Source organism: Nocardioides sp. Soil777 (genome assembly GCF_001428425.1).
Taxonomy (GTDB): domain Bacteria; phylum Actinomycetota; class Actinomycetes; order Propionibacteriales; family Nocardioidaceae; genus Nocardioides; species Nocardioides terrigena.
The window spans coordinates 622,615-678,275 of record NZ_LMSN01000001.1; the positions used below are offsets into that span (position 1 = coordinate 622,615).

General features: G+C 72.4%; 57 protein-coding genes (2 of these 57 only partly in view). 20 read left to right on the top strand and 37 right to left on the bottom strand.

Features of this window, described 5'->3' with window-relative positions:
* From ASG88_RS03060 to ASG88_RS03080, 5 genes are all read right to left on the bottom strand, one after another.
* Positions 1–38 carry the start of a hypothetical protein gene (locus ASG88_RS03060; RefSeq protein WP_056885886.1) on the bottom strand. 157 nt of this gene lie to the left of the window's left edge, so only the first 38 of its 195 coding nucleotides appear in the window; it begins with the start codon at positions 36–38; its stop codon lies beyond the left edge, outside the window.
* A gap of 48 nt (positions 39–86) precedes the next feature.
* Positions 87–1,028: a type II secretion system F family protein gene (locus ASG88_RS03065; protein ID WP_056885887.1), complete on the bottom strand. Its 942-nt coding sequence runs from the start codon at positions 1,026–1,028 to the stop codon at positions 87–89.
* Positions 1,025–1,879, bottom strand: coding sequence for a type II secretion system F family protein (locus tag ASG88_RS03070; protein ID WP_056885888.1), 855 nt, complete (start codon positions 1,877–1,879; stop codon positions 1,025–1,027). The genes ASG88_RS03065 and ASG88_RS03070 overlap by 4 nt, the downstream gene beginning before the upstream one ends.
* Positions 1,879–3,132, bottom strand: coding sequence for a CpaF family protein (locus ASG88_RS03075; protein WP_056885889.1), 1,254 nt, complete (start codon positions 3,130–3,132; stop codon positions 1,879–1,881). Before ASG88_RS03075 ends, ASG88_RS03070 begins: the two co-directional genes overlap by 1 nt.
* Before the next feature lie 103 nt (positions 3,133–3,235).
* Positions 3,236–3,622 carry a VOC family protein gene (locus tag ASG88_RS03080; protein ID WP_056885890.1) on the bottom strand — a complete coding sequence of 129 codons (387 nt, stop codon included), beginning with the start codon at positions 3,620–3,622 and terminating at the stop codon, positions 3,236–3,238.
* Between the two features lie 76 nt (positions 3,623–3,698).
* Between ASG88_RS03080 and ASG88_RS03085 the strand changes: the two genes are divergently transcribed.
* The 4 genes from ASG88_RS03085 (at position 3,699) to ASG88_RS03100 (ending at position 9,026) form a co-directional block, all read left to right on the top strand.
* Positions 3,699–4,424 carry a TetR/AcrR family transcriptional regulator gene (locus tag ASG88_RS03085; protein WP_157559521.1) on the top strand — a complete coding sequence of 242 codons (726 nt, stop codon included), beginning with the start codon at positions 3,699–3,701 and terminating at the stop codon, positions 4,422–4,424.
* A gap of 102 nt (positions 4,425–4,526) precedes the next feature.
* Positions 4,527–5,615 (top strand): SDR family oxidoreductase, encoded by a 1,089-nt coding sequence (locus tag ASG88_RS03090; protein WP_056886054.1) that lies wholly within the window; start codon positions 4,527–4,529, stop codon positions 5,613–5,615.
* 25 nt (positions 5,616–5,640) lie between these two features.
* Positions 5,641–7,701, top strand: a complete 2,061-nt coding sequence (locus ASG88_RS03095) for a dehydrogenase (protein WP_056885892.1) — start codon at positions 5,641–5,643, stop codon at positions 7,699–7,701.
* Positions 7,698–9,026: a wax ester/triacylglycerol synthase family O-acyltransferase gene (locus ASG88_RS03100; protein WP_200956318.1), complete on the top strand. Its 1,329-nt coding sequence runs from the start codon at positions 7,698–7,700 to the stop codon at positions 9,024–9,026. The genes ASG88_RS03095 and ASG88_RS03100 overlap by 4 nt, the downstream gene beginning before the upstream one ends.
* A 219-nt stretch (positions 9,027–9,245) precedes the next feature.
* Here ASG88_RS03100 and ASG88_RS03105 read toward each other — a convergent pair whose 3' ends face one another.
* The 5 genes from ASG88_RS03105 to ASG88_RS03125 form a co-directional block, all read right to left on the bottom strand.
* Positions 9,246–10,463, bottom strand: coding sequence for a sensor histidine kinase (locus tag ASG88_RS03105; protein ID WP_056885894.1), 1,218 nt, complete (start codon positions 10,461–10,463; stop codon positions 9,246–9,248).
* A 3-nt stretch (positions 10,464–10,466) separates the two neighbouring features.
* Positions 10,467–11,156: a response regulator transcription factor gene (locus ASG88_RS03110; RefSeq protein ID WP_056886055.1), complete on the bottom strand. Its 690-nt coding sequence runs from the start codon at positions 11,154–11,156 to the stop codon at positions 10,467–10,469.
* 383 nt (positions 11,157–11,539) lie between these two features.
* Positions 11,540–12,433: a non-homologous end-joining DNA ligase gene (gene ligD, locus ASG88_RS03115; RefSeq protein WP_082599806.1), complete on the bottom strand. Its 894-nt coding sequence runs from the start codon at positions 12,431–12,433 to the stop codon at positions 11,540–11,542.
* Positions 12,433–13,125, bottom strand: a complete 693-nt coding sequence (locus tag ASG88_RS03120; protein ID WP_056885895.1) for a L,D-transpeptidase family protein — start codon at positions 13,123–13,125, stop codon at positions 12,433–12,435. The genes ligD and ASG88_RS03120 overlap by 1 nt, the downstream gene beginning before the upstream one ends.
* On the bottom strand, positions 13,122–14,066 hold the full coding sequence (locus tag ASG88_RS03125) for an ATP-dependent DNA ligase (RefSeq protein WP_056885896.1): 945 nt from the start codon (positions 14,064–14,066) through the stop codon (positions 13,122–13,124). Before ASG88_RS03125 ends, ASG88_RS03120 begins: the two co-directional genes overlap by 4 nt.
* A gap of 16 nt (positions 14,067–14,082) precedes the next feature.
* Here ASG88_RS03125 and ASG88_RS03130 point away from each other — a divergent pair, with 16 nt between their 5' ends.
* Complete coding sequence (locus tag ASG88_RS03130; RefSeq protein ID WP_056885897.1) at positions 14,083–15,057, top strand: Ku protein; 975 nt, start codon at positions 14,083–14,085, stop codon at positions 15,055–15,057.
* Positions 15,058–15,246: 189 nt separating this feature from the next.
* On the opposite strand, the gene ASG88_RS03135 is transcribed toward ASG88_RS03130, so the two are convergent.
* The 6 genes from ASG88_RS03135 to ASG88_RS03160 all read right to left on the bottom strand — a co-directional run bounded on the left by ASG88_RS03135 (position 15,247) and on the right by ASG88_RS03160 (position 24,752).
* Positions 15,247–16,164 carry an SDR family NAD(P)-dependent oxidoreductase gene (locus ASG88_RS03135; protein ID WP_157559522.1) on the bottom strand — a complete coding sequence of 306 codons (918 nt, stop codon included), beginning with the start codon at positions 16,162–16,164 and terminating at the stop codon, positions 15,247–15,249.
* 38 nt (positions 16,165–16,202) lie between these two features.
* Positions 16,203–17,285 (bottom strand): hypothetical protein, encoded by a 1,083-nt coding sequence (locus ASG88_RS03140; protein ID WP_056885899.1) that lies wholly within the window; start codon positions 17,283–17,285, stop codon positions 16,203–16,205.
* Positions 17,282–17,842 carry a SigE family RNA polymerase sigma factor gene (locus tag ASG88_RS03145; RefSeq protein WP_082599807.1) on the bottom strand — a complete coding sequence of 187 codons (561 nt, stop codon included), beginning with the start codon at positions 17,840–17,842 and terminating at the stop codon, positions 17,282–17,284. Before ASG88_RS03145 ends, ASG88_RS03140 begins: the two co-directional genes overlap by 4 nt.
* Positions 17,843–17,910: 68 nt before the next feature.
* Positions 17,911–18,972, bottom strand: a complete 1,062-nt coding sequence (locus ASG88_RS03150) for an ABC transporter permease (RefSeq protein ID WP_056885900.1) — start codon at positions 18,970–18,972, stop codon at positions 17,911–17,913.
* A complete protein-coding gene (locus ASG88_RS03155; RefSeq protein ID WP_056885901.1) occupies positions 18,969–19,859 on the bottom strand; it encodes an ATP-binding cassette domain-containing protein in 891 nt (296 codons plus the stop codon). The genes ASG88_RS03150 and ASG88_RS03155 overlap by 4 nt, the downstream gene beginning before the upstream one ends.
* An 18-nt stretch (positions 19,860–19,877) precedes the next feature.
* A complete protein-coding gene (locus ASG88_RS03160) occupies positions 19,878–24,752 on the bottom strand; it encodes an NAD-glutamate dehydrogenase (protein ID WP_056885902.1) in 4,875 nt (1,624 codons plus the stop codon).
* A 146-nt stretch (positions 24,753–24,898) separates the two neighbouring features.
* Here ASG88_RS03160 and ASG88_RS03165 point away from each other — a divergent pair, with 146 nt between their 5' ends.
* A complete protein-coding gene (locus ASG88_RS03165; RefSeq protein WP_056885903.1) occupies positions 24,899–25,369 on the top strand; it encodes a DUF2505 domain-containing protein in 471 nt (156 codons plus the stop codon).
* 7 nt (positions 25,370–25,376) lie between these two features.
* Here the strand turns inward: ASG88_RS03165 and ASG88_RS22870 are convergent, their stop codons facing one another.
* The 4 genes from ASG88_RS22870 to ASG88_RS03180 are packed head-to-tail and all read right to left on the bottom strand — an operon-like array spanning position 25,377 to position 28,954.
* Positions 25,377–25,538, bottom strand: a complete 162-nt coding sequence (locus ASG88_RS22870; RefSeq protein ID WP_157559523.1) for a hypothetical protein — start codon at positions 25,536–25,538, stop codon at positions 25,377–25,379.
* Positions 25,535–27,169, bottom strand: coding sequence for an L-glutamate gamma-semialdehyde dehydrogenase (gene pruA, locus ASG88_RS03170; protein ID WP_056885904.1), 1,635 nt, complete (start codon positions 27,167–27,169; stop codon positions 25,535–25,537). The genes ASG88_RS22870 and pruA overlap by 4 nt, the downstream gene beginning before the upstream one ends.
* A 10-nt stretch (positions 27,170–27,179) precedes the next feature.
* The gene (locus ASG88_RS03175; RefSeq protein WP_056885905.1) at positions 27,180–27,518 is read right to left on the bottom strand and encodes a DUF6912 family protein; all 339 of its coding nucleotides are present in this window, start codon (positions 27,516–27,518) and stop codon (positions 27,180–27,182) included.
* Positions 27,515–28,954 (bottom strand): WS/DGAT/MGAT family O-acyltransferase, encoded by a 1,440-nt coding sequence (locus ASG88_RS03180; protein WP_056885906.1) that lies wholly within the window; start codon positions 28,952–28,954, stop codon positions 27,515–27,517. The genes ASG88_RS03175 and ASG88_RS03180 overlap by 4 nt, the downstream gene beginning before the upstream one ends.
* A 169-nt stretch (positions 28,955–29,123) precedes the next feature.
* On the opposite strand from ASG88_RS03180, the gene ASG88_RS03185 reads away from it, so the two are divergent.
* Together ASG88_RS03185 and ASG88_RS03190 are read left to right on the top strand one after the other, a co-directional pair.
* Positions 29,124–29,582 carry a hypothetical protein gene (locus tag ASG88_RS03185; protein ID WP_157559524.1) on the top strand — a complete coding sequence of 153 codons (459 nt, stop codon included), beginning with the start codon at positions 29,124–29,126 and terminating at the stop codon, positions 29,580–29,582.
* Position 29,583: 1 nt separating this feature from the next.
* A complete protein-coding gene (locus ASG88_RS03190) occupies positions 29,584–30,921 on the top strand; it encodes a hypothetical protein (protein ID WP_235534704.1) in 1,338 nt (445 codons plus the stop codon).
* Between the two features lie 97 nt (positions 30,922–31,018).
* Here the strand turns inward: ASG88_RS03190 and ASG88_RS03195 are convergent, their stop codons facing one another.
* From ASG88_RS03195 to ASG88_RS03205, 3 genes are all read right to left on the bottom strand, one after another.
* Positions 31,019–32,338, bottom strand: a complete 1,320-nt coding sequence (locus ASG88_RS03195; RefSeq protein ID WP_082599808.1) for a calcium-binding protein — start codon at positions 32,336–32,338, stop codon at positions 31,019–31,021.
* 107 nt (positions 32,339–32,445) lie between these two features.
* A complete protein-coding gene (locus ASG88_RS03200) occupies positions 32,446–33,708 on the bottom strand; it encodes an AAA family ATPase (protein ID WP_056885908.1) in 1,263 nt (420 codons plus the stop codon).
* 3 nt (positions 33,709–33,711) lie between these two features.
* Positions 33,712–34,371, bottom strand: a complete 660-nt coding sequence (locus ASG88_RS03205) for a hypothetical protein (protein WP_157559525.1) — start codon at positions 34,369–34,371, stop codon at positions 33,712–33,714.
* A gap of 100 nt (positions 34,372–34,471) precedes the next feature.
* Between ASG88_RS03205 and ASG88_RS03210 the strand changes: the two genes are divergently transcribed.
* Positions 34,472–34,720 carry a helix-turn-helix domain-containing protein gene (locus ASG88_RS03210; RefSeq protein WP_056886059.1) on the top strand — a complete coding sequence of 83 codons (249 nt, stop codon included), beginning with the start codon at positions 34,472–34,474 and terminating at the stop codon, positions 34,718–34,720.
* On the opposite strand, the gene ASG88_RS03215 is transcribed toward ASG88_RS03210, so the two are convergent.
* The 3 genes from ASG88_RS03215 to sigE are packed head-to-tail and all read right to left on the bottom strand — an operon-like array spanning position 34,721 to position 37,430.
* Entirely contained in the window at positions 34,721–36,271 is a 1,551-nt protein-coding gene (locus tag ASG88_RS03215) for a S1C family serine protease (RefSeq protein WP_056885910.1), read from the bottom strand.
* Positions 36,268–36,828 carry a zf-HC2 domain-containing protein gene (locus tag ASG88_RS03220; RefSeq protein ID WP_056885911.1) on the bottom strand — a complete coding sequence of 187 codons (561 nt, stop codon included), beginning with the start codon at positions 36,826–36,828 and terminating at the stop codon, positions 36,268–36,270. Before ASG88_RS03220 ends, ASG88_RS03215 begins: the two co-directional genes overlap by 4 nt.
* The gene (gene sigE / locus ASG88_RS03225; RefSeq protein ID WP_056885912.1) at positions 36,825–37,430 is read right to left on the bottom strand and encodes an RNA polymerase sigma factor SigE; all 606 of its coding nucleotides are present in this window, start codon (positions 37,428–37,430) and stop codon (positions 36,825–36,827) included. The genes ASG88_RS03220 and sigE overlap by 4 nt, the downstream gene beginning before the upstream one ends.
* A 294-nt stretch (positions 37,431–37,724) precedes the next feature.
* On the opposite strand from sigE, the gene ASG88_RS03230 reads away from it, so the two are divergent.
* Entirely contained in the window at positions 37,725–38,363 is a 639-nt protein-coding gene (locus tag ASG88_RS03230; RefSeq protein ID WP_414858625.1) for an O-methyltransferase, read from the top strand.
* 42 nt (positions 38,364–38,405) lie between these two features.
* On the opposite strand, the gene ASG88_RS03235 is transcribed toward ASG88_RS03230, so the two are convergent.
* The 3 genes from ASG88_RS03235 to ASG88_RS22400 are packed head-to-tail and all read right to left on the bottom strand — an operon-like array spanning position 38,406 to position 40,446.
* Positions 38,406–38,744 (bottom strand): hypothetical protein, encoded by a 339-nt coding sequence (locus ASG88_RS03235; RefSeq protein WP_056885914.1) that lies wholly within the window; start codon positions 38,742–38,744, stop codon positions 38,406–38,408.
* Positions 38,741–40,276, bottom strand: coding sequence for a leucyl aminopeptidase family protein (locus ASG88_RS03240; protein WP_056885915.1), 1,536 nt, complete (start codon positions 40,274–40,276; stop codon positions 38,741–38,743). Before ASG88_RS03240 ends, ASG88_RS03235 begins: the two co-directional genes overlap by 4 nt.
* Positions 40,277–40,278: 2 nt before the next feature.
* Complete coding sequence (locus tag ASG88_RS22400; RefSeq protein WP_082599809.1) at positions 40,279–40,446, bottom strand: DUF3117 domain-containing protein; 168 nt, start codon at positions 40,444–40,446, stop codon at positions 40,279–40,281.
* Positions 40,447–40,596: 150 nt separating this feature from the next.
* Between ASG88_RS22400 and ASG88_RS03245 the strand changes: the two genes are divergently transcribed.
* Both ASG88_RS03245 and ASG88_RS03250 read left to right on the top strand, forming a co-directional pair.
* Positions 40,597–41,382, top strand: a complete 786-nt coding sequence (locus tag ASG88_RS03245; protein WP_056885916.1) for a PaaX family transcriptional regulator C-terminal domain-containing protein — start codon at positions 40,597–40,599, stop codon at positions 41,380–41,382.
* Positions 41,383–41,399: 17 nt separating this feature from the next.
* Positions 41,400–42,197 (top strand): enoyl-CoA hydratase/isomerase family protein, encoded by a 798-nt coding sequence (locus tag ASG88_RS03250; RefSeq protein ID WP_056885917.1) that lies wholly within the window; start codon positions 41,400–41,402, stop codon positions 42,195–42,197.
* Between the two features lie 86 nt (positions 42,198–42,283).
* On the opposite strand, the gene ASG88_RS03255 is transcribed toward ASG88_RS03250, so the two are convergent.
* The 6 genes from ASG88_RS03255 to ileS all read right to left on the bottom strand — a co-directional run bounded on the left by ASG88_RS03255 (position 42,284) and on the right by ileS (position 48,963).
* Positions 42,284–43,093: a M14 family zinc carboxypeptidase gene (locus ASG88_RS03255; RefSeq protein ID WP_056885918.1), complete on the bottom strand. Its 810-nt coding sequence runs from the start codon at positions 43,091–43,093 to the stop codon at positions 42,284–42,286.
* Complete coding sequence (locus ASG88_RS03260; RefSeq protein WP_056885919.1) at positions 43,090–43,515, bottom strand: hypothetical protein; 426 nt, start codon at positions 43,513–43,515, stop codon at positions 43,090–43,092. Before ASG88_RS03260 ends, ASG88_RS03255 begins: the two co-directional genes overlap by 4 nt.
* A 14-nt stretch (positions 43,516–43,529) precedes the next feature.
* Complete coding sequence (locus ASG88_RS03265; RefSeq protein ID WP_056885920.1) at positions 43,530–43,847, bottom strand: DivIVA domain-containing protein; 318 nt, start codon at positions 43,845–43,847, stop codon at positions 43,530–43,532.
* A gap of 4 nt (positions 43,848–43,851) precedes the next feature.
* Positions 43,852–44,607, bottom strand: a complete 756-nt coding sequence (locus tag ASG88_RS03270) for a TIGR00730 family Rossman fold protein (protein ID WP_056885921.1) — start codon at positions 44,605–44,607, stop codon at positions 43,852–43,854.
* Positions 44,604–45,677 carry a succinyl-diaminopimelate desuccinylase gene (gene dapE, locus ASG88_RS03275; RefSeq protein ID WP_056885922.1) on the bottom strand — a complete coding sequence of 358 codons (1,074 nt, stop codon included), beginning with the start codon at positions 45,675–45,677 and terminating at the stop codon, positions 44,604–44,606. The genes ASG88_RS03270 and dapE overlap by 4 nt, the downstream gene beginning before the upstream one ends.
* A 79-nt stretch (positions 45,678–45,756) precedes the next feature.
* Entirely contained in the window at positions 45,757–48,963 is a 3,207-nt protein-coding gene (gene ileS / locus ASG88_RS03280; RefSeq protein WP_056885923.1) for an isoleucine--tRNA ligase, read from the bottom strand.
* 346 nt (positions 48,964–49,309) lie between these two features.
* Here ileS and ASG88_RS03285 point away from each other — a divergent pair, with 346 nt between their 5' ends.
* The 7 genes from ASG88_RS03285 (at position 49,310) to ASG88_RS03315 (ending at position 53,569) form a co-directional block, all read left to right on the top strand.
* Complete coding sequence (locus tag ASG88_RS03285) at positions 49,310–49,720, top strand: hypothetical protein (protein WP_056885924.1); 411 nt, start codon at positions 49,310–49,312, stop codon at positions 49,718–49,720.
* A complete protein-coding gene (locus tag ASG88_RS03290; protein ID WP_056885925.1) occupies positions 49,720–49,917 on the top strand; it encodes a helix-turn-helix transcriptional regulator in 198 nt (65 codons plus the stop codon). Before ASG88_RS03285 ends, ASG88_RS03290 begins: the two co-directional genes overlap by 1 nt.
* 49 nt (positions 49,918–49,966) lie before the next feature.
* A complete protein-coding gene (locus ASG88_RS03295) occupies positions 49,967–50,506 on the top strand; it encodes a DinB family protein (RefSeq protein ID WP_200956319.1) in 540 nt (179 codons plus the stop codon).
* Between the two features lie 118 nt (positions 50,507–50,624).
* Positions 50,625–51,572, top strand: coding sequence for a 2,3,4,5-tetrahydropyridine-2,6-dicarboxylate N-succinyltransferase (dapD, locus tag ASG88_RS03300; RefSeq protein WP_082599811.1), 948 nt, complete (start codon positions 50,625–50,627; stop codon positions 51,570–51,572).
* Between the two features lie 16 nt (positions 51,573–51,588).
* Positions 51,589–52,557 (top strand): hypothetical protein, encoded by a 969-nt coding sequence (locus ASG88_RS03305; RefSeq protein WP_056885926.1) that lies wholly within the window; start codon positions 51,589–51,591, stop codon positions 52,555–52,557.
* 101 nt (positions 52,558–52,658) lie between these two features.
* Positions 52,659–52,961, top strand: coding sequence for a hypothetical protein (locus tag ASG88_RS03310; RefSeq protein ID WP_056885927.1), 303 nt, complete (start codon positions 52,659–52,661; stop codon positions 52,959–52,961).
* 74 nt (positions 52,962–53,035) lie between these two features.
* Entirely contained in the window at positions 53,036–53,569 is a 534-nt protein-coding gene (locus tag ASG88_RS03315; RefSeq protein WP_056885928.1) for a hypothetical protein, read from the top strand.
* Positions 53,570–53,576: 7 nt separating this feature from the next.
* Here ASG88_RS03315 and dapC read toward each other — a convergent pair whose 3' ends face one another.
* Together dapC and fdxA are read right to left on the bottom strand one after the other, a co-directional pair.
* A complete protein-coding gene (gene dapC, locus ASG88_RS03320) occupies positions 53,577–54,695 on the bottom strand; it encodes a succinyldiaminopimelate transaminase (RefSeq protein ID WP_056885929.1) in 1,119 nt (372 codons plus the stop codon).
* Positions 54,692–55,018 carry a ferredoxin gene (gene fdxA / locus ASG88_RS03325; protein ID WP_056885930.1) on the bottom strand — a complete coding sequence of 109 codons (327 nt, stop codon included), beginning with the start codon at positions 55,016–55,018 and terminating at the stop codon, positions 54,692–54,694. The genes dapC and fdxA overlap by 4 nt, the downstream gene beginning before the upstream one ends.
* A gap of 57 nt (positions 55,019–55,075) precedes the next feature.
* Here fdxA and ASG88_RS03330 point away from each other — a divergent pair, with 57 nt between their 5' ends.
* Positions 55,076–55,661 carry the 5' portion of a GNAT family N-acetyltransferase gene (locus ASG88_RS03330; protein ID WP_157559526.1) on the top strand. 383 nt of this gene lie beyond the right edge of the window, so only the first 586 of its 969 coding nucleotides appear in the window; the start codon lies at positions 55,076–55,078; its stop codon lies beyond the right edge, outside the window.

Here is a 55,661-nt window from a genome sequence, read left to right on the forward strand (position 1 = left end):
CAGGACCGGAGCAGGAGCTCCGTGAGTGGTGTGTGCATGGGTACCCCCGAGGGTTGAGTGGATGGATGGGTCTGTGAGACAGGTGGTCAGGGCACGACGAGGCGCAACCCGAGGGCGCCGGGGAAGAACGCGAACAGCACGGTCACGGGCAGGACGAGGAAAACGACTGGCGCCATCATGAAGACCTCCTTGCGGGCGGCGGTCTCGATGAGTGCGCGGCGGCCGGCCTCGCGCACGTCGCCCGCCTGGGCGTGCAGCACGTCGGCCAGGGGCGTGCCACGCTCGATGGAGACGGCGATGCCGGTGGCGAATCGCGCCACCATCGGCACCCCCGTGGCGGCGGCCAGCTGCTCGAAGGCGGCCGCGACGGGGGTGCCGGTCCGGATCCGGGCGAGGACACGGCCGAGCTCGGCGGACAGCTCACCGCCGCTGCGTCGTACGACGCGGTCGAGGGCGGCGACCGGGCTCTCCCCCGCCGCCACGGCCAGCGCCAGCATCTCGGCCAGGGCCGGGAACTCCAGGATCATCTGTCGCTCGCGCTCGGTGGCCCGGGAGGAGAGCCGGTTGTCGCGCAGCAGCACTCCCGCCGCGAAACCGAACAGGCACAGGCCCAGGGCCGCCACCGGGTTGACCCCGCCGGTGAGCGACCGCAGCAGCTGCAGCGCCGCGGCCACCGCGAAGCCACCGAGCCCCCACATCACCTGCTCGACGCGGAACTCGTGCACGGACTTGTCGAGGCCGGCGCGGACGAGGCGGCGGCGTACGGACGCCTCGCCGCCCAGCACCCGCTCGACACCGTCGGCCGCCGCGCGCAGGAACGGCCCGAAGATCCCGGCCGCCGCGACGGTCGGCGAGGCCGAGGCGACCTTGAGGGCCGGGGTGCGACCGACCTGCGGCAGGTCACGGACGTACGGCGTGACGCGCAGCGCGAGCTGCGGTCGCCGGATGGCGAGCACGCGTACGACGACCAGCAGCAGCCCGCCGGCCGCCAGCGCGCCGAGGACCGCACCCCACATCGCGAGCGTCATGCCAGGATCCGCCGCTCGACGGGCAGCCGGCCGATGCGCATCATCAGGCGGTAGGCGAGCACGCACAGCGCGGCTCCGACGGTGAGGACCACGACCCCGGCCGGTGAGGAGAACGCCTGCACCGAGCCGGTCTGGAAGGACATCAGCAGCAGCACGACCCAGGGAGCGGACACGGCCAGGCGGGCACCGTTGACCGTCCAGGCCTGGCGTGACTCGAGCTCGGAGCGGGTGCGGGCCTCGTCCCGGAGGTATCCCGACAGGTTGCGCAGCAGGCGGCCGAGCTCGCCGCCGCCCACCTCGCGGGCGATCCGGAGACCCTCGACGACCCGGTCGCCGACGGGATCGGCCAGGCGCGCCTTGAGCAGGTCGAGCGACTCGTGGAAGCGGCCGGTCACCTGGTAGTCCAGCGCGAACCCCTCGAACGCGTCGCGCAGCGCCTCGGGACCGTTGGTTCCGAGCGCCCCGAGGGCGTCCGGCAGGGACATGCCGGCGCGCACGGCGCTGGCCAGGTTGTCGACGGCGTCGGGCCAGACCTCGGCGAACTCCCGCTGCCGGCGGGCGGCCCGCTGGCGCAGCACCAGGACCGGTGCCCAGCCCGCCATCAGCGCGAAGACGACCGCCACCGGGACCGTCCTCGACACCGCCTGGATGACGACGAACGCGACCACGGCGAGCACGACGCAGAGCAGCACCAGGCTGGTCACCGACACATCACCGAGCCCCGCGCGGGCGAGCAGCTGCTCCGCACGCGTGCCGCCCGGCCGCCGGGGTCGCGGTGCGCGCGGCAGGAAGAAGGCGGACCAGACCAGCAGCAGCCCGACCCCGACACCGAGCCCGATGAGCGCACCCATCAGCGGCCCCCGGCCAGGATCTGGTGGACGTCGATCCCGATACGCTGGAAGCGCTCCAGCCGGGTCGGCGTGCCCGGGGCCCGACGCAGCTCGCCGTCGCTGCGCTCGAAGAGCGGCTCGGTCTCGATGATGTCGTTCTCCACCCGGCCGGGGACGGAGACGATCTCGTTGACGCGGCGTACGCCGTGCTCATCGATCCCCAGGTGCACGACCAGGTCCACGGAGCTGGCCACGGTCGGCACGACGAAGCGGGCCGAGATGTTCTCTCCGGCCAGCAGCGGGAGGGTGCACATCTTGACCAGCGCCTCACGGGCACTGTTGGCGTGCAGGGTGCACATGCCGGGGAGACCTGCGTTGAGCGCGAGCAGCAGGTCGAGGCACTCCTCGGCCCGCACCTCCCCCACGACCACCCGGCTCGGCCGCATCCGCAGCGCCTCCTTGACCAGGTCGCGCAGGGCGATCTCGCCGGTGCCCTCGAGCCCCGCCTGCCGGGTCTGCATGGGCACCCAGTCGGGATGGTTGAAGCGGAGCTCGAAGACCTCCTCCGCGGAGATCACCCGGTCGCCACCGGGGATCGCGGCGGCCAGGCAGTTGAGGAACGTCGTCTTGCCGGCTTGCGTGCCGCCAGCGACGAGGACGTTGAGCCCTGCCCGGATCGAGGCGTCGAGGAAGGTCGCCGCCTGCTGCGACAGGCTGCCGAGCTCGACCAGGTCGCTCATCCGGCTCGCGCGCACCACGAACTTGCGGATGTTGACCGCCGAGAAGCCACGGCTGATGCCCTCGAGCACCACGTGCAGACGGTGCCCCTCGGGGAGCATCGCGTCGACGAAGGGCTGGCTGAGGTCGATCCGCCGGCCGCTGGACTTGAGCATCCTCTCGACCAGCTCGTGCACCTGCGCCGCGCTGAGCATCAGGTTGGTGAGCTCGTGCCGACCCCGCCGGGCGATGAAGACCCGGCTGGGGTCGTTGATCCAGATCTCCTCGACCTCGGGATCGTCGAGGAAGGGCTGCAACGGACCGAAGCCCGACACCCGGGCGATCAGCTCGCCCACGACCCCGTCGGGATCTGCGACCGGCACGACCGCACCCGTCAGGCTGCGCTCGTCGTGGCGGCGTACGACGTCCTCCGCGATGCGGCGCACCAGACCGGCGTCACGCTGGGGGTCGACGCCGTCCGAGCGCACGCGCTCGCGCACCTGTCCGTCGAGCATCTCGACGAGCTCGCTGTGCGAGTCCTGGCGTGTGACGGTCATCCGAGTCCCCCGTCCCGAGTGGGTTTCTGCGCGACAACCTACCCACGCACGGGCGACTCACACACCGGCGAAGGTTAAGCCTGTGGACAACCCCCGTGCCCGGTCACTCGGGGGCGGTCACCCACTGGACGAGCTGCCAGACGAGCCCGTTGGGGTCGGCGAACTGGCAGTAGCGCTCGCCCCACGGCTCGGTCTCCGGCGGCGTGACGACCCGGGCGCCGGTGGCGGCGATCCGGGTGAACTCGGCGTCGACGTCGTCGACCACGAAGGCCAGCAGCGTGCCCCGGCCCGCGGGGCCAGCGACCTCCGCCGGCTTGAACGACGACAACCCGGTGCGCAGGAAGGCCAGGTGGACCCCGGCGGTCGGGTGCTCGACGGACACGAAGCCGTCGGCGGACATCGCCTCGGTGAAGCCGAGCTCCGCGGCGAAGGCGGCCGAGGCCTCGATGTCGGCGACGTTGAGCGAGATGGCGGTGGCGGTGATGTTCATACTGGACTCCTGTCGATACGTGGTACGCCGTACAACGTACGCTGTTATAGGAATGTTCCCGGACCAGGAGACGACCGTGCCGCTCCCCCTGATCGACCTCCTGTGGCGTGACCACCCGGACGCACCGACGGGCGGGCAGCGCGGACCCCGGGCCCGCGTGACGACCGGGGCAGTGGTGGAGGCGGCCATCCGGCTGGCCGACGCCGACGGGCTGGCCGGGGTGACCATCCGCCGGCTGGCCGGCGAGCTCGGCGTCTCGACGATGTCGGTCTACACGCACGTCAACAACCGCGACGACCTGCTGGTCCTGATGGCCGACGCGGCCCACCAGCGCACGGACCGCGCGCCGTACGGTCGGGCCGGCTGGCGGTCCCGGGTGCGCCGGGTGGCGGAGGACAACCTGGCGCTGCTCCAGCAGCACCCGTGGCTGGTCGACGTCGCCGACGACCGCACCGCCCTCGGACCCGGGACGATCGCGAAGTACGACCACGAGCTCGCCGCCCTGGCGCCGCTCGGGCTCGACGACGCCACCTGGGACGCGGCCCTCACGTTCGTCCTCGACTTCGTGCGGGCGAGCGCCCGGGCACTGCGGCCCCAGCCCCGGGCCGGCGAGATGGCGGAGCACTGGCCCGAGTGGAGCCCCCGCCTCGCCGCCTACCTGGGTGACGACCACCCCCTCGCCCAGCGCGTGGGTGCCGCGGCCGGCGAGGCCATGGGCGGCCCCGGCAGTCCGTCGCTCGCCTGGGACTTCGGCCTCGCCCGGGTCCTGGACGGCCTCGAGGGCCTGTCGCCCCAGGGATAGCCGTTTGGTCCGTGCCCGGAGGGGACGTTCGGCACTGGGGGTGCCCGGTCTGCGCTGACAGGCTGGACGGGACGAGATGCCGACGACGAGGTGGAGGGCGCGATGACCGCGCTGTTGATGACCGGGTTCCCCGGCTTCCTGGGCTCGGCCCTGCTGCCCCGGCTGCTGGCGCGGCGACCGGGCGTGCACGCGGTCTGCCTGGTCCAGGCCCGGCACCTGGCCGACGCCCGCGAGCGGCTCGCCGGGATCGAGGCGGACGAGCCGCACGTGGCCGGCCGGGTCCGCGTGGTGCTGGGCGACGTCGCCGCCCCGGGTCTCGGCCTCAGCAGCGCCGACGAGCACGTGCTCGAGGACGTCACCGAGGTCTGGCACCTGGCGGCCGTCTACGACCTCACGGTGGGCGAGGAGCTGGCGCACCGGGTCAACGTGGTCGGCACCGACCGGGTGCTCGACCTGTGCCGCAGCCTGCCGGGGCTCGAGCGGCTGCACCACGTGAGCACCTGCTACGTCAGCGGGCGCCACGAGGGCGAGCTCCGCGAGGACGAGCTGGACGTCGGCCAGGAGTTCCGCAACCACTACGAGTCGACGAAGTACGACGCCGAGCTGCTGGTGCGCCGGGCCATGGCCGCCGGGATGCCCGCGACGATCTACCGCCCCGGCATCGTGGTGGGAGACTCCCGCACCGGGGCGACCCAGAAGCTCGACGGCCCCTACTTCCTAGCCACCTTCCTGCGCCGCCAGCCGCCGATCGCCGTCGTCCCCGCCGTCGCCGACCCCGACGTGGTCCGCTTCTGCCTGGTCCCCCGCGACTTCGTCATCGACGCCATGGACCGGCTGTCGGTGCTGGACGTGTCGCTGGGCCGGACCTACGCCCTCACCGACCCGGACCCGCCGACCGTGCGCGAGCTGGTGGACGCGTTCGCCGCACGACTGGGCAAACGGGTCATCTGGGTGCCGCTGCCACTGGCGCTCACCCGCGCCGTGGTCTCGCTGCCCCTCGCCGAGCGGCTGATGGGCCTGCCCGTCGAGGCCCTCGACTACTTCGCCTCCCCCACGACGTACGACACCACCCACACGACCACCGACCTCGCCGGCACGGGCGTGACCTGCCCCCGTTTCGAGGACTACGCGGACCGGCTCCTCGACTACATGGTCGAGCACCCCGAGCTCGACTCCGCGGCCATGGTCTGACGCCGACGGACATGGAGGACGCGACATGACACCCAGGACCCCCGTGGTCGTCAACATCAGCCTGATGGGCCCCGAGTGGGACCACGACACCCGGGTGACCTTCCTCGGCCAGCGGTTCCGGATCGTCCGCCGCGGCACGTCCGGGGACGTCGACGCCGCCCGCGGGCTCGTCCGGGAGTGGGCGCCCCAGGCCGCCGCCGTCGCCGTCACGGGCGTCCGCGACGCGCGGGTCACCGGCCTGTACGGCGGCGAGCTGCGGGCGCGCGAGCGGCTGATGGCCGAGGCCGGGTCGACCCCCGTGACGGACGGCTCCCAGCTCCTCGAGGTCCTCCAGGAGTGGGCGGTGCGGCGCGTCGAGACCGAGATGCCGGGCTACTTCACCAACGCCAGGACCGTCGTGCTCGGCGGGCGGCACCACGACCGCACGGTCCGCATCCTGCGCGAGCACACCGACAACGTCCAGCACGCCGACCCGATGCTGCGCCTGGGCCTGCCGGACCGCCTGCACACCAACCCGGTGCTGGGGCTCGCCGCCGACGCCGTGGGCGGCGCGACCGGGCTGGCCCTGCGCCTCGTCCCCGACGGGGTGCGGACGCAGGCCGCCGCGCCGGGCCACCTCGCCGCGCACGCGCTGGCCCGCAAGGCCGCACGCGACTGCGACGTCCTCGTCGCGACGTACGACGAGCTGACCGGCTTCGGGCTCGAGGACCTGGCCGGCAAGACCCTCATCACCTCGGAGACCTCGCCGGACCGGCTGGCCGACCTGGGTGACCGGGGCGTGGACCTGGTCGTCGACGTGACGCCGCAGCCGTTCGACGGCGTGACGGTAAACGCGGCCACGCTCGAGGCGCTGATGACGGCGTCGGTCCACCGGGGCAGCACGCTCACCCACGACGACCTCCTCGACATGATCGTCTCCGCCGGGCTGGAGCCACGGCTGCTGCAGCCCAACGGGCCCCGGCGCAAGAGCCGGTTCGCGTTCGTCATCCACCCGCTGTCGCAGCAGTACCTGCGCAACGTCGAGCCGCTGCGCACCATCTCGCGCATCGCGCCGGCGCCGGTGATGGACCTGGTCGAGAAGGCCGTGGCCTACAGCCCGCCGTTCACCTACAGCCACGTCACCGGCATCACCTCCCCCACCGGTGCCGAGGCGGAGGGCTGGCTCATCTCCGTCGGGGGCACGCCGCACGAGATGATGGCCCACAGCCCGGAGTTCACCTACAAGCGCCTCCTCGTCGCGGCGGACACCGCCCGTAAGCTCGGGGCGCAGATCATGGGACTGGGCGCGTTCACCAAGGTCGTCGGCGACGCCGGGGTGACGGTCGCGCGGCAGGCCCCGCTGCCCGTGACGACCGGCAACAGCTACAGCGCGTCGGGCGCGCTGTGGGCCGCGCACGAGGCGCTGCGCCAGCTCGGCCTGGCCGAGGTCGACGCCGACGGGGCCCTGCGGGGCAACGCGATGGTCGTCGGGGCCACGGGGGCCATCGGGTCGGTCTGCGCGCGGCTCCTCGCCGTCGCCGAGGCCCGGCTGTGGCTGGTCTCGCCGGAGTCGGCCAAGCTGCTGGCGCTCAAGGAGCTGATCGAGCGGGAGCACCCGGGCGCCGAGGTGCACATCGCGGCCACTCCCGACGAGGCCCTCACCGACATGGACCTGATCGTCACGGCCACCTCGGGGGCCGGCAAACGGGTCCTCGACATCATGGCCGTCAAGCCCGGCTGCGTGATCACCGACGTCGCCCGCCCCCTCGACCTGTCGGCCGAGGACGTCGCCAAGCGCCCCGACGTACTCGTGATCGAGTCCGGTGAGATCGAGCTGCCGGGCGACGTGCAGATGCGCGACATCGGGCTCCCCAAGAACGTCGCCTACGCGTGCCTGGCCGAGACCGTGGTCCTGGCGCTGGAGGGGCGATACGAGACCTTCACCGTCGGCCGCAACATCGAGTGGGAGAAGGTCAAGGAGATCTACCGGCTCGGGCTCAAGCACGGCATGCGGCTGGCCACCATCTCGGGCGTCAACGGTGTCCACACCCCCGACGACATCGCCCGGGTCCGCGACCTCGCCCTGGCAGCCGGAGCGCAGTCATGACCACAGGGACCCGTCGGACGATGGGCGGCGCCGACGCCATGTGGCTGCACGCCGACCGGCCCAACCACCTGATGGTGATCGACGGGATCATGTGGACCGAGCAGCCGCTCGACTGGGCGCGCCTGAAGGAGACCATCCAGGAGCGCCTGGTCGACACCTACCCGGTCTTCCACCAGCGGCCCGTCGACCCGGCCCGCCCGTGGGACCTGCCGGGATGGGAGGACGACCCGGACTTCAGCCTGTCCCACCACCTCCACCACGCCAAGCTCCGCAGGCCGGGCGGCCCCGCTCAGCTGCGCGCCTTCCTCGAGTCCAAGGTCAGCCGGCCCCTCGACCGGAGCCGACCGTTGTGGGAGGCGTGGCTCGTCGACGGGTACGGCGAGGGCTCGGTCGTCTTCACCCGCCTGCACCACGCCATGGCCGACGGGATGGCCCTGGCGCAGGTGATGCTGACGCTCACCGACGCGTCGCCGGACGGCCATCCGGACCGGCCGACGCGCGCTCCCCAGCAGGGCCGGTCCCTCGTCTCGCTGGCCACGGGACTGGTGCGCAGCACCCTGAGCCTGCCGCGGGTCCCGGGCACGGCGCTCCAGGGCCTGGCGGTCACCCGCAAGCTCCTGCTCGACGTACTCCCCGAGACCCTGCTGAGCCGCGACCCCGGGGTGGCCAAGCGGCTGGCCTGGTCGCAGCCCCACCCGCTCGCCGAGGTCAAGGCCATCGGACGCAGCACCGGGAGCACCGTCAACGACGTGCTCATCGCCGCGCTATCGGGTGCGCTGGCGCGCTACCTCGACTCCTTCGACGAGGCGGTCGACCACCTGACGACCATGGTCCCGGTCAACATCCGGCCCGTGGACCAGCCGCTGCCCCGCGAGCTCGGCAACAAGTTCGCCCTGGTCATGCTCCACCTCCCCACGGCCGAGATGTCGGTGCTGCAACGGCTCGACGAGGTGCACCGCCGGATGGCACACATCAAGCAGTCGCCGGAGGTCTTCATCACCTCGGCCATGGCCGAGGGCATCGGGCACCTGCACGCCATCGAGAAGCCGCTCGTCGACTTCTTCGCCGGCAAGGCCATCGGCGTCACCACCAACGTGATGGGGCCGACGGAGCCTCGCTACCTCGCGGGGGTCGAGGTCACCGGGGTCCTCGGCTGGGTGCCGGGGTCGGGCGGCCAGACGCTGGGCGTGTGCATCTTCAGCTACGCCGACACCGTCCGGATCGGCTTCAAGGTCGACGCCGCCACGGTGCCGGACCCCGAGCAGCTGATCGCGTTCTTCGACGCCGAGCTCGCCTCCCTGCAGGAGGCGGCGCTCGACGGGTGAGGCCCGGGTGCACGGCCCCCTCCCCGGGGTAGTCCGTGACGATCGGACCCCACCTCGAGCCCATCAGGGGTCCGTCCGTCACGGACTACCCACACCAGGGCCTAGCCTCGGGGTAGTTGGGGACGAAGTGGTCGGCGAGACCGCGGGTCGGCCCACCAGATCGTCCCCAACTACCCGGCGGGGATCGGGGCTGCGGCTGGGCCGGTCACGGCCCGCGCCTCAGCGACGCGGCAGCAGGATCTCGAGCTGGTCGACGGTGGCGTCGCCGGTGTAGCGCCCGCCGAGCACCTCGGTGATGGTGCGGGCGGCGTCGGCGTTGGCGCGCAGCTGGGTGGCGACGGCCAGGGAGCCGGTGCCGGCGACGTACGCCGTGGTGGAGCCGGAGCGGACGGTGACCCTCACGTGCTCGTCCTGGCCGGCGAAGCGGATCATCACCGGGCCGGAGCCGGACTCGGTGACGTCGCGCAGCACGCTGTCGAGGAGCTGCTCGACCGGGCCGGGGGTCAGCAGCATCTCGGGCCCGCTGTCCACGAACGCCTTGACCTCGCGGTTCTCGGGCAGCAGGCCGCGCCACCGCTGGGCGATGTGGGAGCCGAGTGCGAGGAGGCTGACCTCGGCGCCCTCGACCAGGGCACGGCCGCGGGCGAAGTCCAGCAGCTCGGCGATGGTGTGGTCGAGGCGCTCGACGTCGGACAGGCAGCGTGCCGTCGTACGCCGCACGTCGGGATCGAGGTCGCGTCGCAGGGTGAGCTCCTCGAGCTCGAGCCGCATCCCGGTGAGCGGGGTGCGCAGCACGTGCGAGGCGTGGTGGAAGAAGTCGCGGTCGCGGCGCAGCGACTTCTGGAGGCGCTGCGAGCTGGCGCGCAGCGAGTCCGAGATCGAGACGACCTCGGGGATGCGGGAGCGGGGCGGCTCGATGTCGAAGCGGCCGCGCCCCAGGGCGGCGGCCGACTCGGCCAGGTCGCGGAAGGGACGCGACAGGGCGGAGGCCATGGCCAGGCCGAGGACGGCCGCCAGGGCGAGCAGTCCCACCATGAGCGCGATCAGCGGCCCTCGCGCCGAGTCCAGGACGGCGGCGGTGACGGTCTCGTCCTGCACGAGCGTCACGGTGGAGTCACCGACGGTGCTCGAGGCACTCACGTCCTGGGCAGCGGCGTCGAAGCCGGCGCCGTCCACGACGACGTCGTCCTGGCCGGGCCGCTCCACGACCAGGCGGACGTGCGGTGCCACCAGATCGGACAGGGACGCGACGTCCACGGGTCGGTCGGACTGCTCGAGTCCCTCCACGACCCGGCCGACCACGAGCGACTGCTGCTGCAGGTCGTCGGTCTCCGAGGCGTGGACGACGTCACCGAGGGTCATGGCACGGACCGCTCCGGCCACGACGATGATCACCAGTGCGAGGCCCACGAAGGCGAGAGTGAGCCTCTCACGCATGGGTCAGTCCCCGCCCTCGAGGCGGAAGCCCACCCCGCGGATGGCGATGACCCGGTCGGAGGACCCGGCCTCCTCCAGCTTGTTGCGGAGGCGGCCGATCGTGACGTCGAGCGTCTTGGTGGAGCCGAACCAGTTCTCGTCCCACACCTCGCTCATCAGCTGCTCGCGGGGCACGACCTTGTCGCGGTGGGCGGCGAGGAGCGCGAGCACGTCGAACTCCTTGGCGGTCAGCGCGACCTCGGCGTCGGCCAGCATCACGCGGCGGGCGTCGGTGTCGATGCGCAGCGCGGAGGGGTCGATCTCCGGCTCGTCGGCCGGGGCGGCGTTGGCCTGGCTGCGTCGCAGCAGGGCGCGGACCCGGGCCTGGAGCTCGGCGAGGCCGAAGGGCTTGGAGAGGTAGTCGTCGGCGCCGAAGTCGAGGCCGACCACGCGGTCGAGCTCGCCGGCGCGTGCGGTGACGATCATGATGCCGCCCTCGAAGCCGCCGTCGCGGGCGGCGCGGCACACGTCCAGGCCGTCCATGTCGGGGAGGCCGAGGTCGAGGATGAGGATGTCGGCCGACGACGACGCGAGGTGCGCGAGCGCCTCCCGACCACTGGGCACCCAGGTGACTTCGTAGCCCTCGCGCTCCAACGTGCGGACGAGCGGAAACGCGATGTCTTCTTCGTCCTCGACGACCAGTACCTGTGCCATGTCCGCGAGCATAGTTGCGACGGGCTCGTCGAGCTCGGCTAACAGCATGGCGGTGTCCTCGGCCTCGGGAGGCATTCGTCGCGGGCAACCGCTGGGGGAGCTGGATGGCCCGGCCGACGAAGGGGGTCCGTCGGCCGGGCAGTCCCAACCCACCACGGTTGCTTGGGTGCCGACCGAGGTCGACAGGACCAACGTAGGGACGGGGCCGTCACGTCGCTCCCACCGAGGGCCCACGTGGACCACACATCTGCTCCACCGTTCGGTAACAGCAGTCCCACCCGCCTCAGAGGGGCGCGGGACACCCTCGGAGTACGACGCCACGCGCGGGCGTCAGGTCGTCTCCGGGACGTCGTACGACACTCCCCCGGACGGGCCCGCCGACCTCAGGGCAGGAACAGGTCGCCGTGGTCCTGCACCCGCTCGAGGACCTCCTCGAAGCGGAACTGGTCCAGACCGACGGGGTCCTCGGCGCCCTCCTCCACCTCGTCCCACGCGATCGGGGTGGCGACCGTGGGGAGCGCCCGGCCGCGCAGCGAGTAGGGCGAGATCGTGGTCTTGGAGCCGGAGTTCTGCGACCAGTCGAGGAACACCTTGCCGGGACGCTTGGCCTTGGTCATCGTCGCCGTGACGAGTGCGGGGTGGGCGGCCTGGAGCTCCTCGGCCACCTCCCTGGCCAGCGCGGTGGTGCCCTCGCTGTCGAGCTGCCGCGGCAGCGCGGCGTACAGGTGGAGGCCCTTGCTGCCGCTGGTGACCGGGCTGCACGCGAGGTGGCGATCGGCCAGGGCGTCGCGGACCAGCAGGGCCACCCGGCAGCACTCGTGCAGGCTCGCCGGCTCGCCCGGGTCGAGGTCGATGACGAGGCGGTCGGGCTTGCGGGGTCGGCCGGCCTTCGTGACCGTCCACTGGTGCACGTGCAGCTCGAGCGCGGCGAGGTTGGCCAGCCAGGTGAGCGTGGCGAGGTCGTCGCAGATCGGGAAGTCGAGGGTGTCGCGGTCCGACTGGGCCCGGCTGCCCGTCGTCGGCACGCTGGCCGTGCGCACCCACGACGGGGTGCCGGCGGGCTTGTTCTTCTCGAAGAAGCTGGAGCCCTCCACCCCGTGCGGCCAGCGGATCCGGGTCACGGCCCGGTCGCGCAGGTGCGGGAGCAGTACCCCGGAGACGGTGGCGTAGTAGTTGAGCACCTCGCCCTTGGTGGTGCCGGTGCGCGGGTAGAGCACCTTGTCGAGGTTGCTGATCGTCAGGGTGCGGCCCTCGACGTCGACCTGCATCTCGGCCATCAGCGACCGATCGCGATCACCGGCGCGGCGGCCGGGTCGAGCCGTCGTACGAGCGCGCGCAGGAAGCGTCGTGGCGCGGACACGCAACCGGCCGTCGCCCCGCGGCCGTTGACGTGCAGGAAGATCCCCGATCCGCGGTGCCTCACCTGCTCGACATTGAAGCCGGTGACGATCGACCACTCGTACGGCCGGCGGTAGTCGGTCAGCCGCTCGGACGCGTTCGGGTCGGACGACGGCAACCACCACCGGAAGCCGCCCTGGCGCTGGTTGCGGTAGCGGTTGTAGTGCGGCGACGCGTTGTCCTGGACCCAGTGGTCGCCGCGCCGGATGCGGCGGTAGTCGAGCGCCCCCGCGTCGCGTCGGGGGTGGGTGCCGAAGACGGAGAGCAGTCCGTAGGTGCCCAGCGGGGTGGTGCCGGTGCCCTGCACCCGCCGGTCGCCGGGGACCAGCCCGCCATAGCCGGTGCGTCCGTCGTCGGTGCGCATGCGCGCCACCCACTCCCCCGCCACCAGGCGCCAGTACGTCACCCGCGCCCGGTGGCCGACGGTGTGGTTGACCGTCACGACCTGGGTGGTGGCCGGGCCGGCCGCGACGCGCACGCCGTCGAGGACCAGCGCGGACGGGGCCGCGGCCGCTGCCTGCGCGGGGGCCAGCGGCAGCACGAGCAGCAGCGCGGCGAGCACGGTCCTCACGCGGGGTCCTCCATGAGGTCGTCCGGTCCGAGGTCGGTGCGGACGCCCCGGTACGACGGCTGGCGCAGCCGCTTGCCCGGCGTCCGGCTGTGGGTGTCGACGTCCACCACCACGAGCGGCTCCACCCAGCGGGTGCCGGTGGCGTCGACCCGCGGGACCTCGTCGGCGAACGCGCTGGTCTCGCGCTCGGAGCCGGCCAGCAGGTCGGTGAGCAGCCGGCTGGCCGCGCCCCCGATGCCGCTGCCGACCCGGCCGCGGTACATCAGGCCCTCGGGCGTCGGCTCCCCCACCAGCAGAGCGGCCAGCCGGTCGCTGGTGCCCTCCTGCGGACGCCAGCCGGCGACGACGTAGGAGAACCGGTGCCGGTGCGCGAGCTTGACCCAGTGCGGGCTGCGCGCGTCGAAGGTGTAGCGGGAGGAGAGCCGCTTGCTGACCACGCCCTCGAGCCCCTGCTGGAGGGTGGCGTCGAGGAGCATCGCCCCGTCGTCGTACGACGCCGGCACCTGCCACGTGCCGGACAGCCCCAGGCCCTCGAGGAGCTCGCGACGCTCCGCGAGCGGTCGGGCGGTGAGGTCCTCGCCGTCGAGGCGGAGCAGGTCGAAGACCATGTACGTCGCGGGGACACGCTCGGCGAGCCGGGCCGCGGTGGTCGCGGAGCGGACGTGCATCCGCTCCTGCAGGACCCCGAAGTCGGGCAGCCCGTCGGCGTTGAGCCCGATGATCTCCCCGTCGACGAGCAGGTCCCGGTCACCGAGCGGGCTGTCGTGGACGTCGGGCCACGCGATCGAGGCGTCGTTGCCGTTGCGGGTGACGAGCCGGGCGCGACCACCGCTCCCCTCCCGCACGTCGGCGAGGATCCGGACGCCGTCCCACTTCACCTCGTGCGACCAGCCCTCGCCGGTCGGGAGGTGGTCCGCCTTGGTGGCGAGCATCGGACGCATGGGACATGCTTACCCCATGCGAGCGATCTGGAAGGGAGCCGTCTCCTTCGGCCTGGTGAGCGTCCCCGTCAAGCTGTACGCCGCGACCGAGTCCCACGACGTGTCCTTCCGCCAGGTGCACGCCAAGGACGGCGGCCGCATCAAGTACCAGCGCGTCTGCAGCCTCGACGGCGAGGAGGTGCCCTACTCCGACATCGCCAAGGGCTACGAGACCGAGGACGGCGAGATGGTCATCCTCAGCGACGACGACATGGCCGAGCTGCCGGCGACGTCGTCGCGCGAGATCGCCGTCGAGAAGTTCGTGCCGAGCGACCAGATCGACCCGCTGCTCTTCGAGAAGTCCTACTACCTCGAGCCGGAGAAGTCCGGCGCCAAGCCCTACGCCCTGCTCCGCCAGGCCCTCAAGGACGCCGACCGGATGGCCGTGGTGACCGTGGCCCTCCGGCAGCGGACCTCGGTCGCGGTGCTGCGCGTGCGCCAGACCGAGCGCGGCGACGTCATCGTGCTCCAGACGATGATGTGGCCCGACGAGGTCCGGGTCCCCGACTTCGACGTCGAGGTCGGCGACGTCAAGGACACCGAGGTCAAGATGGCGCACATGCTCGTCGAGACGCTGGCCGGCGACTTCGACGCCTCGGAGTTCGAGGACGACTACGCCGGCGCCGTCGAGGCCCTGGTCAAGGCCAAGATCGAGGGCGGTGAGGTCAAGCGCACCGAGAGGTCCACCAAGACCTCCGGCGAGGTCGTCGACCTGCTCGCCGCGCTCCAGAAGTCGGTCGCCGCGGCGAAGACCGCCCGGGGCGAGGCCCCGGTCGACTCCGACTCCGACGATTCGGACTCGGGCGGCTCGACCCCGGCGAAGACGTCGACGGCCAGGAAGACAGCCGCGAAGAAGTCGGCTGCGAAGAAGGCCCCCGCCAAGAAGGCGGCCGCGAAGAAGACCGCGAAGAAGGCTCCCGCCAAGCGGGCCGCGGCCAAGAAGGCCAGCTGACCCGCTGACGAGTGTGCGTGGATGCACCGTCCCCGTGGCGCGCACGGTGCATCCACGCACACTCGTGACGCTCGCCCGGGAGCGGTGAGCAGGCGACATTCCCGGGCCCGGTCAGGTGGCCGGGCCGCCGTCCGACCGCGTGGCGTCCGCGACGCGGCGTACGACGGGTGCGTGAGCCACCGTGCGTGCTCAGTGACGTGGCAGGCTCACCGCCGCGACGGGCTCGGCGGGTACCACAGGGACCTCGCCCCGCGCGGCGGCGGAGTCGGGGGTCCGTCGCGACAGCTCGGCGGTCACGAAGTCGGTCAGGCGGGGCGCCACCAGGTTGAGCACCTCGGCCGTCGACCCGATCAGCCCGTTGACCGTGATCGGGCGGTCCTCGAGGGCCCGCACGATGCGCTCGGCACAGTGCTCGGGACCCTCCGCCCGCCGGCCCGCGTAGGCCTCGGTCGGGCCGATCATCGGGGTGGCGACCAGCCCGACCCGCACGTTGGTGCAGGTGACGTTGTCGAAGAACGCCTCCCGGCCCAGGATCCGGCCGAAGACGTCGAGGGCGCTCTTGGCGGCGATGTAGGCGGCGAACTTGGGCGCCTTGATCTGGTTGCCCCAGGTGACGATGTTGACCACGTGACCGAAGCGCTGCGCCCGCATCGCCGGCAGCAGCCCCAGCGTCAGCCGCACCGGCCCGAGGTAGTTGACGGCCATCATCCGCTCGAAGTCGTGGAAGCGGTCGTAGGACAGCTCGAGCGACCGGCGGATCGAGCGCCCGGCGTTGTTGACCAGGTAGTCGACGGCGCTGTGCCGCTGGAGCACCTCGGCCACCAGTGCGTCGATGGCGTCGCCGTCGGTGAGGTCGACGGTGTACGCCGTCGCGCGGCCGCCGTCGGCGACGATCGCCCTCCGCACCCGCTCGAGCTCGTCGGCCCGCCGGGCGACCAGCAGGACGTGCGCACCGCGGCGGGCCGCGGCGTACGCCGTCGCCTCGCCGATGCCCGACGAGGCACCGGTCACCATCACGGTGGCGCCGTACAGCGGGCTCTCCGCACCGGTGAGGCGGCGGGTCAGCCGGGCGATCCGGGCGCGTGGGGTCTGGAGGAGCAGGCTCACGGCGCCGACCCTATGCGGTGCGGTGCGGGCGGCGGTCGTCACATGTCGTTGCCGAGGAACGCGAGGTCGCCGCCACTGACCTCCAGCACCTCGACCTCGTCGCACGCGCCCGTCACCGCGTCGCAGTCGTGCACGACGTTGCCGCTGGAGCCGTAGGACGCGACCAGGACCGAGCCGTCCGTGTCGACGGTCCAGCTCGTCGCACCGTCCTCCTCGGTGACCGACAGCCGGAGCGGGTCGCCCGCACCCGTGGGGGCCAGCGTGCTCGACCACGCCAGCACGTGCGCGCCGTCGTGGGTGAGCTGGGAGTCGATGGCTCCGCGGACGTAGGTGTAGTCGCGCTGGCCCACCCCCGGCTCGGGCTCCGGGACGGCACCGTCGTAGAGCACGATGCCGTTGCGGACGTCGGCGATCGAGGTCCCCAGCCCCGCGAAGGGACGGCCGAAGTTGCCGTCGAGGTCCCACACGTTGGTCCCGTTGCCGTCGCGGAAGAAGACCGCCCCGTCATCGAAGGCGTCGATGACGACGGTGCACCCCTCGCAGATGAGGTTGATCTGGTCGACCAGCTCACCCGTGCCGGTATCGACGACCATGAGGCGGGGCACGCCACCGCGGAGGACGGCGACGGCCACCTCCGACGACGTCGAGTCGGCCTTGGCGGTCGGGCGGAAGTCCGGATCCGGCTGCACCTGCCCCTCCCACAGCGGGGTGACCTCGCCGTCGAGGTCCCGAAGCATCGGTCGACCAGCCTCGTAGAACACGATGCCCTCGGGGGTCGCGGCGGCGTCGGTGTCGAAGCCGGGGACCTGCGAGGTCGGCACACGCAGCCCGCCGTAGCGCAGGTCGCCCCCGGGATCGGCGTACGCCCGCAGCCCGTCGGCGGCGCCGACCACCGGCTCGGTCGCCACGTCGCCCTTCCCGGCCCTCTGGTCGGACGGGCCCACCAGCTGGGTGGCGGCCAGGCCGCCCAGCACGAGCGCGGCCGCCACGGCACCGACGGCCACGGCCCGGCGCCGGTTGCGGATCCGCCGGCCCTCGCGCACCACGGTCGCCAGGTCACCGGGGGGCGGGGTCGCCCGGTCGAGGCGTTCGGCGAGCGCGTCGCGCAGGTCGGTGCTCATGCCAGGTCTCCTTCGTCGAGGGCCGCACCGGTGGCGCGGCGGAGGTTGCCGAGGGCGGCGGACGCCTGGGACTTGACGGTCCCGCGCGAGCACCCGAGGGCGGCCGCGATCTGCTCCTCGCTGAGGTCCTCGTAGTAGCGCAGCACGATCACCGCGCGCTGCCGGGGCGGCAGCGCGGCCACGGCGTCCCACAGGGTGCTCCGGTCGGTCACGCCGTCGTCGAAGGACGGCTGGGGCGGTGGCTCGCCGACGTCGGCGTGCGGTCGCTCGCGGCGCCACCACGCCGACCGTCGGGTGCCGAGCACCTCGTTGACCACCATCCTGCGCACGTAGGCGTCCGGGTGGTCGGCGGCGCAGACGCGGGACCACGCGGCGTACGCCTTGGCGAAGGCCGCCTGGCAGGCGTCCTCGGCCGAGGCCCGGTCGCCGGTGATGGCGAGCGCGGTGCGGTACATCCGCGGCCAGGTGGCGGTGAAGTACGCCGGGAAGTCGCGCTCGTGCGTCTCCGCGGTCCTCCCCCGGCCGATCGTCGCCGTCTCGACCCCGTTGCTGTCCATGCCCTTCAGATGGCGGCGGGCATCCTCCCGGTTGTCCCCGGTCGGGAAGTTTCGGCCGGCCCTGCGGCTCAGGTCGTCTCCCAGCGGAACAACCGCGCCGCCAGCAGGGTCACCGCGACCGCGAAGGCCGCAAGCACCCCCATCGGGACGAGGGCGGCCGTCCAGTGGTCGCCCCGCACCATCACGTCGGTCATGCCGTCGTTGAGGTGGCGCAGCGGCAGGAGCAGCGAGAAGCCCTGCAGCCACCGCGGCGCCCCCTCCAGCGGGAAGAACGAGCCGGACAGGAACGCCATCGGCAGCACGATGAAGTTGGCCATGTTGACCGCCCCCTCGGTCGTCTTGGCGACGGCACCGGCGAGCAGCCCGATCGCCATGAAGCACAGCGTCCCGACGACCAGCAGCGGGATCGCGGCCGGCCACGCACCGGTCAGAGTCAGCCCGAAGAACGCGACACCGATGCCGAGGAAGATCGCCATCTGCACGAGCGCGACACCGAGCGTGACCGCCACCCGGGCGGACACCAGCGTGCGGGTGCTGACCGGCGCGAGCTGGAGGCGCCGCAGCAGTCCCGACTGCCGCCAGCCGTTGAGGGTCGCGGCGGCACCGAAGGCGGCGCTCATCGCCACGGCCCACCCGAGCAGCCCCGGCGTGACGTAGGCGATGGCCTGGAGCGAGTCGTCCTCCACGGCCTCGGTGCGCAGCGTGAACGTCGGGGGCCGGCCCGTCAGGGCGACGTTGGTGCCGTCCACGAAGGCGCGTAGCGAGCCCTGGACGATGGCGGATCCGACCTGGTCGGTGCGGGTGTAGTGGGCGACGAGCTCGTTGCCCTGCATCTCCACCACGACGTCCACGTCACCGCTGCGCACCTCCTCGATGGCCGCGTCGAGGTCGTCGCCGCGCTCCACGGCGAAGGTCGCGTCGAAGGCGGCGCGGGACTCGGCCGGCATCTCGTCGAGCAGCGGCACCGGGCCGACCTGGACCAGGTCGATCCGCGACTGCTCCTGGTCGCCGAAGATGCCGCCGAAGAGCACCAGGAACATCAGCGGGAAGACCAGCGCGAAGAAGACCGACGCCCGGTCCCGCAGGAAGCCCTTGAGGATCGCGGTGCTCAGCGTGACGAAGGACGTCATGCGCGGTACTCCCGCCCGGTGACCTCGAGGAAGACGTCCTCGAGGGTGCCGCTGGTCACCGAGATGCCGTGCAGGCGCCCGAGGCCGGCGAGCGCGTCGAGGACGGCGCCGGGTTGCGCCGAGGTGATCTCCACGCCGTCGCGGGTCTGCTCGAGGCGCTCGACGTGGGGTACGCCGCCCAGGCCGGCGGCGTCGCCGGGCACGGTGATCCGGGTCGACCTCCGGAGACCGCGGACGAGGGCCTGCGGGGAGTCGAGCTGGAGGAGCCGGCCCTGGTCCAGGATCGCCACCCGGTCGCAGAGCACCTCGGCCTCGTCCATGTAGTGGGTGGTCAGCACGACGGTGCGCCCGGAGTCGTTGAGGCCGGACAGCAGGTCCCAGAGGTTGCGACGGGCCTGCGGGTCCAGCGCCGCGGTCGGCTCGTCGAGGAAGACCACCTCGGGATCGTGGACGAGGGCGCACGCGATGGAGAGGCGCTTGTGCTGCCCGCCGGAGAGGTCCTCGACGCGGGTGTCCGCCTTGTCGACCAGCCCGACGCGCTCCAGCCACTCGTCGCCGACGGTGCGCGGGACGTCGTACAGCGACGCGAAGGTGTGGATCTGCTCGCGCGCCGTGAGCCGCTCGAAGAACGACGACGCCTGCAGCTGCACGCCGATCCGCGGCAGCAGCCCGGGGTTGCGGGGCCACGGCCGCTCGCCGAGGAGCAGCACCTCGCCGGAGTCGGGACGGCGCAGCCCCTCGATGATCTCCAGCGTGGTCGTCTTGCCCGCTCCGTTGGGCCCGATGATCCCGAAGAACTCGCCGTCAGCGACCTCGAAGGAGACGTCGTCGACCGCCCTGACCTCCCCGTAGGCCATCGTGAGGCCGCTGACCTCGATCGCTCCCATCCGCCGAGGCTAGCGGCGTCAGCGGGTGAGCAGCGTCCGCACCACCCGCAGGCCGACCGAGAGCCGGGCCAGGTCCGCCTCGTCGCGGCAGATCTGGTCCAGGGTCGCGGCGGCCCGCCCGATCAGCTCCGCGTCGGCGTCCTCCCACTCGGCCACCCGACCGGCTGCCGAGTCGCCGGCGTCGGTCGTCGAGAGCACGGCGGCGGTCAGCTGCTGGTGCACGGCGTAGAGGTCGTCGCGCAGCGTCGCGCGGGCCATCGTCTGCCACTTGTCGTCGCGCGGCAGGGCGAAGATCCGGTCGACCAGGGCGGGCAGCCCGAGGCGCTCGCCGAGGGCGAAGTGCACCCGTGCGACCTGGGCCGGCTCGAGCGACTGCTCCTCGGCCGTCTCGACGATGCCGAGCAGGGCGTACGCCGGCGACAGCACGGCCACCCGGGTGGCGAGCTCCTCGGGGACGTCCTGGCTGGTGAGCCGGTCGCGGCGCGCCTCGAAGCCGTCGGCCTCGCGACCGCTCATGATCCCCGGCAGCTCGGCCATCACGGACTGCACGCGCTCGCGGAAGAAGTCGACGGTCGCCTGCGAGTCGAGGGGCGGACGCCGGTTGTTGACCAGCCACCGCGACGCCCGCTCGACGAGCGTGCGCATCTCGATCCGCATCCGCGTCTGGCGCTCGGCCGGGACCACGTTGTCGTACGACGCGATCTCGCGGCGCAGCGACAGCGAGCCGAAGATCTCGCGGGCCACGAAGTTGGCGCGGGTGAGGTCGGCCGGCGAGGCGCCGGTCTCGCCCGCCAGACGCGGCCAGAAGGTCATCCCCGCACCGTTGACGAGGTCGTTGACCACCTGGGTCACGATGATCTGCCGACGCAGCGGGTGCGCCTCCATCGCACCGACGTGGTCGGCGTGCATCCGCTCGGGGAAGTAGGCCAGCAGGTCCTCGCGCAGGTAGGGGTCATCGGGAAGGTCGGAGGCCAGCAGCTCGTCGGCGAGCACGATCTTGGTCCACGCGAGGAGCACCGAGAGCTCGGGCACCGACATCCCCTGGCCGCGGTCGAGGCGGCGGCGCACCTGCCGCGAGGTGGGCAGCGCCTCGAGGTCCCGGTTGAGCACCCCGCGCTGCTCGAGCTGCTTCATCCAGTCCTCGTGGACGTGCAGCAGCGGTGCCGCGTGGGCGCTGGCGTTGGCCAGGGCGAGGTTCTGCTCGTAGTTGTCGCGCAGCACCAGCTCGGCGACCTCGTCGGTCATCTCGGCGAGCAGCTTGTTGCGCTGCTTCTCGGTCATGTCGCCCTCGGCGACGACCTTGTCGAGCAGGACCTTGATGTTGACCTCGTGGTCGGAGGTGTCCACGCCGGCCGAGTTGTCGATGAAGTCGGTGTTGATCCGACCCCCCTCGCCGTCGACGCCGAGGCGGGCGTACTCGATGCGGCCGAGCTGGGTGAGCCCGAGGTTGCCGCCCTCGCCGACGCACCGGGCGCGGAGGTCCTCGCCGTTGACGCGGATGGCGTCGTTGGCCTTGTCGCCGGCGTCGCCGTGGGTCTCCTCCGACGACTTGACGTAGGTCCCGATGCCGCCGTTCCAGAGCAGGTCGACGGGCGCGAGCAGGATCGCCCGCATCAGCTCGGCCGGCGTCAGGGACGTGACCCCGTCGGCGAGCCCGAGCGCGCGGCGTACGGCGTCGTGGACCGGGATCGACTTGAGCGAGCGCGACCACACGCCGCCGCCCTCGGAGATGAGGTCGGTGTCGTAGTCCTGCCAGCTCGACCGGGGCAGCTCGAAGAGGCGCTTGCGCTCGGCGTACGACGTCGCGGCGTCCGGGTCGGGGTCGATGAAGATGTCGCGGTGGTCGAAGGCCGCGACCAGGCGGGTGTGCTCGGAGCAGAGCATGCCGTTGCCGAAGACGTCGCCGGACATGTCGCCGATGCCGACCGCGGTGAAGTCCTCCGTCTGGCAGTCGATGCCGCGCTCGCGGAAGTGGCGCTGGACCGAGACCCACGCGCCGCGGGCGGTGATGCCCATCGCCTTGTGGTCGTAGCCCACGGAGCCGCCGGAGGCGAACGCGTCGCCGAGCCAGAAGCCGTAGTCCTTGGCCACGCCGTTGGCGATGTCGGAGAAGGTCGCGGTGCCCTTGTCGGCGGCCACCACGAGGTAGGAGTCGTCGCCGTCGTGGCGCACGACCCCGGTCGGCGGCACCGTCTCGCCCTCGACGAGGTTGTCGGTGATGTCGAGCAGCCCGGAGATGAAGGTGGTGTAGCAGGCGATGCCCTCGGCCAGCCACGCGTCGCGGTCGCTGGAGTCGGGCAGCTGCTTGCAGAAGAAGCCGCCCTTGGCGCCCACCGGCACGATGACGGTGTTCTTGACCATCTGCGCCTTGACCAGGCCCAGCACCTCGGTGCGGAAGTCGTCGCGACGGTCGGACCAGCGCAGGCCACCGCGAGCGACCGCACCGAAGCGCAGGTGCACGCCCTCGACACGCGGGGAGTAGACGAAGATCTCGAACTTCGGTCGCGGCTCGGGCAGCTCGGGGATCGAGGACGGCTCGAGCTTGAAGCTCATGTAGGGGTGCAGCTCGCCGTCGGCGCCGGTCTGGAAGTAGTTGGTGCGCAGCGTCGCGCGGACGTGGGTGCGGTAGGAGCGCAGGATGCGGTCGTGGTCGAGGCTGACCACGTCGTCGAGCGCGCGGGCCAGCCGCTCCTCGACCTTGGCCACCCGGGCGGCGCGCTCCTCGTCGTCGGCCAGCGCGCCGCCGGCGGGGTCGAAGCGGGCCTCGAAGAGCTGGACCAGCAGCCGGGTGATGTCGACGTTGCTGGCCAGCGCGCCCTCGATGTAGTCGAGGGCGAAGGGGGTGTTGCCCTGGCGCATGTACTTGGCGTAGGCCCGCAGCACGGTGGCCTGGCGCCACGTCAGCCCGGCGCCGAGCACGAGGCAGTTGAAGCCGTCGATCTCGTTGCGCCCGTCCCAGACCGCGCGCAGCGCGTCGGAGAACAGGTCGCGGGCGGTGGCCGGCAGCTGGCGGCCGTAGCGCAGCCCGAACTCGTAGACGTAGGACTCCCGGCCCAGACCCTCGAGCGTGTAGGGCCGCTCGTCGACGACCTCGACGCCCATCGAGGCGAGCATCGGCAGCACCCCGCTCAGTGACAGCGGTGCCCCGACGCGGAAGACCTTGAGGCGGGCCTCGCCGCGCCCGGCGTCGACCTGCTCGAAGAGCGCGAGGTCGATGCCCTCGTCGCCCTCGATGGCCTCGATCCGGCCGAGGTCGGCGGCGCCCTGGCGGGGGTTGAAGTCCTCCTTGTAGGCCTCGGGGAAGGAGTCGACCCACCGGCGGGCCAGGCGCGAGCCGCGCTCCTCGCCGTACTCCGTGACGACGGCGGAGGTGAAGTCGTCGCGCCACGAGCGCGACGCCTCGACCATCCGGCGCTCGAGGTCGGCCACGTCGACGTCGGGGACGGTCTCGCCCTTGCGCGGGTGCACGACGAAGTGGACCCGGGCGCTGGTGGCCTCGTTGACGCGCGCGGTGAACTCCACGCTGTCGCCCCCGAGGCGGTCCTTGAGGATCTGGGAGAAGCGCTCGCGGACCGTGGTGTTGTAGCGGTCGCGGGGCAGGTAGACGAGGACCGAGACGTAGCGGCCGTAGGTGTCGCGGCGGGCGAAGAGCCGCAGCTGGCGGCGCTCGCGGGCGTACATGACGGCCTGCGCCGTCGGGGCCAGCTCGTCGGGGGGCGTGTGGAAGAGCTCGTCGCGGGGGTAGTTCTCGAGGGTGTCCATCAGCGCCTTGCCGGCGTGGCTGCGCTGGTCGAAGCCGACCTGGTGCATCACCGAGCGGACCTTCTCGCGCAGCAGGGGGATCCGGCCCACCGACTCGGTGTAGGCCGCGCTGGAGAACAGACCGAGGAAGCGCTGCTCCCCCACCACCTCGCCCTGCGCGTCGAACGTCTTGACGCCGACGTAGTCGAGGTAGGCCGGGCGGTGCACGGTGGCGCGCGAGTTGGCCTTGGCCAGCACGAGCAGGGTCTTCTCGCGGGCCTTCTCCCGGACGAGCCCGGGCAGCTTGCCGAAGGACTCGGACATGTCCTGGTCGGCGCGCAGGATCCCCAGCCCGGTGCCGGGCATCGCCCGCAGCAGGAGGTCATCGCCGTCCTCCTCGAGGTGGTACTCGCGGTAGCCGAGGAAGGTGAAGTGGTCGTCGGCCAGCCAGCGCACGAACTCCGCGCCCTCGCTCACCTCGCCCGGGTCCAGCGGGGGCGGGTCCGACTCGAGCTCGGCGACCACGCCGAGGGCCCGGTCGCGCATCTTCTCCCAGTCCTCGACCGACTCGCGGACGTCGCGCAGCACCCGCTGCAGGGACTCCTCGATGAGGGCCACGTCGGCCTGGTCGACGACCCGGTCGATCTCGACGTGCATCCAGGACTCGTCGAGGGCGTCGGGAGCCGACTCCTCGACCACGCCCTCCTCGATGGCGCCGACGGTCTGCAGGGCGCCGGTGATGTCGCGGGTGACCTCGAACTGCGGGTGGATGACCACGTGCACGTTGTGCTCGAGGCGGGAGAGCTCCATGGTCACCGAGTCGACGAGGAAGGGCATGTCGTCCGTGACGACCTCGACCACCGTGTGTCCGGCCGCCGACCAGCCGGCGTCGGCGGGGCCGGGGGTGACGACCCGCACCGCGGCGGTGCCCTGCGGCCGCGACTGGGCGAGCCGGTGGTGGGAGGCCAGCGCGCCGTACAGGTCCTCGGGGCTGCGCTCGACGAGGTCCTCGGCGGCGACGTGCCGGTAGTAGGCGATCAGGAGGTCCTCGACCTGGTCGTGGTCGGGTCCTCCGGTGCCCTTCGAGTGACGCGCGGCATCGGCGGCGCGGGTGAGCAGTTCGGCCTTGTCGTCCTCGAGCGTGGTGAGCACGATCCGACACTAGGACCCGGCTGTGACGGCCACAACACGGGGTCGGCCCCCAATGTCTCGTCCACCAGACATCCGGTCGTGACGGGTCCGGGCGCCTCCGCCATGATGTCCCGCATGCCGCACACACACGAGAGCAGGACCCGCTGATGGCCACGTCGCTGCGCAAGGAGCTCACGTACGACGCCAGCCCCGACGCCGTCGCCGCCATGCTGGGCGACGTCGCCTTCCGCGAGGAGGTGCTCGCGCGCCAGCACGTGCTCCGCGGGTCGGCCTCGGTGGAGGGCGACACGGTGGTCGTCGAGCAGGTGCAGTCGGCCGCCTCGCTCCCGTCCTTCGCCCGGAAGTTCGTCGGGGACGAGATCGTCATCGTCCAGACCGAGCGATGGGGCACGACCACCGCCGCCGACCTGCACCTGGCGATCCCGGGCAAGCCCGGCGACATCACCGGGGGCGTCACGCTCTCCCCCGCCGGGGCCGGCACGGTCGAGGTCGTCGACCTCACCGTCAAGGTCTCCATCCCGCTCGTCGGCGGCAAGATCGAGAAGCTCGTCGCGGACATGATCGAGAAGGCGCTCGCCAAGGAGCACCAGGTCGGCCAGGAGTGGCTGGCCCGCTGACCTCCGGTCAGTCCTCGGGGTCCTCGTGCTCCTCGCGGCGGCGCCACCAGACGACCACCGCGAGGAGCACGAACGGACCGAACGCGAGCAGCAGGACCAGGGCCTGCTCGTAGGGGTGCAGCGACCCCATGTGCAACGGGGTCGGGACCCCGGGGTGGAGCAGGGTCACTCGGCGTCCATGTAGGGGTACCGGTGGTCCTTCGGGGGCACGAACGTCTCCTTGATGGAGCGCGGCGAGGTCCAGCGCAGCAGGTTGACCGCGGCGCCGGCCTTGTCGTTGGTGCCCGACGCGCGACCGCCGCCGAAGGGCTGCTGCCCCACGACCGCGCCGGTCGGCTTGTCGTTGACGTAGAAGTTGCCGGCCGCGAAGCGCAGCGCCTGCCGCGCCCAGGCCACCGCGGACCGGTCCTGCGCGATGATCGCGCCGGTCAGCGCGTACGGCGCGAACGACTCCATCTGGTCGACGACCTTCTCGAACCGGTCGTCCTCGTAGACGTGCACGGCCAGGATCGGGCCGAAGTACTCCTCGGAGAACATCTGGTCCGTCGGGTCCGTGGACTGCACGATCGTCGGGCGCACGAAGTAGCCGACCGAGTCGTCGGTCTGCCCGCCGGCCAGCAGGGTGAGGTGCTTGTTGGCCCGCACCCGGGCGATGGCCTTCTTGTGCTTGGCGAAGGCGCGGTCGTCGATCACGGCACCCATGAAGTTGCTGAAGTCGGTGACGTCGCCCATGGCCAGGCCGTCGGTGTCGGCGACCAGCTGGTCCTTGATCTTGTCCCACACCGAGCGCGCGACGTACGCACGTGACGCGGCCGAGCACTTCTGGCCCTGGTACTCGAAAGCGCCGCGCAGCAGCGCGACGCGGGCGACGTCGGGATCGGCGGACGGATGCACGACGACGAAGTCCTTGCCGCCGGTCTCGCCCACGATGCGCGGGTAGGCGCGATAGCCCGAGATGTTGGTCCCGACGGTCTGCCACAGGTGCTGGAAGGTCGGGGTCGAGCCGGTGAAGTGGATGCCCGCGAGGTCGCGGTGGGTGAGCGCGACCTTGGACACCTCGAGGCCGTCACCGGGAAGCATGTTGATGACGCCGGGCGGCATGCCGGCCTCCTCGAGCAGCTCCATGGTCAGCGACGCGGCGAGCTGCTGGGTGGGCGACGGCTTCCAGATCACGGTGTTGCCCATCAGCGCCGGCGCGGTCGGCAGGTTGCCGGCGATGGCGGTGAAGTTGAACGGCGTGATCGCGTAGACGAAGCCCTCGAGCGGCCGGTGGTCGGTGCGGTTCCAGATGCCGGGGCTGTTGGCGATCGGCTGGTCGGTGAGGATCTCGCGCGCGTAGTGGACGTTGAAGCGCCAGAAGTCGATCAGCTCGCAGGCCGAGTCGATCTCGGCCTGGAACGCCGTCTTGGACTGGCCCAGCATGGTCGCGGCGTTGATCCGCTGTCGCCACGGGCCGGCCAGCAGGTCGGCGGCCTTGAGGATGATGGCGGCGCGGTCGTCGAAGGACATCGCCTGCCAGTCGGGGGCGGCCGCGGCCGCGGCCTTGACCGCCGCCTCGGCGTCCTTGGCCGTGGAGTTCTTGAAGGTGCCCAGCACGTGCTGGTGGTCGTGCGGCTGGACGACCTTGATCTCCGCGCCGCCGCCGTTGCGCCGTCGGCCGTTGATGTGGGCACGCAGCGTGTGCTGCTTGCCCTCGAGCCGGGCCAGCTCCGCCTTGAGCGCGGCGCGCTCGGGGCTGTGCGGGGCGTAGGTGAGGTTCGGCTCGTTCACCGGAGCCGGAGGAGATGTGATCGCGTCCATGGGGCCGACCCTAGCGACCCGCGAGCAGGTCCGGGATCTCCTGGGTGGCGTACCACGCGAGGTCGTCGTCGGGGTCCGCGTCGTCGTCGGTGTCGACGTGCACGGACGCCACGAGCCGCACGGGCACCGACGTGGCCCCGACCGGCACCTCGGCGACCAGCACGACCCGGCGTCCGGGACCCTCGAGGAGGGCGGCCGAGGCGTCCGCGGCGGTCATCAACGCGGCGTACTCCGCCTCCTCCGAGTCGTCCTCGGCGGTGATGGGGTCGGCGTCGACCGGCACCGTGTCCTCGGCGTGGAAACGGGCCAGGAGGGCCAGGGTGGTCGGCAGGTAGGCGCGGACGCTCACGTGCGCTCCCCCTTTCTCCGGCCGCGGGGCGCCCGCTTGCGGGCCCCGCTGGCGGTCTCGGCGAGCTCGTCGAGCGACTCGAGCAGGCACTGGCCGAGGGTGTCGACGTCCGGGACGGCGTCACGGTCGGCGGTGATGCCGTAGAAGACGCCCCCGTTGTACGACGTGACGCCGACGGCCAGCGTGTGCTCGGGCAGCAGCGGGTGGACCGGGTAGGTCTCCACCATCTCGGCGCCTGCGGCGTACAGCGGGAACTGCGGACCGGGGACGTTGGTGACCGAGAGGTGGAAGCCGCGACGGGCCTCCGCGGCGGCCACCCGGGAGCCGAGCGCGTGGAAGGTCGTCGGCGCGAAGCCAGCGATCCCCGCCAGGCGACGGGCCGAGACCGCACGACCGGTCTCCTTGTGGGCCTGGAAGCCGTAGCTGACCTGGTGGAGGCGGACGACCGGCGAGGCCTCGCTGATCGGCAGGTTGACCAGGTGGCCGGCGATCTGGGTGCCGAGCGAGGTCGCCTCGAGGTCGTCGTCGATCACCGACATCGGCACCATCGCGCGGATCGTGCGGACCCCGGCCATCGATTCGGTGCGCGTCATCAGCCAGCCGCGCAGCGCGCCGGCGATGGTGGCCAGGACCACGTCGTTGATCGTGCCGCCGTGCACGCTTCGGATCTGCTTGTAGACGTCGAGCTCGGTGCGGACGGCGAGGAACCGGCGCTGCTGCGAGAGCGGCCGGTTGATGGGGCTGCCGTGGACCGGGCTCCGTCCGGCCAGGGCGCCGGCGACGCCACCGACCCTGTGGGCGGCCGACGACACCGTCCGGGCCGCGGACTCCGCGTTGGCGCGCACGGTGTGGACCGCGGTCCCGGGCCGCTCGAGGGTGTCGGTGACCGCCCCCAGCGCGAGGCCGAGCGCGGTCGGTCGGCCCCGGGGCTGCCACTCGTCGTGGCCCAGGTCCGGGGCCTCGGGGGTGGTGTCGAGCAGGACCTGCCCGATGTCCACGGTCTCGCGACCGTCCACGAGGATCTGGTGGCTCTTGGTGAGGACCGCGACACGACCCCCCTCGAGCCCCTCGACGAAGTAGATCTCCCACAGCGGCCGGCTGCGGTCCAGCGGGCGAGAGGCGATCCTCGCGACCAGCTCGCGCAGCTGGTGGTGGTCACCCGGGCGCGGAAGCGCGGAGCGGCGTACGTGGTAGCCGATCTCGAAGTCCGGGTCGTCGACCCACACGGGGTTGGCGAGCCGGCCCGGCACCGTCTGGAGACGCTGGCGGTAGCGGGGCACGAAGGCGATCCGGTCGGCGATCAGCTCCACGAGGCGGGAGTAGTCGAAGCCGGAGTCGCCGGGCTCGAAGATCTCCACCGTGGCGTTGTGCATCGGCGTCGATGGGGACTCGGTGGCCAGCAAGGCCAGGTCCCGCGGCCGCAGCCGCTCGGTCATGTCAGCCCCTTCGTATGGTGTCGGACACTCCTGGCGGCCCACGGGACGGCCCGGACGCCGACGGTGTTGCTCCCCGTGCGATTCTGGCAGAGGCTCCCACCCCGAGCGGTGGGAGTCCAACGCCGACACGGGGTGCAGGCCCCGCAACACCGACTCGCTGGAGGAACCCATGCGCGCGACGCGGCTCACCCCGCTGGCCACGACCCTGCTGCTGGTGACGCTGGGCGTCGCCGGCTGCGGCGGTGACGACACCACCCCGGAGCCCGACACCAGCTCGTCCGCCTCGGCCTCGGAGTCGGCGAGCGAGAGCACCAGCGAGAGCGCGTCCGCGACGCCCAGCGACAACACGCAGACGCCGGAGCCCGAGCGGCCCACCATCGAGATCACCTTCGAGGGCGACACCGTCACCCCCAACGGGGAGCGCGTCGCGGTCCCGCTGGGTGAGGAGATCGACCTGGTCGTCACCGCCGACGCCCCCGGCGAGCTGCACGTGCACTCGACCCCCGAGCAGGAGCTGGCCTACGAGGCCGGCACCAGCACCCTCCCGCTGGTCATCGACCAGCCCGGCATCGTCGAGGTCGAGTCGCACGACCTCGAGCTCGTGGTCGTCCAGCTCGAAGTCCGCTGAGGTGGGCCTGCCCACCGCCGAGCGCGACCTGCTCGCCCACGGGATCGGCGGCGCCAAGGACCTCCCGATCCCGCTCGAGCTCGCGATCGCCGGCGCGGTCGCCGCGCTGGTCGTGTCCTTCACGGTGCTGGCGGTCGCGTGGCGCTCCCCGCGCTACGACGCCGCCACCAGCGGCCGGCCCGCACCGGCGTGGCTCGACCGGCTGACGTCGTCCACCGCGTGGCACGTCGCGCTGCGCGTCGTCGGCTTCGTCTTCTTCCTGTACGTCGCCGCGGCCGCCGTCTTCGGACAGGACAGCCTGGTCAACCCGTTCCTCGGCGTCTTCTACACGCTGCTCTGGGTCGGGATCGTCCCCGCGTCGGTGCTCCTCGGCCCGGTCTGGAAGGCCATCAGCCCCAGCCGGACCATCAACGCCGTGCTGGCCAAGGTGTCGGGCAGCGACCCCGAGGTGGGGATGTACGCCTACCCCGAGCGGCTGGGCTACTGGCCGGCCGCGGTGGGCCTCTACGCCTTCGTGTGGCTCGAGCTGGTCTACCCGCATTCCACCGAGATCGGCCCGGTTCGCCTCTGGTGCGCGATCTACATCGGCATCATGCTCATCGGTGGCGCGCTCTTCGGCAACCGCTTCTACGAGCGGGCGGACCCCTTCGAGGTCTACTCGTCGCTGGTGGCCAAGCTGTCGGTCTGGGGACACCGCGACGGGCGCCTGGTCGTCCGGAGCCCGCTCGCCAACCTCGACACCGTCCCGGTCGCTCCCGGCCTCGTCGGCGTGGTCGCCGTGCTGTTCGGGAGCACGGCGTACGACTCGTTCAAGGAGGCCAGCCCGTGGGTGAGGTTCGTCCAGACGACGTCGATCCCCTCGGGCCTCATCGACAACATCGCGCTGCTCGTCTTCTGCGTGGGCGTAGGGGTCGTCTTCGCGGCCGGCTGCATGGCGACCGGTGTGGGACCCGAGGTCCGTCGCTCGACGCTGCCCGACGTCTTCGCGCACTCGGTCGTCCCGATCATCGTCGGCTACATCATCGCCCACTACCTGACCTACCTCGTGGAGTACGGCCAGACGACGATCGTGCAGCTGAGCGACCCGTTCAGCCGCGGTGACGACTACCTCGGGACCGCCGACCTCGAGGTCAACTACTGGTTGTCCTTCCACCCCGACTTCCTGGCCCGGCTCAAGGTCGGCGCCGTGGTCGTCGGCCACGTGCTCGGCGTGATCGCGGCCCACGACCGCGCGGTCCGGATCCTCCCCCGGCGCCACCAGCTGACCGGTCAGCTCTCGCTGCTCGTCGCGATGGTGTTCTTCACCGTGGGCGGGCTCTACCTGCTGTTCGCCGCCTGACGCCCGCGCGACCGGATCACGCAGAACGGCGAACGGGACCGGCCGCCGGCCCTTGGCCGACACCGGTCCCGTTCACCACCCGGAGGTCGTGAAGGGCTCAGCCCATCGCGGCGAGCCGTCGTGCGGCGTACGACGCCGCCACCGGTGCGGCCGTCGGCTGCGCGGCCGCGCGGGCGCTGACACCCGCCACCGGGCCGTAGGGCCAGCCGGCGGGCAGGTGGCTGATCACGGTGATCGACTCGCACGTCTCACGCTCCGCGCGGATCTTGTCGAGGGGGTCGATGCGACCGATGTAGATGACGCGGTCGTTCTTGCCCTCCGCGGCGGTGCCGATGTCGTCGTAGTCGTCGCAGTAGAACTCGTCGCGGACGCCGTCGTCGTACAGGTAGATGGTGTCGTTGCCCTGCTCGGCGTAGACCTTGTCCTCGCCGGGACCGACGAAGAAGGTGTCGTCGCCCGGGTCGCCCTTGATGTAGTGGTCGTTGCCGTCGCCGTCGATGATGACGTCGTCGCCGTTGCCGCCCTGGAGGGCGTAGTCGTCACCGGGCCCACCGTCGATGACGTCGTTGTCGTCGAGGCCGAGCAGCTTGTCGCGGCCGTCGCCGCCGCGGATCACGTCGTTGCCGGGGCCGCCGTTGATCTCCGGGGAGCGCTCGCCGTTGCCCTTGGAGGTGGGGGCGATCCCGTCGTCCCCGGTGCCGCCGTCGAGGACGTCGTTGCCCGGACCGCCGTTGATGTTCTCCGCGCCGTCGCTGCCGGCGATGGAGTCGTCGCCCGAGGCACCGGCGAGGCGGTCGTCGCCCGCTCCACCGTCGATGGCGTCGTTGTCGCCGTTGCCGTCGATCAGGTCGTTGCCGTCCCCACCGAGGATGGCGTCGTGGCCGGTGCCACCGTCGATGCGGTCACCCTCGGTGCCGCCGTCGATGGTGTCGTTGCCCGCGGCACCGACCAGCCAGTCGTTGCCCGTGCCGCCGACGAAGGAGTCGTCGCCGCCCTGGCCCTGCAGCTTGTCGTTGCCGACCTGTCCGACCAGGGCGTCGTTGCCGGGGCCGCCGACGACGTTGTCCACGCCGTCGCCGCCGTCGAGCGCGTCGTTGCCGGTGCCGCCCATGAGGAGGTCGCCGCCACCGCCGCCCAGCAGGGTGTCGCGGCCGTCCTGGCCCCAGAGCTTGTCGTTGCCGGAGCCGCCGTCGACCCAGTCGTTGTCCGGGCCGGCATAGACCACGTCCTTGCCGCCCTTCGACGTCACGCGGTCGTTGCCGGTGAGGGCCTTGATCATGTCCGGCCGACCGGAGCCCCTGATCTGGTCGGCGGCACGGGATGCGGTGTCCCGTGCTGCGACGGCGGGCGCCGCGGCCAGTCCGAGGCAAATGACCAAACTTACGGGCGCGCCGAGGCGCGCAAACATACTCTGCATGGGAGTACTCCAAAGAGGGGGTGGATCCGGGGGGGATCCCAGTGTCACCTCTTGACGCCGTCTTGTCAGATCGTTGACAAAACCCGCGAGTCTGAACGTGGTTCAGATCACGTCGTGGACGTACGCCTCCAGCGCCGCCGACCCGCTCGCCGCCCCCCGACCACCGGGGGCGCGGACGCAGGGAACGTCGCGTCCGCCACGGCTCCGTAGCCGCGCAGCAGGGCCGTGTCCCCCGCCTCCACCAGCGCGCGGCCCGAGACCAGGGCCCGGTCGGCGGCCGCACGGTCGTCGGGCAGGAAGTGGAGTCCGAGCACGCGGGAGAAACCCTCGACCATGCCGGCGATCTCCCGCTCCGACCACCCCAGGGTCGGGCGCATCCGGTTGACCACCACGCGCACGGGCGCCCCTCCGGTCCGGTCGCGCAGCTCGACCAGCCCGCGGGCCAGGCGGGACAGTCCCACCGGGTCGGCGGAGCCGACCACGACCACCTCGTCGGCGAGGTCGAGCGCGGTGATCGTCATGGCGTTGCGCGAGGGTCGGGAGCCGAAGTCCTGGCCGGGCTCGTCCTCCAGGCTGAAGCCCGTGTCGACCACCACGTCGCCGTGCTCGAGCGCACACTCGAGGGTCTGCTCCAGTGCGGAGCCCCGGACCTCGATCCAGCGGTCCGCCCTGGGCAGGCCGGTCACGACCCGCAGGTGGTCACCGACTCCCCGGCAGGTCGACGCGAACCTCTCGCCCAGGTGTCCCGACCCCGCCAGCCGCGCGGCGGACAGGATGCCGGAGACCTCGTCGAGGATGCCGAGCTGCTGGGCCACCCCACCGCCGTACGGGTCGGCGTCCACCAGCACGGTGTCGCGACCCCGCCGGGCGAGCAGCGAGGCGAGGGTGACGGCCGTGGTGGTCCGACCCGGTGCGCCACCGGGTCCCCACACCACGACGAGGCGGTGGCCGGGATCGGCCTCGAGCGCGTCGGGGGCCGGGGGCGCCAGCGCATCGGCCCGGACCCGGGTGTCCGCGACGTCCTCCACCGTGGCGACCGCCTCGGCCAGGCCGTCCGGGTCGTCGAAGGCGACCAGCGCCCGTACGTCGATGCGCTGGGCGCGGGTGAGGACGTCGGGGTCGTCGGTGCGCGAGACCACGGCGACCGGACGCACGGCGTACCTGCGCAGGTGGGCGACCGCCGAGGGGTCGAGGCCGGGGGCCTCGAGCCCGACCACCGCCACGTCGGCCTGACCGCTGGTGGCGGTCGCCAGCAGGTCGTCGACGTCGACGCACCTCTTCAGCACGACGACGCCGTCCTGGCCGTCGAGGCGGGCGAGCGCCGCGGACTCCCACGCGGCACCCGAGGCCATCATCAGCACGCAGATCATGGCTCAGCCCTGCCCGAGGACCCGCACGCGCTGCTCCTCGCTCGCGGCGAGGAGCTCCGCCAGCGCCTCCGATTCGTCGCGCGGGATGCCGAGCACCAGCTGGCGGCCGACGCCGACCGAGCCGAGCGACTCACCGGCCGTCGGCGCGTCGATGACGACGACGTCGCTCAGCACCGGCCCGGACAGCTCGCTGCGCCGTGCGGCCTCGCCCGGGACCACCCACAGCTCGACGACCGAGCCGGTCGCGATGCCGCTCGGCACCAGCTCGCTGGGGAACGACAGCGACAGGCTCACGGTGTCGCCGTCCTCCGGTGACCCCAGCGCCGCACCGGGGACCAGCTCGCCCTCGCCGAGCCCACGCACCAGCTGGAGCCCGTCGGGCAGCGGGTCGTCGGTCGCGAGGTAGCGGTCGAGGTCGGCGGCCTCCTCGAAGCGCACCGACGTGGCCACCAGGTCCTCGGCGGAGAGGCGGTCGCCCGGCGCCAGGTCGACGGCCGCCGCCCAGACGGTCACGCTCCGGTCCGCGCCGTCGAGCAGGCGGGCCCCCGCGACGACGGACACGGCAACAAGGGCGACCCCGACCCACAGGCGCGGATCGCGCCAGCCGGGCGGCTGGGCGCGGGTGGCGGCGGGCACGTCGGGAGCGGTGTGGGTCCGAGACACGCACAGCATCATGTCCACCCGGACGCGATCGCACACCTGCTCGTCCACAGGCACCGGGTCGTCGTACCCCTCGGGCACGGAGTTTGGCACCATGGCCCCCATGCCGGACTCCCCCCGCTTCCTCACCCTGGCCGACGTGGCCGAGGTGCTCAACACGTCGAGCGCCCAGGTCTACGCACTGGTCCGCCGGGGGGACCTGCCCGCCATCAAGATCGGCGGGCGCGGCCAGTGGCGCGTCGAGGGCGCGGAGCTGGAGCGGTTCATCGAGCGGATGTACGCCGAGACCAAGACGTTCGTCTCCGACCACCCGTTCGTGGAGAGCGACGCCGGTCGCGGCGACGCCGACTGATCAGCCGACCTCGCCGTCGAGGGTGACCTCGACCGTGCGCTCCTCGCCGTCACGACGGACGGTGAACTCGATGGTGTCGCCCGGCTGGTGGGTGCGGATCGCCACGATCAGGGCGATGCCGTCGGTGACCGGGGCCCCGTCGACCCGGGTGACCACGTCGTCCTCCACCAGACCGGCGTCCTGCGCGGGCGTGCCGTCGTTGACCTGCGTGATGAGCGCCCCCTGGGAGTCGCTGCCGCCGGTGCGCACCTGCGCGCCGATGACGGGGTAGCGCGCCTCCCCGGTGGCCAGGATCTGGTCGGCCGTCGTGCGGACCTGCTCGATCGGGATGGCGAAGCCGACCCCGATGTTGCCCGACGACTCGCCCATGAGGCTGCCACCGGTGGTGGCGATGGCGGAGTTGACGCCCACGACCTCGCCGGCGAGGTTGACCAGCGGTCCGCCGGAGTTGCCGGGGTTGATGGCCGCGTCCGTCTGGACCGCGTTGATGTAGGAAGACTCGTTGTCGGAGTCGCCCGTGGTGACCGGACGGTTGAGCGCGCTGACGATGCCCGACGTGACGGTCTGGCTCAGGCCCAGGGGGGAGCCGAAGGCGACGACAGGGTCCCCGACGTTGAGCACGGTGGACGCACCGAGGGCGGCCGGGACGAGGCCCTCGACCTCGTCCACCTGGAGGATCGCGAGGTCGTAGACGGGGCTGCGGCCGACGACGGTGGCGTCGTGGCGGGTGCCCTCCGAGTCGACGACCCTGATCGTGCCGTCGTCCTCGGCGGCCGAGGCGACCACGTGGTTGTTGGTCACGATGTGGCCCTGGCGGTCGAGCACGAAGCCCGACCCGGTGGCACCGCCGTCCTCACCGTCGAGGGCCGCGATGATCTGGACGGTGCTGGGCAGCAACGCCTGGGCGACGGCAGGCACCGAGCCGTTGTCGGCGTCGAGCGGGGCGGAGTCCCGCGTCTGGACGGCGTCGAGCCCGCCCTCGAAGCGGCCGTTGTCGTCATCGAGACGGTCGAAGCCCAGGGCGCCCAGGAACCCGCCGAGCAGTCCCACGACGAGGGCGAGGAAGGCGACGGCCGGCCAGGTCCAGCGCGACACCCGCCGACGGCCGTCCGTGGGCTGGACCGGCATCGGGGCCGTGGCGGGCTCCCCGGTGAAGAAGCCGCCGAACGGTCGCTCGGACGAGGAGGGGACGGTCCCGCCCGGTCCCCACGACTGCTGCGGGATCGGGGACAACGGGGCCGGTCCCTGGCGGGGCGGGGCGGGCGGGGCGGTCGAGTCGGTCGGGGCGGCCGCGGGAGGGGGCCCGAAGGGCGAGGCGGTGGGAGGGCCCGACGGGTCCGCGGCGGGCGTGGCCTCCGGAGCCGCTGCCGGCGCCTGGGTGGGCGGCGTCCAGCCGGGGATCGGCTGGGTGGGCGGCGTCCAGCCGGGGATCGGCTGGGTGGGCTCGCCTGCGTCGGCGTCGGTGTCGGCGCTGCGCTCACCGTGCCCGGGATCGGACAGCGGGTCGGGCTGCGCAGGCAGACGGTGGTCCGGGTGCTCCTGGTCGCTCACGGGGCCATTGTCCCCCGCGCGGCCAGCCCGTCGAGCAGGTGGCGCACGGAGCGGGCCTGTCCGGACTCCTGGCCGGACTTCTCGTCGGCGGACCGCGAGGCCGACACCTGGGTCGGCGCCAGGGTGCGCGGGCGGCGTACGGGTCGGCTCTGCGGGTCGACGTTGGAGGTCGTCACCGGGCGGTTCAGGTCGCTGACCGGGGCGCGGCGCTCGACCTGCGGGGAGCCGACGGCGCCCAGTGCGAGCACGCCGACCACCGCGGCACCGGCCGCGCCGCCGCCGATCATGGCGAGCCCACGGTGCCGCGGGCGGGACGTGGTCGGGAACGCCTCCGGGCGCAGCGCGGAGGTGGGGCACAGCAGCGAGTCCTTGAGCCCCGCCGGCGCACCCCCGCAGTCGAAGGAGAGGCCGGCCAGCTGGGTCTTGACCCAGCCCTCGCGCTCCACGAGGTCACGACAGGGGTGACAGGTGTGCACGTGCTCCCACAGGCGCTCCTCCTCGGCGGCCGGCAACCGGCCGTCGAGCAGCGCGCTCACGCGGGACCCGAGGTGGCTCACCGGGCGACCTCGTCGGCGAGCGCCGGTCCGGCGTACCGCTCCCGACCCTCGACGGGCGCGCGGTGCGCCAGGGCGCGGCGCAGCATGGCGCGACCGCGGTGGATGCGCGAGCGCACGGTGCCCAGCTTGGCGTCCATGATCTCGGCGATCTCCTCGTAGGTGAGGCCCTCCACGTCGCACAGCACCACGGCGGCACGGAAGTCGGGCGGCAAGGTGGCGAGCGCGCTCTCGATGTCGTCGTCGAAGGTCTGGTCGGCGTACGCCGCGTCGGGCGCGGGCGAGGCGCTCTGGAGTCGCGCCGCGCGCTCGTCGGAGAGCGCGTCGAAGCGGATCCGCTGCTTGCGGCGGGCGCCGTCGAGGAAGAGGTTGGTGGTGATGCGGTGCAGCCAGCCCTCGAAGGTGCCGGGCGTGTAGGAGTCCAGCGAGCGGAAGACCCGGACGAAGACCTCCTGCGTCAGGTCCTCGGCGTCGGGGCGGTTGCCGGTGAGGCGGTAGGCGAGCCGGAAGACCCGGTCGGAGTGCTGCTCGACGACCTCGTCCCAGGTGGGCACGGCGCCGACGGGCGCGGGGCCGGTGTCCGTGGTGTCGGTGGAGTGGTCCACGGCTGCCCCCTGCTGGGTGGTGTGGCGCTTGAACAGTGCTCTGGCCTTCCTCAACCTAGGGAGCGGTCCTGAGAGAACCCTGTGAGCCGGCCCCCGCCTTGCTGGGAATCGGCCGGTCTTCCTCGACAACGGAGGAGCAGGCCCCGGTGTTCCCGGACACCGACCGCGAGCGTGTGCGGCCCGACCGTGCTGCCGGGTGGTGGGACGGCCGCTGCGCGATAGAGTCGCCGCACTCGATGCACGCGGCCCGGCTGCCGTGCGTGTCCGACCCAGGAGGCCACCATCACCACCCCGATCAAGCCCGCGAGCTGGACCTACGCCGAGGCGTTCGTCGCCGAGGACGACGTCCTCGCCTCCGCCCGTTCCCGCGCCGAGGAGGTCGGGGTCTCCCCCGTCAGTCCGGGTGCGGGCGCCGCGCTGCGCTTCCTGGCCTCCGTCCTCGACGCCCGCGCGGTGGTCGAGATCGGCACCGGCACCGGGGTGTCGGGCCTGTGGCTGCTGCGCGGCATGCGCGCCGACGGTGTCCTCACCACGGTCGACATCGAGGCCGAGCACCAGCGGCTGGCCAAGGAGACCTTCGGCGAGGCCGGCGTCCCGGCCAACCGGGCGCGCACCATCGCCGGCGCCGGGCTCGACGTCCTGCCGCGCCTCACCGACGGCCACTACGACATGGTCTTCTGCGACGGCGACAAGCGCGAGTACGCCGAGTACCTCACCGAGGCGCTGCGGCTGCTGCGCCCCGGTGGCGTGGTGGCCTTCGACAACGCCCTGTGGCACGACAAGGTCGCCGACCCGGCGCAGCGCGACGAGGAGACCGTGGCGATCCGCGACCTCGGCCGCTCCATCGCCGACAACGACTCGCTCGTGTCGGTGCTGCTGCCCGTCGGCGACGGGCTGGTCTGCGCCAAGAAGATCTGGTCCCCGGAGGCCTGAGGCCGACGCGCGACCCGGTGCCCACCCGGGCCGGCGGGTCGCTCAGGCGCGCGACGAGGCGCTGAAGCCGTCCCAGCCCTCCGCGATCGCGACGACGTCGCACTCCTCCACGAGGACCGGCGGGCTGCCGATGATCTGAGACCCGGGCGCCTCGGCGGCGGTCTCGACGAAGGCCCGCTGGAACTCCGCCCGCGCCTCGTCGGACCCGAAGACGTAGGACCCCTCGAACCACTCGCCGCGGCGCATCCGCCACGTCTTGAAGGCCAGCCCCGCCATGCCGGTGAAGCGCGCGTGCGAGGTCTCCGCGACGTACGACGCGAGCGCCTCCTCGACCCCGTCGGGGGCGTCGACGAGCGACCAGCGGACCGTGAGGCCCCTCATCGCCCGACGCCCTCGAGCGGGGACTCCGACCCGAGCCAGGTGAGCAGCAGGCGCGGCCCGAATCCGGTCGGTCCGGCGGTCCACTCGTAGCGGTCGGCGGGGGCCTCGGCGATCGACGCGAAGTCGATGTGGGCCCACGGGACGTCGCCGGTGAAGTGCTGGAGGTAGAGGGCGGCCGTGATGGCCCCGGCGCCGCCCGCGGCGTTGTCACCGTCGGCGATCTTGGAGCTGACCTTGTCCTCGTAGTCGGCCACCAGCGGCATCCGCCACAGCAGCTCGCCGGAGGTCGTGGCGGCCTCGGCGAGCAGGCCGGACAGGACCTCGTCGTTGGCGAAGTAACCGCCGGTCCCCTGTCCGAGCGCGACCTTCATGGCCCCGGTCAGGGTGGCGATGTCGACGAGGACGTCGGGGCGGACCTCGGCCACGGCGTACGCCATGGCGTCGGCCATGACCAGACGGCCCTCGGCATCGGTGTTGTTGACCTCGCTGGTGCGCCCGCCGTAGTGACGGACCACGTCGCCGGGACGCATGGCGGACCCGCTGATGGAGTTCTCGGCGGCGGGCACCAGGCCCACCACCCGCACCGGGCAGCCGACGTCGCGCAGCGCGGCCATGGTGGCGAGCACCGCGGCACCGCCGGACATGTCGCGCTTCATCGAGAGCATGCTCTCGGCGGGCTTGATGTCGAGGCCACCGCTGTCGAAGGTGATGCCCTTGCCGACCAGCGCCACGGTCGGCGTGCCCTTGCCCGCACCGGGCGGCGTGTAGTCGAGGCGGATCAGCCGGGGCGGGGAGTCGGAGCCGCCGCCGACGGCGAGGATGCCGCCGAAGCCGTCGGCCGCCAGCGCCTTCTCGTCCCAGACGGTGACCTCGAGGCCGGCCTCGGCCGCGAACTCCTCGGCCTGCTCGGCGAGCCAGGCGGGGTTCTTGAGGTTGGCCGGCACCGTGGCCAGCATCCGGGAGCGCCACCCGGCGCCACCGAGCGCGATGGCACGGGCGAGCTCGTCGTCGTACGCCCCGTCGTGGTCGTCGACGCCCGCGAGCACGATGCGACCGACGGGCTTCTCGGCAGGACCGGTCGAGCGCCAGTGGAAGGCGAAGGAGCCGAGGGCCGCACCGACCACGAACGCACCCAGCGCACCCTCGGGCGCGATGGCGGTGATGGAGGTGACGACGCTGGCGCGGTCCCGGGTGGCCCGGGCGACGGTGGCACCGGCGCGGCGGAAGTCGGTGACGGTCTGCTCGCCCAGCCCGACCAGGAGGACCATCGTGACCGCGTCGGAGACGACCGGGACCGTGGTCACCTCACCGGTGCGACCGGTGGCGCGGGCGGACTCGAGGAGCCCCAGGAGGTCGACCCCGAGCAGCTCGGACGCCTCGTCGGCGCCGGGACCGAGGATGACCTCGCCGTCCTCACCGGGGAGGACCGGAAAGGCCCAGACCGCTGCGCCGCCGATCTGGTGCGGCAACGCGGGGCTGAGGGCGAACTCCGGGGGCGAGACCTGGGAAGGGAGCGGGGGGGTCGAGGCCACGATCAGCCGACGACGTCCTTGAGGGCGTCCCCGAGGGCACCCGCCTCGTCGGCGTTGAGCTCGACCACCAGGCGTCCACCGCCCTCGAGCGGGACGCGCATCACGATGCCACGGCCTTCCTTCGTGACCTCGAGCGGTCCGTCCCCAGTCCTGGGCTTCATGGCGGCCATCGGCGCAACCCTCTTCCTGATTCAGCTCAGTGGGCCGCGTGGCTCCACATGCGAAATCGAGGCGGCATGCCACCCCGACGAAGTCGTTCTACGTCCATTATCCCCCATGTCGCGGGTGATGGGCACCACAGGGGCTGGCAGACTCCGACCATGCACGCGAGGTCCGCCCTGTTCGACGTCTACGGCGACCACCTGCGCACCCGCGGACACCGGGCAGCGGTGGCCGACCTGGTGCGTCTCCTCGCGCCCATCGGGATCGCTGCTCCTGCGGTCCGCACCGCGATCTCGCGGATGGTGTCGCAGGGCTGGCTGGAGCCGGCCACCGTGGAGGGCCACCGCGGCTACGCCGCGAGCCCCCAGGCGATCCGCCGGCTCGAGGAGGCGTCCGAGCGCATCTACCGCCGGCGCGACACACGGTGGGACGGTTGCTGGCAGCTGCTGTTCCTGGACCCCTTCCCCTCCCGGACCGTGCGGGCGGCCGTGCTGCGCGACCTGCCCTACCTCGGGTACGCCGAGCTCGACGACCGGGTCTGGGTCAGCCCGTGGGTGCGCGCAGAGCTGGGCGAGACGCTCGCCCGGGCCGGCGCCGGCGCCACGACCGCACGGGCGACCGACTTCGACCCGCCGGGCTCGCCCGTCCGAGCCTGGGACATCGAGGCCATCGGGGCCGAGTACGCCGCGTGGCTCGACGACGCCGCCGCCTCGGTCGAGGCGCACCTCGCCGCCCACGACGACCCCCAGGAGGCAGCCTTCGCGGCCCGCTTCCACCTCGTGCACGAGTGGCGCAAGTTCCTCTTCACCGACCCGGGGCTGCCCCGCGAGCTGCTGCCCGACGACTGGGCCGGTCGCCGGGCGACCGACTACTTCCGCCGCGAGGCCGGCCGGCTGGCGTCCGCCTCCGAGGCGTTCGTGGCCCGCACGCTCACCTCCGCCTGATCGGGCAGACTGCGGCCATGACCTCGACCGATCCTGTCCTCCTCGACGTCGACGCCGGCGTCGCCACGATCACCCTCAACCGGCCCGACGCCATGAACGGTCTCGACGTGGCGACCAAGGACCTGCTGCTGGAGCGCGTGCAGCAGGTGGCGGCGGACCCGGAGGTGCGTTGCGTCGTGCTCACCGGCAGCGGCCGGGCGTTCTGCGTCGGACAGGACCTCAAGGAGCACCTCGCCGGCCTGCGCGGCGACACCAGCGTGCCGTTGTCCGACACCGTGGAGAAGCACTACAACCCCACCGTGCTGGCCCTGGCCACGATGCCCAAGCCGGTGGTCGCGGCCGTCAACGGCGTCGCGGCCGGCGCGGGTGCGAGCCTGGCCTTCGCCGCCGACTTCCGCGTGCTCGCGGACTCGGCCGCCTTCAACACCTCCTTCGCCGGGGTCGCGCTCTCGTGCGACACCGGGGCGAGCTGGACGCTGCCGCGCCTCGTGGGCCGGGGCAAGGCCATGGAGCTGCTCTACTTCCCGCGCACGGTCCCGGCGGCCGAGGCCCTCGAGCTCGGGCTCGCCACCCAGGTCGTGCCCGCCGACGAGCTCGCGGCCACGGTGCGTGAGCTGGCGGTCCGGCTCGCGGCCGGTCCCACGGTCGCCTTCGGCTCGATCCGTCAGGCGGTCGAGCACTCCTCGTCGCACCCCTTCGCGGAGTCGCTGGCCTTCGAGGCCGAGAAGATGGCCCTCACCGGCGGCACCGAGGACCACCTCGCCGCCGTCGACGCCTTCATGGCGAAGGAGAAGCCCACCTTCCACGGCCGCTGACCGGGCAGGTGGTACTGCCTGGGATCACCGGTTGACCGGTGGTCCAGTGGATTGGCGCGTGCTGCAGCGCACGCCAACCCACGGGATCACCGGGCGCCCGGTGAAACCCGGCGGGCGCCGAGCACACCCAGCAGCTGGCGCGGTGCCTCGACGACCATCCGGTGCCGGGGCGGGCGGGCGGCGTACTCGATGGTGAGCGCGGCGCCGGCGAAGCGGGCGTTGTACCAGCTCGTCATGGTGCCGTGGCACAGGCCGCCGCAGTCCAGGGTGGTGGTCGGGAGGAGCAGTGCCCGCGCGAGCCGGCGGGCGAAGCGCGGGTCCTTGGTGTCGGTGTCGACGCCGTTGAGCGGCTGGTGGAAGCTCAGCACCCGGCGAGGACGGACCTGCCGCAGGAACCCCATCACCGCACGGGTCTCCGGCTCGCTCGCCGGCCGCGGTCCCGACTCGTAGTTGCCGTCGAGGTCGGCCCAGTCGTGCGGGAAGTTGCGGTTGAGGTCGACGCCCCGCGCGTTGCGCCGGGTGCGCTGGGCGAGGCCGTCGGGGTTGACGACGGGCACGACCCACAGGTCGATCCCCCGGACCGGCCGGCCGTCACGCAGGCTGGTCAGGATCTGCCGGGTGTGGGGCTCGTTGCCGTGCATGGTCGAGAGCAGCACGACCCGGCGCTTGCCGGGCTCGCCGAGGCGCCACGCGTGCAGGGGCCGCCCGCGCACCGAGCGACCGATGACGCGGTGCTCGACGACCGCCGGCCCGCGGTCGGTGCGGGCGTACGCCGCAGCGGCGTGGGGTGACGAGGTGGTCGTCGCCGTCGTGCCGACCGACGCCGGCGCCGCGGGCGCGCCGACCAGCACCGCCGTCAGCACTCCGCCCACGACGAGCGGGACGAGGCGCCTCACACCGCGGAGGTGAGGTAGGCGTAGGTGAAGACGCTGACCCCGACGAGCAGGCCGACGTGGGCCAGGATCGAGAGGCCGGGCCCCTTGCTCCAGCCGTCGGTCGCCCGGTCGTCGGCGTGCCGGCCCCGGGTGGGCAGCCACCGGGTCAGGATCAGCAGCCCGGCCATCACGGTCAGCCAGAAGAAGCCGAGCGCGACGATCCCGACGAGGGAGCCACCGAGGAACGAGTCCTCGGGGAAGGCCAGGAAGGGCACCCACAGCAGCAGCGCGATCGTGCCCGCGACGGTGTGGAGCAGCAGCAGTCGTTCACTGATCTGGAACTGGCCGGCGACGGCATCGCCCCTGGCCAGCCGCAGCCGGGTCAACACCACGACCACCGCCGCCAGCGGGGTGAGGATGTAGACGAGGATCTCGGTGGACATCCGCGCAGTGTGCCCTAGGTCGGGTCGCCGTCGCCACGCGCGGGACGCGCCGCGGGGTCCTCGGCAGGGGCATCGGCGGGACGGGCCGCCTGCTGGTCCAGCTGGGTGGCGAGGCGCTCGAGCAGCGCGTCCACCTCGGACATCCGGTAGCCGCGCAGTCCCAGCGAGAAGCGCACGCCGCGCACGTCGTCGCTGGACAGCGGACCGTCCGCCGGGATGCGTACGTCGGGGCGGTCGTCGTACGCCTCCGGCAGCGACCCGCCGCGCCCGGACGCCACGACCGCGACCCCGCCCATGGCGAGCACGATCAGGATCGCGAAGAACCAGGTCATCGGGTCACTCCGGCCGCTCGGGGGTGGGGGTGGGGACCCGGTCCGCGCGGGCGGCGACCATCATCGCCACGGCCTCGTCCACGTCGTCGGTCAGCGTGATCATGTCGAGGTCGGCGGCATTGATCTTGCCCCCGGCCAGCACGGTGTCGCGCAGCCACGCGAGCAGGCCGCTCCAGTAGTCCACGCCCATCAGGACGACGGGGAACGACGTGACCTTCTGGGTCTGGACGAGGGTGAGCGCCTCGAAGAGCTCGTCGAAGGTGCCGAGCCCTCCGGGCAGCACCACGAAGCCCTGGGCGTACTTGACGAACATCGTCTTGCGGGCGAAGAAGTAGCGGAAGTTGATGCCCTTGTCGACCCACTGGTTGAGGCCGGCCTCGAAGGGCAGCTCGATGCCCAGGCCGATGCTCGCGCCCCCGGCCTCGCTGGCCCCCTTGTTGGCGGCCTCCATCGCTCCGGGCCCGCCGCCGGTGATGACCGCGAACCCCTCCTCGACGAGCCGGCGTCCGACCTGCTCGGCGATGCCGTAGTCGTGCGCGTCGGGCGCGGTGCGGGCCGAGCCGAAGACCCCGATCGCCGGGCCGATCTCGGCCAGCGCGCCGAAGCCCTCGACGAACTCCGCCTGGATCCGCATCACGCGCCACGGATCGGTGTGCACCCAGTCGGCGGAGCCGCGCGAGTCCAGCAGCCGCTGGTCGGTGGTGCCCTCCTCGACCTGGCCGCGACGCTCGAGGATCGGGCCCTTGAAGCGGTCCTTCATGCCTGCACGCCCCCGTCGCCGAGCCACGCGCGCAGCACGCGCTCGCACCGCTCGATGTGCTCGACCGGGACGTGCTCGTCCTGCTTGTGGGCGAACATCGGGTCGCCCGGTCCGAAGTTCACGGCCGGCACACCGAGCTTGGTGAACTGGGCGACGTCGGTCCAGCCGAACTTCGGCGCGACCTGGCCGCCGACGGCCTCGACGAAGGCCTTCGCCGCGGGCCGGTCCAGGCCGGGCATCGCGCCGGCCGCCATGTCGGTGACGGTGACCTCGAAGCCCGCGAAGAAGTCCCGGACGAACGCCTCGGCGTCCTGCTCGCTGCGGTCGGGCGCGAAGCGGAAGTTGACCTCGACGACGCACTCGTCGGGGATCACGTTGCCGGCGACGCCCCCGCGGATGCCGGTGGCGTTGAGTCCCTCGTGGTACTCCAGCCCGTCGATGAGCGGCTGGCGGGCGACGTAGTCGTTGAGCCGCGCCAGGACGGGCGCCGCCTTGTGGATGGCGTTGACGCCCTTCCAGCTGCGGGCCGAATGGGACCGCTCCCCCGTCGTGCGGACGTCGACGCGCATCGTGCCCTGGCACCCGGCCTCGACGGCGGCGTTGCTCGGCTCCATGAGGATGGCGAAGTCGGCCTCCAGCAGGCCGGGGTCGCTCTCGGTGAGCTTGCGCAGCCCGTTGTGGACCGAGTCGACCTCCTCGGCCTCGTAGAAGATGAAGGTGAGGTCACGGTCGGGCTCGGTGAGGTCGGCGGCGAGCTTGAGCATCACCGCGTCGCCGCCCTTCATGTCACAGGTGCCGAGCCCGCGGAGGATGCCGTCCTCGAGGCGCGAGGGCAGGTTGTCGTTGAGCGGGACCGTGTCGAGGTGGCCGGCGATGACCACCCGCTCGCCGCGACCCAGCTCGGTGCGCGCGACCAGCGTGTGGCCGCGCCGGGTCACCGTGAGGTGCGGGAGCGCACGCAGCGCGGCTTCGACGGCGTCCGCGATCTCCTGCTCGTGGTGGCTCACCGACTCGATGTCGACGAGCTGCTGGGTCAGGGTGACGACGTCGGCCGAGAGGTCAAGTGGCATGGGGCCGATTCAACCAGCCGGGCTCCGGGGGCGGTGCGAGAGCCACGCCCCCGGAGCCTCGGGATGTCTGCAGGGCGGGTCAGCGCCCGGCGACCTCGACGGAGACGGCGACGTCGGCCGCGTCGGCGTACGCGACGCTCGTCGCCAGCGTCTCCTCGGCGAGCAGCGCCTCGTGGGAGCGAGCGGCGGCCAGCTCGTCGGCCGGCCCCGCGACCGACAGCGCGATCCGGTCGCTGACCTGGAGCCCGGCGTCCTTGCGCGCCTGCTGCACGGCCCGGACCAGGTCGCGGGCGGTGCCCTCGGCCTGCAGCTCGGGCGTGACGGCCGTGTCGAGCACGACGAAGCCGCCGCGCGGCAGCATGCCCACCGCGGTGGAGTCGTCGGCCGTGCCGGCCACCGTCTCGAGGGAGTACTCCCCCTCGACGAGGGCGAGCCCGCCCGACGTCACGGTGCCGTCCTCGGCGACCGACCAGTCGCCCGTCTTGGAGCCCTTGATCGCGTGCTGGACGTCCTTGCCGAGCCGGGGACCGGCGGCGCGGGCGTTGACCGTCAGCCGCTGGGACACGCCGTACGACGCCGCCTCGGGCGCGTCGGGTGCCAGCAGGTCCACGGCCTTGAGGTTGAGCTCGTCGGACACGAGGGACTCGAAGCCGGACAGGTCGGCCTCGGCCACGACCGTCAGCCGCGAGAGTGGGAGCCGATTGCGCAGGTTGGCGGCCTTGCGCAGGGCGGAGCCGGCCGAGCAGACGTCGCGGACGGTGTCCATCGACGCCACCAGCGCCTCGTCGGCGGGCAGGTCGTCGACCGACGGCCAGTCGGTGAGGTGCACCGACCGCTCGCCGGTGAGGCCGCGCCAGACCTCCTCGGTGGTCAGCGGCATCAGCGGCGCGGTGACCCGGCAGACGACCTCGAGCACCGTGTAGAGGGTGTCGAAGGCGTCGGCGTTGTCGCCCCAGAAGCGGTCGCGCGAGCGGCGGATGTACCAGTTCGTCAGCACGTCGAAGAACGATCGCGTCGAGTCGCACGCGTTGGCGACCTCGTAGTTGTCGAGCTGGTGGGTCATCGCGCCGACGTACTCGCGCAGCTTGGCCAGGATGTAGCGGTCCATCGGGTCGCTGCTGTCGGTGCGCCACCGGGCGTCGTGGTCGCTCGCGTTGGCGTAGAGGCTGAAGAAGTACCAGCTGTTCCACAGCGGGATGAGCACCTGGCGCACCGAGTCGCGGATGCCCTGCTCGGTGACGACGAGGTTGCCGCCGCGCAGGATCGGGCTGGACATGAGGAACCAGCGCATCGCGTCGGCCCCGTCGCGGTCGAAGACCTCGCGCACGTCCGGGTAGTTGCGCAGCGACTTGGACATCTTCTGGCCGTCGTTGCCGAGCACGATGCCGTGGCTGAGGCAGGTCTCGAACGCGGGGCGGTCGAAGATCGCGCCGGCCAGGACGTGCATCGTGTAGAACCAGCCGCGGGTCTGGCCGATGTACTCGACGATGAAGTCGCCCGGGAAGTGGTGCTCGAACCAGTCCTTGTTGTCGAACGGGTAGTGCACCTGCGCGAAGGACATCGAGCCGGAGTCGAACCAGACGTCGAGCACGTCGGTGACGCGGCGCATCGTCGACTTCCCGGTCGGGTCGTCGGGGTTGGGTCGGGTGAGCTCGTCCACGAACGGGCGGTGCAGGTCGGCCTCCCCGTCGGCGTTGCGCGGCAGGGTCCCGAAGTCGCGCTCGATCTCCTCGAACGAGCCGTAGACGTCGAGGCGCGGGTACTCCTCGGAGTCGGACTTCCACACCGGCACCGGGCTGCCCCAGAAGCGGTTGCGGGTGATCGACCAGTCGCGGGCGTTCTCCAGCCACTTGCCGAAGCTGCCGTCCTTGATGTGCTCGGGCACCCAGCGGATCTGCTGGTTGAGCTCCATCAGGCGGTTCTTCACCGCGGTCACCTCGACGAACCACGACGAGACGCCCTTGTAGATCAGGGGCTCGCGGCAGCGCCAGCAGTGCGGGTAGGAGTGGTCGTAGGTCTCGCGGCGCAGCAGCACGGTGCCGGGCGTGACCGAGCCGCCGGGCTCGCCGCGGGTGACGGCCTTGAGGTGGTCGATCACGTGCAGGTTGGCGTCGAAGACGAGCATGCCCTCGTACTCCGCGACCGGGAAGGTGAAGCGGCCGTCCTTGCCGACCGGCATGACCGGCTCGATGCCCTCGCGGTCGGTGACCACCTTGTCGTCCTCACCGAAGGCCCCGGCGGTGTGGACCAGGCCGGTGCCGTCGGTGGTGGTGACGAACTCGGCGGGCACGAGGCGGAAGGCCCGCTCGTGGCCGAGGTAGTAGGAGAACGGCGGCGTGTACGAGCGGCCCACGAGGTCCGCGCCCCGGTGGCGGCCGACGACGTGCGGGTCCTCGCCGAGCTCACGCGAGTACGCCGCGAGGCGCGACTCGGCGATGAGGTAGCGGGCCGTGGTGTCGGTGCCGGGGACGGCGGCCTCGACGACGACGTACTCGATGTCCTCGCCGACCATGACGGCGAGGTTGGAGGGCAGCGTCCACGGGGTCGTCGTCCAGACGAGCGCGAGCACGCCGGCGAGCTCGTCGTCCTCGCCCTGCGGGTCGAGCCGGACGCCGACGGTCACGGCGGGGTCCTGGCGTACCTGGTAGACCTCGTCGTCCATGCGCAGCTCGTGGTTGGAGAGCGGGGTCTCGTCGTTCCAGCAGTAGGGCAGCACGCGGTAGCCCTCGTAGACGAGGCCCTTGTCGTGGAGCTGCTTGAAGGCCCACATCACCGACTCCATGAACTCGGGGTTCATGGTCTTGTAGTCGTTGTCGAAGTCGACCCAGCGGGCCTGGCGGGTGACGTAGTCACGCCAGTCGCCGGTGTACTTGAGGACCGACTCGCGGCACGCGGCGTTGAACTTCTCGATGCCGAGCTCGTGGATCTCGTCGGTCGTCTTGAGGCCGAGCTGGCGCATCGCCTCGAGCTCGGCGGGCAGGCCGTGGGTGTCCCAGCCGAAACGACGCTCGACCCGCTTGCCGCGCATCGTCTGGTAGCGCGGGATGAGGTCCTTGACGTAGCCGGTGAGCAGGTGGCCGTAGTGCGGCAGGCCGTTGGCGAAGGGCGGGCCGTCGTAGAAGACGAACTCGTTGCTGCCGTCGGTGCCGGCGTCGCGCTGCTCGACGCTCGCGGTGAACGTGTCGTCGGACTCCCAGTAGGCCAGCACGGCCTCCTCGATCGCCGGGAACGTCGGCGCGCTCGCGACTCGGGTGGCGTCCGTGTGGCTGACCTTGGGGTACGTCATGGCTCTCTCTCGTCTCGCGGGCTGAGGACGGACGAAGTCCGGTCCTGACACCACGAGGACGATCTGACGACCGCGGTACCACCTCGCTTGCGCCGCCTCCCGGCGGTGCCGCTCGTTGCCGGCTGTGACGGGCCACCCGTCCGGGTCTAGTGGGCGAGTCGCTGGTGCGCGACGGCCGTTCTTCCGGAGGCTCGCCGCTGATGACGGCTCAGACGCCTGTGCCGAGATCGTACGGCGCGGGGCGCGGAGCGGGCGAATCAGTTCCAGCACTGTCAAAGAAACTTGACATGCCTGACTGGATCGCGTTGGCTGATGTCAAAGAAGTCATACACCACGGGGAGAGTCCATGAACACCACCGATTCCGCTCGCACCACCACCCGGTGGGTCGTCGCCGTCGTCGCCGGACTGGTGGGTTCCACCCTGGTGGGCGCCGTCGCCGCGTGGGCCCGCAATGACGCGTCGGACGCGGTGACGTTCACGGTGTTCGCCGCGATGAGCCTGCCGTTCGTCGTGGCGCTGGTCGCGATCGCCCTGGACCGCACGTCGTACCCGGAGCGTGACGAGGACTCCATCGAGTCGCAGTGGACGACGCGGGCGAGCAGCGGGGCGTTCTACGACACGATGGTCGCGATGGGGCTGGCCACCTTCGCCACCTCGGTCCTGGACACCGCCGCCGTACCCGTCTGGGTCTTCCTGCTCCTGGGCCTGGCGGACATGAGCACCCGCCTGGTCGTCCTCCAGCGGCGGGAGGGCTGATGGACAACCGGCTCCGGGTGCTCCGCGAGGACGCCGGCCTGTCTCAGGCCGAGTGCGCGGAGGCGCTCGGGGTGTCGCGGCAGACGGTGATCTCCATCGAGAAGGGCCACTTCGACCCGCGACTGTCGCTGGCCTTCCGGATCGGCCGGCTCTTCTCGGTGCCGGTCGACGAGGTGTTCGTCCCGGACGGGCACTGAGCGCGCAACCGCGTTGCCACCGCCCGCTCCGGCGCGGTTGGGTGGACCCATGACCGAGATCGGCTTCAACGGCATGTGGCTCCCCCAGGACCAGGACCCGCGGATGAGCGACACCCCCAGCCGGGGTGAGCGCGCCGTCCTGGTCGAGTACCTCGAGCACTACCGCGCGACCCTGGAGCTCAAGTGCGAGGGGCTCACACCCGAGCAGCTGGGCACCCGGTCGGTCCCGCCGTCGCGGATGTCGCTGCTCGGGATGGTCCGACACTTCGCGCGTGTCGAGCAGTCGTGGTTCCGCCGGATCCTCGAGGGACAGCACGACCTCGAGCGCCACTTCCAGGACGAGGACGGTGGCTTCGAGCTGGGCGAGCCGACCCAGGAGCTGGTGGACGCGTCCTTCGCGCTGCTGCGCGAGGAAGTCGCCCACTCCCGTGAGGTGCTCGAGCGCACCGACCTCGACGCCGTCGTCGACGTGCACGGCGACCAGGTCGAGGTGCGCGACGTGGTGGTGCACATGATCGAGGAGTACGCCCGGCACTGCGGCCACGCGGACCTGTTGCGGGAGTGCCTGGACGGCAGGACCGGACAGTAGAGGCGGCAGGACCGGACAGCAGAGGCGGCAGGACCGGGCGGCAGGGACGGCCGGACCGCCGCGCACGACGGGCGGGACCGGTCGGCGGCCCTCCCGACCACTCCGTAGGCTTGCCGCCGTGACTGACTCCGCCGCCCGTTCCGCCTGGGGCCACGGCCTGGTGACCCTGGACTCCGCCGACCACGTGCTCGACGTGTGGTTCCCCTCCCCCACCCTGGGCGCCCGGGACGGCCAGGACGTCCCCGACGCCCTCGTCGCGCTCGCGGGTCCCGACGACGCGCGCGGCGTACGCCGCGAGCTCCGGGTCGTGGAGATCGCCGACCTCGACGCCGCCCCGGTGTCCACCGAGGACGTCTGGCTGCGGCTGCACCTGCTCTCCAGCCGCCTCGTCCGCCCCCACGAGATCTCCATGGACGGCGTCTTCGGGCTGCTCACCAACGTCGTGTGGACCAGTGCCGGCCCGTGCGCGGTGGAGGGCTTCGAGCTCACCCGCGCCCGCCTGCAGCGCGGCGGCCGGCACGTGACCGTGCACGGGGTCGACAAGTTCCCCCGGATGGTCGACTACGTCCTGCCCAGCGGCGTCCGCATCGCCGACGCCGACCGGGTGCGCCTCGGGGCCCACCTCGCCAGCGGCACCACCGTCATGCACGAGGGCTTCGTCAACTTCAACGCCGGCACACTCGGGGCCTCCATGGTCGAGGGCCGCATCTCGGCCGGCGTGCTGGTCGGCGACGGCTCCGACATCGGCGGCGGTGCCTCGATCATGGGCACCCTGTCCGGCGGCGGCAAGGAGACCATCTCGATCGGCGAGCGCTGCCTGCTCGGCGCCAACGCCGGCATCGGCATCTCGCTCGGCGACGACTGCGTCGTCGAGGCCGGCTGCTACGTCACCGCCGGCACCAAGGTCACGCTGCCCGCCGAGGACGGCAAGGTCGTCAAGGCGCTCGAGCTGTCCGGCGCCAGCAACGTGCTCTTCCGTCGCAACTCGGTCAGCGGCGCCATCGAGGCCGTGGCGTGGAAGCGCGAGGGCATCGCCCTCAACAGCGCGCTCCACGCCAACGACTAGCCACGGTGGCCCGACCGTGACGCGGCTCGGCAAGGTCGTCGTGGGCGGCCTGGTCGCGGTGCTCGTCTTCGTCGGCGTCGGCGTCCTGCTCGACCGCGAGGGCGGCACGCCCTTCTTCGACTCGCACGGCTGCACGGCGGAGGTCGACGGCCTCGTCGTCGAGCTGACCCTCGAGCAGGCGGAGAACGCCGCCCTCATCACCGCCATCGCCATGCAGCGCGGCCTGCCCGCACGCGCGGCGAGCATCGCGCTGGCGACGGCCTACCAGGAGTCGGAGATCCTCAACATCGAGCACGGCGACCGGGACTCGGTGGGCCTCTTCCAGCAGCGGCCGTCCCAGGGCTGGGGCACGGTGGAGGAGATCCTGGACCCCGTCTACTCCACCAACGCCTTCTACGACGGCCTGGTCCGGGTCGAGGGCTACGAGGCGATGGAGATCACCGCGGCCGCCCAGGCGGTGCAGCGCTCCGCCTACCCCGACGCCTACGCCGACCACGAGGCCGACGGCCGGGCGCTCGCGTCGGCGTTGACCGGCAACCACGAGGCCGCCTTCTGGTGCGACACCCCCGGTGACGCCGAGGAGGCGAGCGACCGCCTGGACGAGGCCGGGCTCGTGGCCCGCGCGGCGACGGTGCGCGAGGAGCTCGAGTCGGTCTTCGGTCCCCTCTCCCTCGGCGGCTTCCAGCCCGGTGGGGTCTCCTCGGGCCACATGGACGGGTCGGCGCACTACGAGGGCCGCGCGGTCGACATCTTCTTCCGGCCGGTCAACGCGGCCAACCAGGAGCGGGGCTGGGCGATGGCGCACTACCTCGTCGCGCAGGCCGACCGGTTGTCGATCAACACGATCATCTTCGACGACCGCATCTGGCGGTCCGGCTCGCGCAGCGGCAGTGGCTGGACCGACTACGACGTCCCGTCCTCCTCCGGCGGCGACCGGGCCATCCTCGAGCACCGCGACCACGTCCACGTCGACGTCGCCGACTGACCGCTGCCCTCCGCAGATCCGGTTCGCCCCCCGGCCGCGACGTACGCGATCTACCATCGCCCCACCCGGTGCACCGACCGGCGTCAGTCGAGGGACACGTCATGGGCAGCTTCACGTCGACGCTCTACACGATCGGTACGGCGCTCAGCCGCGCCCAGGACGCCGACGTGGCGGTGGACCTGCTCGTCACCGGCCAGTGGATCCACGGCCACGTCAGCGCGCTCGACGGGCACGGCGTCGTGCTGCACGGCGACGGGGACGAGCTCTCCATCATCCGGATGGGGAGCATCGACGCGGTGAAGGTGGCCCAGGCTGCGACGTTCGAGGGACGACCCCAGGTGGAAGCAGCGCCGGACGCGACGGCGCACCCGATGCCCGCCGCCCCGGCCGACCGGGCGGTCTGATCCACCCTCCCCAGATTGGGTATGTGGGACCACATCGGTCGGCCACTACTCCGGCCCCGACCTAGCGTCCGGGCATGCGGACCTCCACGATCTACACCATCGGTACGGCGCTCACGCGGGCGCAAGGCTCGGACGTCAGCGTCGACGTCCTCGTCGCCGGCTCCTGGCTCCACGGCCACGTGAGCGCGGTCGACGGGCACGGACTCGTGCTCCACGGGGACGACGACGTGCTGTCGATCCTCAGGATGGACAGCATCAGTGCCGTCCAGGTGAAGCAGGCTGGGGTCTTCGAGGCCCACGGCGAGGTGGAGGCTCCCACGCACGCGACGGTGCACCCGATGCCGGCGTCGGGGGGCGAGCCCCACTGGGCGCAGCCGGAGGCGGCCTGGGGCCGCCGGCACCAGCCGGTCGCCGACGAGCCGCTCACGCCGTACGACGGGGGGCCGATCGTGGTCCCCGGTCCCCGGGCCGCGACCAGTGCTCCTCGCCCGGTCGCGCGACCGACGGTCGGCCCGATCGTGGCCCCGTCGGCGGTGCCCGACTCCGGCCTCCACACGATGCTGCGTTCCTGCAGGGAGGCCCTCGCCGAGGAGGCCCCCGCCTCGTAGGGCTGGCTCAGCCTGCGAGACGGGCCACGGCGGCGTCGATCCGCTCGTCGGTCGCCGTGAAGGCGACCCGGACGTGCCGGCGCCCCGCCCGGCCGTAGAACTCGCCCGGCGCGACCAGGATCCCCTGGTCGGCGAGGGTCGAGACGGTCTCCCAGCAGTCCTCGTCGCGGGTGCTCCAGAGGTAGAGGGACGCCTCGGAGTGCTCGATGCGGAAGCCCGCTCCCTGCAGCGCCTCGCGCAGCTTGGCGCGGCGCGCGGCGTACCGGGCGTGCTGCTCGACCACGTGGGCGTCGTCCTCGAGGGCGGCGACCATCGCGCGCTGCTGCGGGCCCGGCATCTGCAGGCCGAGGTTCTTGCGGACGGCGAGCAGCTCGCCGACCAGCGCCGGGTCACCGGCCACGAAGGCGCAGCGGTAGCCCGCGAGGTTGGAGCGCTTGGAGAGGGAGTGGACGGCGAGGATGCCCTCGTGGCTGTCGCCGCAGACGTCGGGGTGCAGCACGGAGACCGGGCCGCCGTCCGACGCAGCGTCCCAGGCCATCTCTATGTAGCACTCGTCGGACACCAGGACCGTGCCGCGCTGGCGGCACCAGTCCACGACCTTGCGGAGGTGCTCGACGGGCAGCACGCGACCGGTCGGGTTGGACGGGCTGTTGAGCCACAGCAGCCGTGGCACCTCCGGGCCGAGCGAGGTCAGCGAGTCGGTCGCGACCGCGCGGGCACCCGCGAGCGCCGCGCCCACCTCGTACGTCGGGTAGGCGAGCTCGGGATAGGCGATCAGGTCGCCCGGGCCGATGCCGAGGTGGATCGGCATCGAGCCGATCAGCTCCTTGGAGCCGATGACCGGCAGCACCGCGTCCAGGCCGAGGCCGGTGACGCCGAAGCGCCGCCCGAGCCAGTCGATCGCCGCCTGGCGCGTCGCCTCCAGCCCGATCGTCGTGGGGTAGCCCGGGGAGTCGGCGGCATCGACGAGCGCCCGCTGGACCACCGCGGGCGTCGGGTCCACGGGCGTGCCGACCGACAGGTCGACGATGCCGTCAGGGTGCGACCGCGCACGGGCGGCGTGCTCCGTGAGCTTGTCCCACGGGAAGTCGGGGAGCCGGGACGACACCCGTCCCGGCGCCGTCACTCGTCGTGCTCCTGCGGAGGCAGCGCGGCGACGAGCGGGTGGTCCTTGTCGATCTCGCCCATCTTGGCGGCGCCACCGGGAGAGCCGAGGTCGTCGAAGAACTGCACGTTGGCGTCGTAGTACTGCTTCCACTCCTCCGGGGTGTCGTCCTCGTAGAAGATCGCCTCCACCGGGCACACGGGCTCGCAGGCACCGCAGTCGACGCACTCGTCCGGGTGGATGTAGAGCATGCGCTTGCCCTCGTAGATGCAGTCGACGGGACACTCGTCGACGCACGCGCGGTCCTTGAGGTCGACGCACGGCTGGGCGATGACGTAGGTCACCGGAACCTCCTGGAGGCAAGGGGGTGAAGCGGAACGGGACCACTCTAATATCCCGACATGCCCCCGACGCCGGAACCCCACGCCGTGGGCAGGCACCTGCTCGGACCGCACGTCGTCGGGCAGCGCGTGGTGGTCCGGCACCTCGTCCGCGGCGAGACCGGACCGACCGGCGGACCGGCCCTCAACGACGTCCTCGGCGTCTGCCTCTCGTGGCGCGACGGGGTCGTCGTCATCGACTCCGACCGGGGGCCGGTGGAGGTGCCGGTCGCCGACATCGTCTCCGGCAAGCCGGTCCCGCCGCGCCCCTCGGTGCGGCACCGCGACTCCCCTCGCAGCGTCGAGCTCCACACCCACGCCCTCTGGCCCGACCTCGTCGCCGAGCCGCTCGGCGAGTGGGTGCTGCGCTGCGCCCCGGCGTACGACGGACGGCTGCGGCGGCGGGCCAACTCGGCGCTCGCGATGGGCGACCCCGGGCAGCCGCTCGCGGAGGCGTCCGCGGCCGTGCAGGCGTGGCACCGCGAGCGGGACCGCGAGCCGATGGTGATGGCCGTCGCGGGGTCGGAGGTCGAGGCGGGCTTGCTGGGACTCGGCTGGCGCGACCTCGGCAACGGGTCGGCGCACTGCCAGGTGGCCGGGGTCGCCA

Bases quoted from the DNA above. Each gene is read 5' to 3' on its own strand.
- ASG88_RS03260 (WP_056885919.1), bottom strand. From the start codon at position 43,515: ATGTCCACCGAGATCCTCGTCTACATCCTCACCCCGCTGGCGGCGGTG.
- ASG88_RS03130 (WP_056885897.1), top strand. From the start codon at position 14,083: ATGCGAGCGATCTGGAAGGGAGCCGTCTCCTTCGGCCTGGTGAGCGTC.
- ASG88_RS03200 (WP_056885908.1), bottom strand. From the start codon at position 33,708: ATGATCTGCGTGCTGATGATGGCCTCGGGTGCCGCGTGGGAGTCCGCG.
- ASG88_RS03295 (WP_200956319.1), top strand. From the start codon at position 49,967: ATGACCGAGATCGGCTTCAACGGCATGTGGCTCCCCCAGGACCAGGAC.
- ASG88_RS03080 (WP_056885890.1), bottom strand. From the start codon at position 3,622: ATGAACATCACCGCCACCGCCATCTCGCTCAACGTCGCCGACATCGAG.
- ASG88_RS03070 (WP_056885888.1), bottom strand. From the start codon at position 1,879: ATGGGTGCGCTCATCGGGCTCGGTGTCGGGGTCGGGCTGCTGCTGGTC.
- ASG88_RS03195 (WP_082599808.1), bottom strand. From the start codon at position 32,338: ATGCAGAGTATGTTTGCGCGCCTCGGCGCGCCCGTAAGTTTGGTCATT.
- ASG88_RS03210 (WP_056886059.1), top strand. From the start codon at position 34,472: ATGCCGGACTCCCCCCGCTTCCTCACCCTGGCCGACGTGGCCGAGGTG.
- ASG88_RS03155 (WP_056885901.1), bottom strand. From the start codon at position 19,859: ATGGGAGCGATCGAGGTCAGCGGCCTCACGATGGCCTACGGGGAGGTC.
- ASG88_RS03100 (WP_200956318.1), top strand. From the start codon at position 7,698: ATGACCACAGGGACCCGTCGGACGATGGGCGGCGCCGACGCCATGTGG.
- ASG88_RS03310 (WP_056885927.1), top strand. From the start codon at position 52,659: ATGGGCAGCTTCACGTCGACGCTCTACACGATCGGTACGGCGCTCAGC.
- ASG88_RS03110 (WP_056886055.1), bottom strand. From the start codon at position 11,156: ATGGCACAGGTACTGGTCGTCGAGGACGAAGAAGACATCGCGTTTCCG.
- pruA (WP_056885904.1), bottom strand. From the start codon at position 27,169: ATGGACGCGATCACATCTCCTCCGGCTCCGGTGAACGAGCCGAACCTC.
- ASG88_RS03145 (WP_082599807.1), bottom strand. From the start codon at position 17,842: ATGGACAGCAACGGGGTCGAGACGGCGACGATCGGCCGGGGGAGGACC.
- ASG88_RS03290 (WP_056885925.1), top strand. From the start codon at position 49,720: ATGGACAACCGGCTCCGGGTGCTCCGCGAGGACGCCGGCCTGTCTCAG.
- ASG88_RS03140 (WP_056885899.1), bottom strand. From the start codon at position 17,285: ATGAGCACCGACCTGCGCGACGCGCTCGCCGAACGCCTCGACCGGGCG.
- ASG88_RS03180 (WP_056885906.1), bottom strand. From the start codon at position 28,954: ATGACCGAGCGGCTGCGGCCGCGGGACCTGGCCTTGCTGGCCACCGAG.
- ASG88_RS03250 (WP_056885917.1), top strand. From the start codon at position 41,400: ATGACCTCGACCGATCCTGTCCTCCTCGACGTCGACGCCGGCGTCGCC.
- ASG88_RS03185 (WP_157559524.1), top strand. From the start codon at position 29,124: ATGCGCGCGACGCGGCTCACCCCGCTGGCCACGACCCTGCTGCTGGTG.
- ASG88_RS03165 (WP_056885903.1), top strand. From the start codon at position 24,899: ATGGCCACGTCGCTGCGCAAGGAGCTCACGTACGACGCCAGCCCCGAC.
- ASG88_RS03315 (WP_056885928.1), top strand. From the start codon at position 53,036: ATGCGGACCTCCACGATCTACACCATCGGTACGGCGCTCACGCGGGCG.
- ASG88_RS03075 (WP_056885889.1), bottom strand. From the start codon at position 3,132: ATGACCGTCACACGCCAGGACTCGCACAGCGAGCTCGTCGAGATGCTC.
- ileS (WP_056885923.1), bottom strand. From the start codon at position 48,963: ATGACGTACCCCAAGGTCAGCCACACGGACGCCACCCGAGTCGCGAGC.
- ASG88_RS03245 (WP_056885916.1), top strand. From the start codon at position 40,597: ATGCACGCGAGGTCCGCCCTGTTCGACGTCTACGGCGACCACCTGCGC.
- ASG88_RS03125 (WP_056885896.1), bottom strand. From the start codon at position 14,066: ATGCGTCCGATGCTCGCCACCAAGGCGGACCACCTCCCGACCGGCGAG.
- dapE (WP_056885922.1), bottom strand. From the start codon at position 45,677: ATGCCACTTGACCTCTCGGCCGACGTCGTCACCCTGACCCAGCAGCTC.
- ASG88_RS22400 (WP_082599809.1), bottom strand. From the start codon at position 40,446: ATGGCCGCCATGAAGCCCAGGACTGGGGACGGACCGCTCGAGGTCACG.
- ASG88_RS03105 (WP_056885894.1), bottom strand. From the start codon at position 10,463: ATGCGTGAGAGGCTCACTCTCGCCTTCGTGGGCCTCGCACTGGTGATC.
- ASG88_RS03065 (WP_056885887.1), bottom strand. From the start codon at position 1,028: ATGACGCTCGCGATGTGGGGTGCGGTCCTCGGCGCGCTGGCGGCCGGC.
- ASG88_RS03235 (WP_056885914.1), bottom strand. From the start codon at position 38,744: ATGAGGGGCCTCACGGTCCGCTGGTCGCTCGTCGACGCCCCCGACGGG.
- ligD (WP_082599806.1), bottom strand. From the start codon at position 12,433: ATGGCCGAGATGCAGGTCGACGTCGAGGGCCGCACCCTGACGATCAGC.
- ASG88_RS03150 (WP_056885900.1), bottom strand. From the start codon at position 18,972: ATGACGTCCTTCGTCACGCTGAGCACCGCGATCCTCAAGGGCTTCCTG.
- ASG88_RS03285 (WP_056885924.1), top strand. From the start codon at position 49,310: ATGAACACCACCGATTCCGCTCGCACCACCACCCGGTGGGTCGTCGCC.
- ASG88_RS03090 (WP_056886054.1), top strand. From the start codon at position 4,527: ATGACCGCGCTGTTGATGACCGGGTTCCCCGGCTTCCTGGGCTCGGCC.
- ASG88_RS03270 (WP_056885921.1), bottom strand. From the start codon at position 44,607: ATGAAGGACCGCTTCAAGGGCCCGATCCTCGAGCGTCGCGGCCAGGTC.
- ASG88_RS03095 (WP_056885892.1), top strand. From the start codon at position 5,641: ATGACACCCAGGACCCCCGTGGTCGTCAACATCAGCCTGATGGGCCCC.
- ASG88_RS03265 (WP_056885920.1), bottom strand. From the start codon at position 43,847: ATGACCTGGTTCTTCGCGATCCTGATCGTGCTCGCCATGGGCGGGGTC.